Raw genomic sequence first — 57186 nt, 5'->3', positions numbered from 1 at the left:
GATCTGCCCGGCGGTGACCGGCAGCAGCCCGGCGATCATGCGTAGCAGCGTGGATTTGCCGCAGCCCGAGCGGCCGAGCACGGCGACGAACTCGCCCTCGGTCACGTCGAGGTCGATGCCCCGCAGCGCCTCGACCCGGCCGGAGCGGCCGTCGAAGGTGCGGGACACCCCGGACAGTCGGATCATCGCCGGTGTCCTCCCTGAGTAAGCGGTCAGGAGCGCAGCTAGGGTAGCCCGCCGCGGCGCAGCCCGGGGGGTCCGGGGTGGACACCAGTTCGTTTCCGTTCCGCAACCGACACTCCTTGCTACACCGGCAGGTCCCCTGCGTAGTCTGTGCCGGCGAGAAGTCCCCTCACGACGGTGGCGTCGGCTCCCCCCTCTGTCGACGCCGTCCCTCTCGACAACCCCTCCGGTGGCGCATCGCCCCTGGTCGGAAAGGACATGGTGCACAGATGAAAAGGCTGACCCGCACGGTCGCCGCGGCCGCTCTGGCCACCGCACTCACCCTGGTCTCCGCGTGCAGCAGTGACGCGGACTCGTCCGGCGCCAAGGGCGGCGACGGCAAGGCGCTGGAAAAAGTGACGTACCTCACTTCTTTCGGTAACTTCGGCCGGGACTCCTACGCCTGGGTGGCGAAGGAGAAGGGCTTCTTCAAGGAGGCCGGCTTCGACGTCGAGATCAAGCCCGGTCAGGGCACCGGTACCGTCATCTCGACCATCGTCGGCGGCCAGGCACACTTCGGTCCCATCGACCTCACCGGTGGTCTGCTCCAGCTCGGCAACGGCGTGGCCAAGGACTTCGTCGCCGTGGCCGCCATCCAGCAGCGCACGATGGCGGGCATCGCGACCGTCGAGGGCACCGGCATCGCCGCTCCGAAGGACCTGGAGGGCAAGAAGCTCGCCGACACCCCCGGCTCCGTGGTCCGCAACCTCTTCCCGACGTACGCCCGGCTGGCCGGCGTGGACGCCAGCAGGGTGACCTGGCAGAACGGCCAGGCGCAGGAGCTGATGGGCACGCTTGCCGCCGGCCAGGTCGACGGCATCGGCCAGTTCGTCGTCGGTCAGCCGACCATCGAGGCGGTGACCAAGAAGAAGGCCGTCATGCTGCCGTACAGCAACGTGATGCAGGACCTCTACGGCAACGTGCTGATCACCTCCAGCAAGATCGCCAAGGAGAAGCCGGACATGGTCAAGCGGTTCTCCGCCGCCCTGATTAAGGGCCTGGAGTACGCGCTGACCAACCCGCAGGAGGCGGGCGACATCCTGAAGAAGAACGTCGACGCCAGCAACCCCGCGGCCGCCGCCGCGGAGCTCCAGCTCATGGCCGGGTACGTCCGGTCCAGCAACTCGGGCACCCAGATCGGCACGCTGGACAGTGGGCGGGTCGCCAAGAGCATCGCGATCCTTCAGGGCGCGGGCCAGCTCAAGCAGAACATCACCCCCGACCAGATCATCGACTTCGACCTCGCGCCGAAGGCCTGACCGGTCCGACCGTCCTCGGGGGTACGCCCCGCCGGCCTCCGGCGGGGCGTACCCCCGTTCCATCCCCGGCCACCGCGCCGGTAGGAGAGGAGGAGAAGATGACCGACCTCCGGTCACCGGAGCCGGCAGTCGCGCACCGGCCCGCCGCTCCCGTCCCCACACCCACACCCAGTCGCTCCGGCCTCAACGCCGGGGTGCGGTTCGGTATCGACGGGGCCCTGCTGCCCGCCTCGGGCCTGCTGATCGCGTTCGCGGTGTGGTGGGTCACCGCCCGACTGGAACTGGTGCACCCCGCCGCGCTGCCCACCCCCGGCTCGGTGCTGTCGGCGTTCATCGACAAGCCGGACAAGATGCTCGAACACGCCGGCGCCACCCTGCTGGAGATCCTGATCGGCTTCGCGCTCTCCGCCGTGGCCGGGGTCCTGCTGGGGCTCTCGTTGGCCGCCTCGCGGACGGTTGAGCGGATGTTCACCCCGCTGCTCGTCGCGGTCAACGCGGTTCCGAAGATCACCTTCGGGCCGCTGCTGGTGGTGGCGCTCGGCTGGGGTCAGAAGCCGATCCTGACCATGGTCTTCCTGCTGTGCTTCTTCCCGATCGTGCTGTCCACGGCGACCGGCCTGACCACCACCCCGGCGGACCTCGCCGAGCTGGTCCGCTCCTGGAACGCGTCCTGGTGGCAGGCGTTCCGCAAGGTACGGTTCCCGGCAGCGCTGCCGCAGATCTTCGTCGGCCTGAAGGTGGCCATGCCGCTGGCCGCGATCGGCGCGGTGATCGGCGAGTTCCAGGCCGGGGAGAGCGGGCTCGGATACGTCGTCACCCAGTATGCCGGTATCGGCGACACCGCCACCGCGTGGGCGGCCATCATGCTTGTGGCGCTGATCAGCATCCTGCTCTACTCGGCGCTGGTCTTCCTGGAGCGGCTGGCCCTGCCGTGGGTCCGGGAGACCACCTCGACCAGGTGAGCCTGATCGGCCGACCAGGCTCACCTGGTCGGCCGATCAGGTGGCCGCCGTGACCGGCGCGGGCCCGGGCCCGACTACGCCGGTCACGGCGGACCGTTCGTCAGCTGGCGAGCCGCCAGCGGCCACCCCGGGCGACCAGGGTGGTCAGGGCCTGCGGCATCAGCCCGGAGTGGTTGTCCGGGGTCATCCGGATCGGGCCCGACAGGCCGTCCATCTGGGACGTCTCGAGCACGTCGCGCAGGCCGTCCCGACCGGCCCTGCCGGGCTCGCCGCCGGCCCGCAGCTCGGCGTCGGCGATGAGCTGCACGGCGTCCGCGGCGAACGAGGAGAAGCCGTTGTAGCCGCCGAACCGCGCCGTGTAGTTCTGGAACCACTGGCGGCGGGCCGCCTTGGCGGGGGTGGTGGCGATGACGTCGTCGATCACCATGGTCTGGGTGAAGATCAGGGTTGCCTTCTCGGCCGACTGGGCCGACGCACCGAGGAAGAGGTCCTCGGCGGCCATCGCGTCGAAGAAGAGCGCGCCCTTGAACTTGGCCTGCTGGGCGGCGGCGGCGGCGAGCCTCGCCTGCTCCGGCGGGGTCCACACGACCAGCGCCCCAGGCTTGCGGTCGACCAGCGCGCTGACCGGCTCGCTGACGTCGGTCTCGGTGGCCTTGATTTCCTGGTCACTGACCAGGCGGATGTCGGCCTTGGAGAACTCGCTGCGCAGGGCGGCGAGGCCCTCTTGGCCGTAGCTGTCCTCGCTGTTGAGCACCGCGGCCTTCTTGATGCGGAGGCGGCGCAGCTCACCGGTGAGGGCGGCGGCGCTGTCCAGCGCGTTCGGGGCCAGCTTGAACACGTACCGGCGGTCGGCCACCGGGCTGGCGATGGCGCTGGACGGGGCGAGCGCGATGGTCGGGAGCTTCTTCTCGTTGATCGTGCGGACGGCGCGGACGGCGCACTCGTTGCAGCCGCCCATGATGAGCGCGCTGACCCGAGAATCCTTGCTGAAGTCGTCCACGTTGCGCAGCGACTCGCCCGCGTCGGAGCGGTTGTCCTTCACCTTGAGTTCGATTTTCCGGGCGCCCAGGGCGCCCGAGGCGTTCAGCTGCTCGACCTTCAGTTCCAGAGCGCGCTGGTACGCCTTGCCGACAGGGGCCGCCGAGCCGGACAGCTCCAGGTCCACGGCGATCACGATGGGGCTCGTGTCCTGTTCCGCCGCGCCGAACTGGCAGCCGGTGAGCGTGGTGGCCAGGACGGCCGAGGCGAGCGCCGTGATGGTCACGGAGCGGATGGTGATCAACTCAGTCCTCCAGGTGCGGCGCGGGCGGCTGCCCGGTCACCGCCGCTTGTTCCGTCCTCAGTGGAGAAACGGGATTGGTCTGCCGTACGGTGTGCGCGAAGCCTGCAAAACCTTGCCAATGCCGGGCCCTGTGGTCAAGCGAGGATGCGTCGAAGCGTTTCGGGACGAGCGTCCCACATGCTGGGGTAACCCAATCTTTGCAAACGCTTACTTTGCATAAGCGCGTGACCACCTTGGAGTTACATGCCCTGATCAGGGGCTTGAGAAAATGAAGGTATTAGTTGACCGGATCACGCGATGAGTGCCGTGCGACCGTTTCCAACCTCACCGCGGCTTCCCAAACACGATCATCTCTGATGAAATCGCGGCCGTGCCGCGCGCGGCGCTGTCCGCTGCACCGGCCAAGGGTCGGCGGTTCAGGCGTGGAAGAAACGACGGAGGCGATGTCGTGAGCACCGGACCTACGACCCTGCCCGAGAGCGGCGAGTCGGACGAGCGGAGTCGGCGTCGTCGGCTGCCGCGCCTACGCGACGCCCGGATCCGCTCGAAGCTGGCGCTGATCCTGGTGGTGCCGGTCGCGGCGGTGATCGCGCTCGCCACCGTCCGGCTGATCTCAACCGGTGAGGGCGCTATCGAGGCGACCCGGTTGCGGTCGCTGACCGAGCTGTCGATCGACGTTTCCGCACTCACCCAGGACCTGCACAAGGAACGGATGGCCGCGGCCCGCTACCTGGCCACGCCGGGGCTGGGGCCCGACACGTACAACCTGCGGGTGCGCGGCACGGACGCCCGGATCGAGGAGTACAAGGCCGAGCGCGGGCGGATCGGCGACGTCCCGGCCGCGGTGCGGGACCGGCTCAAGGTCATCGAGGACCACCTGACGACGCTGAACAGCACCCGGCAGGAGGTCCTGGACCGCAAGCAGATGGTGGTGCCCGAGGCCACGCTGCGCTACGGGGTCATCCTCACCGACCTGGTCTCCTACGGGGACACGCTGGCCCAGCTGCCCGGTCAGGAGAGCCTGGCGGACACCCGCCGGGCGGTGGCCGCGTTCGCCCACGCCAAGGCGGCGGTCGCCGAGGAGGAGGCGGTCACCTTCACCGCGCTCACCGCCGGCAGCCTCGACGAGGAGCAGTTCTCCTCGTTCGTGGCCACCCTGACCAGCCAGCAGGAGGCACTGCTCTCCTTCTCGCTGGCCGCGGACCCGACCCAGCGGGCCCTCGTCGACAGCACGGTCTCCGGCGACGCGGTGACGCTCGCCGACCGGGTGGCCGCCGACCTGACCCGGTCGGTCGGGCAGGCCCCGCTGGTCTCCGCCGCCGACGCCACCGCCTCCATCGGCGCGGTCAACGACCTGATGCGGTGGGCCGAGATCCGGCTCCAGGACCGCCTGCTCGTCCAGACCGAGGAGGCTCGCTCCAACGTCATCCAACAGGCGATCATCGAAGCGGTGCTGGTGCTGCTGACCCTGATCGTCGCCGTCACGCTCGCCGTGGTGCTGGCCCGGTCGCTCAACCACTCGCTGCGCCGGCTGCGCGAGGGCGCCCTGTCGGTGGCCAACCACGACCTGCCCGACGCGGTCGCCCGGCTGCAGAACATCGGCAGCGTCGGCGACGGCGGCGTGGAAGAGATCGTCCGGCAGGTCCGCGACCCGATCAAGCTCAACAACCGTGACGAGGTCGGCCAGGTCGCGCTGGCGTTCAACGTCGTCCACCGGGAGGCGGTCCGGGTCGCCGCCGAGCAGGCCGCGCTGCGGACCAGCGTCTCGGCGATGTTCCTCAACCTGGCCCGACGCAGTCAGACCCTGGTCGACCGGATGATCGGCGAGCTGGACGCGATCGAGCGCGGCGAGGAGGACCCGAAGCGCCTCGCCCAGCTCTTCGAGCTCGACCACCTGGCCACCCGAATGCGCCGCAACGACGAGAACCTGCTGGTGCTCGCCGGTGCGGACTCGGCGGTGCCGCGCCGCGACGACGCCCTGCTGATCGACGTCCTGCGGGCCTCCCAGTCCGAGGTCGAGCAGTACAACCGCATCGAGTTCGGCACCGTCGACACCGACATCTCGGTGGCCGCGCACGCCGTCAACGACGTCGTCCGGCTGGTCGCCGAGCTGCTCGACAACGCCACCCGCTTCTCGCCGCCGAACACGGTGGTGGTCGCCGACGGCCGGCGGATCCGCGACTACGTGCTGATCCAGGTCGAGGACCGGGGCCTCGGGCTCACCGACGAGCAGCTCGACTCGCTCAACCACCGGCTCGCCGGTCCGTCCACGGTCGACGTGGCCGCGTTCCGGCTGATGGGTCTGGCCGTGGTGAGCCGCCTGGCGTCCCGGTACGGCATCCGGGTGGAGCTGCGGCGCAACGTGGAGGGCGGCACCGTCGCCCAGGTGACGCTGCCCAGCTCGACCGTGGTGCTGCCGTCGCTGCGCGGTCGCGAGCCGGCCCCGGCGCCGCTGACCCCGCCGCGCCAGCCCGCCCCGATCGAGCAGACGCCGCTCACCCCGATGGGCCTCGACTCGCCGCTCACCGGCGGCGGCCGCGCCGCCACGCTGACCGACCAGTGGCGGACCTCCGCCCCGACGCCCGCCCGTTGGCAGGTGCCCGGCGACTCCCGGGAGGCCGCGCCGGCGACTCCGTTCGGCGCGCCGGCCGTCACCCACCCGGTGGCTCCGGCCCTCGCGCCGGCGCCCCTGGGGCAGCCGCCCGCCCCGACCCAGCCGCCCGCCCCGACCCAGCCGGCGTTCACGCCCGGCGGCGGGTTCTCGGTGGGCAGCCCTACCGTGGCGTTCCCGACGATCGATCCGCTGCCTCGGCGGACACCTGGTGGGGAGGCCGCCCAGCCGGCCACCCCCGCCGCCTCGGCCCCACCCACGCCGGTGCTGCCCGGCGGTCCGGTCGCCGGGATGACGCCGACCGCTCCCGCGGTGCCGGCCGCCCCGGTGGTCGCCCGTCCGGCCCTGCCGGCCGAGGCGCCGATATTCCGGGAGATGGAGGCGGTCTGGTTCCGGTCGCACGGCGACGACGTGACCGCGATCTTCCAGCGGCCCAAGTTCGACGACGAGCCGCCGCCGGCCAAGGCTCCCGCCGCGCCCCGGCCACCGCTACCCACCCGGACGCCGGGGGCCACCCCCGCGGACGGTACGACCGCGGCGACCCCGCCGCCGGCGTACACCCCACCGGTGGCCCCGCCGATGGCCCCGCCCGCAGCACCGGCCGCGACCGGGCCGGGCGGGTCGGCGGCAGCCACCCCGCCGGCGACCGACCCCGAGGCCTGGCGGACGGCGGCCGACGACGGCTGGTCGCGGGCCAGCCGGGCGGCCGAACCGACCGCGTCCGGGACCACCCGCTCCGGTCTGCCGAAGCGGGTCCCGCAGGCGCAGCTCGTCCCCGGCGGGATCGAGCAGAAGAGCAGCAAGGACCGCAGCCGGCGCACCCCCGACGAAGTACGCGGCCTGCTGTCGGCATACCACCGCGGCGTGCAGCGCGGACGGACGGTCGGCGCGGACCAGAACAGCACCTCGACCAAGGAGACGAGCCGATGAACAGGCCAGCGGCCATGCAGGACATGGGTTGGCTGCTCACCAACTTCGCCGACAGCGTGGCGGGCATCGCCCACGTGGTGGCGGTTTCCGCGGACGGGCTGCTACTCGCCTCGTCGCGGGACCTCCCCACGGACCGGGCCGACCAGCTCGCGGCGATCACCTCCGGTGTGGTGAGCCTGACCGAGGGCGCGGCCCGCATGTTCAGCGCCGGCGGGGTGCTCCAGACAGTCATCGAGATGGACAGCGGCTACCTGTTCCTCATGTCGATCAGCGACGGCTCGTCGATGGCGGTGCTCGCCGCCCGTAGCTGCGACGTCGGCCAGGTCGGGTACGAGATGGCACTGCTGGTCGAACGGGTGGGCGCCGCACTGGTGCCGCTGCGTCGGGACGCGGTGCGCTCCTAGCACGCCTGGCCACACGGACGGACTGACCGGGTGTCGAGGGACGGCACCCGCCCGAGGAGGTGATCGCGGATGGACCAACGACGGGAAGACCCGCGCGGCGCGTTGGTGCGTCCGTACGCGGTCACCCGTGGCCGTACCGAGCCGCGGCAGGACATCGCGCTGGAGGCGGTGCTGACGGCCAGCCCCACGGCGGTCGCCGAGTCCCGGTTCGCCGGCCACGACAAGCACCGGATCGCCACGATCTGCGAGGGCCGACCCCAGTCGCTGGCCGAGGTCGCCGCGTACACCCGGATGCCGCTCGGCGTCGCCCGGGTGATCATCGCCGACATGGTGGCCGAGGGCCTGCTGACGCTACACACTGCCGCTCCGCCCGAAGGGTACGAGGAGCGGATGGAAATTCTTGGAAGGGTGCTAAGTGGACTTCGCAGGCTATGACCCCGCCGGGGCACGCCGCAACCGCGGGATCACCTCCGCGAAGATCGTGGTTGCGGGCGGCTTCGGCGTGGGCAAGACGACCCTGGTCGGCGCGGTCTCGGAGATCACTCCGCTGACCACCGAGGCGGTGATGACCGCCGCCGGCGTCGGGATCGACGACCCGTCGAAGGTGCCGGGGAAGCAGACCACCACGGTCGCCATGGACTTCGGCCGAATCACCATGGCCGAGGACCTGATCCTCTATCTCTTCGGCACACCCGGGCAGACCCGGTTCTGGTTCATGTGGGACGAGATCATCAAAGGCGCGGTGGGCGCGGCGGTGCTGGTCGACACCCGCCGGATCACCGACGCGTTCGCCCCGCTGGACTACTTCGAGAACCGCCGCCTGCCTTACGTGGTGGCGTTGAACCGGTTCGACAACGCGCCCCAGTACGAGCTGGAGGAGGTCCGCGAGGCCCTCGCCATCTCGCCCCACGTGCCGTTGATAATGACCGACGCCCGGCACCGGGACTCGGTGAAGCAGGTACTGGTCACGGTCGTCGAGCACGCGATGCTGCGACTCCAGGCCGAGCACGGCCGCGGTTACCCGACCCCGGTCGGCTGACGTACACCGGCGGTGGCCCGGGGTCGTCAGGGCCGCCGCCGACGCGGTCGTCCACGGCCCGGCCGCCGACCACCCCGGTCACCGGCGACGGGGGTCAGTCCACCCGGAGCCGGTAGCCGCGCTTGATCACCGTCTGCACCACCCGGGGGGCGCGCAGGCCGGCCCGGAGGCGGGCCACCGCCATCTCCACCGCGTGCTCGTCCGCGCCGCGCGGCAGCGTCCGCAGCAGGGTGGTACGGGAGAGCACCCGCCCGGGTGACGTGGCCAGCGCCCGCAGCACCGCCATCGGGGCGGGGGCCAGCGGACGCAGCTCCTCGTCGATCACAGCCGCGTGCCCCCGCAGGGTCAGCAGGTGCCCGGCCGCCCTGATGGTGACCGTGCGCCGGGGCAACTCGTCCACGATCGTCCGCATCAGCGCGCCGAGCCGCGCCTGGGTCGGAACGGTGACCGGCACCCCGCGGCGGGCCAGCGGCTCGGCGGTGACCGGGCCGACGCAACTGGCCAGCACGTGGCCCCGCAGCGCCTCCAGCACCGTCTCGGTGCGGTCCCCGGCGGCCTGCAGCAGCGCCTCGACGGCCGGGGCGGAGGTGAAGGTGACCGCGTCGACCAGCCGCCCGGCGACCAGGTCGATCAGCCGGTGCAGCGGCGCCGGGTCGGTCGGCGGCGCCCATCGGTAGACCGGCACCTCGACGACCGCCGCACCGGCCTCCCTCAGCGCGGTGGTGTACTCGGGCTGCCGGTCACCGTGCAACTGCATGGCGACCACCTGGCCGGCCACCCCGCGCCGGACCAGGTGCTCGACGACCTCCTCACAGCTCTCCGAGTCGGGTGACCACCGGTCGCGCAGGCCGGCGGCGCGGATCGCCCCCCGCGCCTCCGGCCCCCGGGCCACCACGTACGCCCGCGACAGCGCGCCACGCAGCGGCTCGTTCAGCCCCCAGCCCTCGGCCGCCTCCAGCCAGCCGCGCATCCCGATGCCGGTGTCGGCCACCAGCACGTCCGGCGGGCGGTCCAGGCAGGCGCGGGTCGCCTCGCGCAGTTCGGTGTCGTCGGCCAGCGGCACGATCCGCAGAGCCGGCGCGACCACCACCCGGGCCCCGCGCCGTTGCAGCAGCGCGGCCAGCTCGTCGCGTCGGCGGTCGGCGGTCACCCCGACGGTGAAGCCGGCCAGTTCGTGGGGCATCACCCCGCCCGTCTCAGCCGTGCCTCGGCCAGGCCCACGCCGCAGAGCTCATCGGCGTACCCCCGGAAGGCCGAGCGTGGCCGGCTGCCGGCGGCGGGCCGGCCGGCCACTCGTCGCCGGATGGCGCGGACCCGACCGACGAGGACCGGCCTGCCGTACCGGAGGAGGTAGTACGGGCAGTGCCCCGCCGCCTCCCGGGGGTGCCACCCCGGTCGAGTCGCCGTCCGTGCACCGTCTGTCATGTCGGAAAAGCGTGCCGCCGGGCAGTTTCGGCCTCGGGTCCCGCTTGTTTCGGCCCTGTCAAGAGCGCCCCACACGACGGGGTCGACCCCAACCCCGAGCCCTGACAACGGCGAACCGGCAGTCCCGGCCCGCGCTGTTTCCGGGAAACAGTGGCCTCCTCACGCTCCGAGGCCACTGCTTCCCGGAAACAGCGGGCGCTCAGACGCGCGGGGGTTTGGGTGGTTCGGCGGTGGGCGTCAGGTGGGATGACCGGTGGTCATACCGCAGGTAGTTTGGGTGGCATGACTGCCAAGGTGACGTTGTCGTTCTCCGACGAGACGATCGAGGAGGCGCGCCGGTTCGCCAAGCGGGAGGGGCTGTCGCTCTCCGCCTGGATGGACCAGGCGGCCCGGGAGAAGGCGCTGCGCGAGGTCTTCACCGCGCACGCCGCCGCCGTCGCCCGCGCCGGACTGGACCTGGAGACGGCCGCCCTGGCCGACGCCCGCGAGGTGGAGATGGTCGACGACGCGATGTTCGGCGGGCGTCCGCGTGCTGCGTAGGGGAGAGGTCTGGCGCATCGAGGGCGCCCGGGAGCGGCTCGGTCTGGTGATCAGTTCCGACGTCTACAACTCCACCGACGTGCCGATCGTGATCGTGGCCGAGGTGGTCGAGACGGTACTGCTGCGCGACTCCCCGCTGGCCGTGCCGATGGGCGGGTACGTGGTGATGCCCGACCGGCTCTCCTCGCCGATGAAGAAGTGGTTCACCGAGTGCGTGGAGGTGGCCGACACCGACACGATGCTCCGGGTCGGGCGTGCGCTGCGCATCCTCCAGGAACTCTGACCGGGACTCCGCAGCCGCAGGAAATCCGCCGGCTGGGTCCCCCGACGTGTGACCTAGATCATGATGGTGACGCGGGGCGGGCGGGAACGCCCCCCGTTTTGACCTGCGGAGGTGCTCCCGGGTATCGTTGCCTGCTGTTGTACGACATCCAGAGGCGTGCCGCATCAGGTACGCTTGGTCGTTCGTGCGCGCCTGGTCAACTCGGCGCGCGACCCCAGACCGACGACGAGACAAGGTAGACCTGTGCGTACGTACAGCCCGAAGCCGGGTGAGATCGAGCGTCAGTGGCACGTCATCGACGCCTCTGATGTCGTGCTGGGCCGCCTGGCGACCCATGCCGCCACGCTTCTGCGTGGTAAGCACAAGCCGACTTTCGCGCCGCACGTCGACACGGGCGACTTCGTCGTCGTCGTGAACGCGGGCAAGGTCGCGCTGACCGGCAACAAGCGTCAGACCAAGGTTGCCTACCGCCACTCCGGTTACCCGGGTGGTCTGAAGCAGGTCGGCTACGAGGAGCTGCTCAGCAAGCGTCCCGAGCGGGCCGTCGAGCTGGCCGTGAAGGGGATGCTCCCGCACAACAAGCTCGGCCGTCAGCTGATCAAGAAGCTGAAGGTCTACGCCGGTGCCGAGCACCCGCACGGCGCGCAGCAGCCGGCGCCGTTCGAGATCAAGCAGATCGCGCAGTGAGCGCGGGCGAAGGAAGCAGCATGACCGACATCACCGAGACCGAGGTCGCCCCCGAGGCCACCGAGGCGCCGGCGCCCGTCGCCCGCGCGCCTCGTGGCGACCGGCCGATCCAGACCGTCGGCCGCCGCAAGGAGGCCATCGTCCGGGTGCGCATCGTCCCGGGCAGCGGCAAGATCACCTGCAACGGCCGCGACCTCGAGGCCTACTTCCCGAGCAAGGTGCACCAGCAGCTCATCAAGGACCCGCTGGTCACCGCAGAGAAGCCCGAGGCGTTCGACGTCATCGCCAACCTGCGCGGCGGCGGCACCACCGGCCAGGCCGGTGCGCTGCGGCTCGCCATCGCCCGGGCGCTGATCATCAACGAGCCGGAGGACCGCCCGGCCCTGAAGAAGGCCGGCTTCCTGACCCGTGACGCCCGGGTCAAGGAGAGCAAGAAGTACGGCCTCAAGAAGGCCCGTAAGGCTCCGCAGTACTCGAAGCGCTGATCTTCAGCGGCACGTTGTACTTCTGACGGACGGCCGGGTCCGCCTCCCCCCGACGGGAGGCGGCCCGGCCGTTTCGCTTTCCTGTTGTGCACCATTTCCTCGGAGGTTGGCGGGTATGGGCCGGTTGTTCGGCACGGACGGCATACGCGGGCGGGCGAACGCGGATCTCACTCCCGAGCTGGCGCTCGCGGTGGCGGTCGCCGCGGCCCACACACTCGCCGAGACGGACCGGAGCCATCCGCCGTTGGCGGTGGTCGGCCGGGACACCCGGGCCAGCGGCGAGATGTTGGAGGCCGCCGTGGTGGCCGGGCTCACCAGTGCCGGCGCCAACGTGGTCCGGGTCGGCGTGCTGCCCACCCCGGCCGTGGCGTTCCTCACCGCCGAGGTCAAGGCCGACCTGGGCGTGATGCTGTCGGCGTCGCACAACCCGATGCCGGACAACGGCATCAAGCTGTTCGCCGCCGGCGGGCACAAGCTGCCCGACGAGATCGAGGAGCGGATCGAGGCGGCCGTCGAGGCGAACGCGGTCACCGCGTGGGACCGGCCGACCGGCGCCGGGGTGGGGCGGGTGCACGACCTGCTCGACGGCGCCGACCACTACGTCCAGCACCTGGCCGGCACCGTGCCGCACCGGCTCGACGGGCTCAAGGTCGTGGTCGACTGCGCCAACGGCGCCGCGGCCGACGTCGCGCCCGTGGCGTACCGGGAGGCCGGGGCCGAGGTCGTCGCCATCCACGCCGAGCCGGACGGCCTCAACATCAACGACGACTGCGGTTCCAACCACATCGACGGGCTGCGCGAGGCCGTGGTCGAGCACGGCGCGCACCTGGGCATCGCCCACGACGGCGACGCCGACCGGTGCGTCGCGGTCACCGCCGACGGGGTCGAGGTCGACGGCGACCAGGTGATGGCGATCATCGCCCTGGCGATGCGGGACGCCGGCACGCTCACCGACGACACCCTGGTCGCCACCGTGATGAGCAACCTCGGCCTGCGGCTGGCCATGTCCGCGCAGGGCATCCGGCTGATCGAGACCAAGGTCGGCGACCGGTACGTCCTGGAGGAGCTGCGCGCCTCCGACCTTGCCCTCGGCGGCGAGCAGAGCGGGCACATCGTCATGCCGGCCTACGCCACCACCGGCGACGGCGTGCTCACCGGGCTGCACCTGATGGCCCGGATGGCAGCCACCGGGAAGTCCCTCGCGGAGCTGGCCGCCGTGGTGACCAAGCTGCCGCAGGTGCTGATCAACGTGCCGGTCGGGGACCGTTCGGTGGGTGCCGCCGCGCCGGCCGTCCGGGCCGAGGTGGAGCGGGCAGAGGCGGAGCTGGGCGAGACCGGTCGGGTGCTGCTGCGCCCCTCGGGCACCGAGCCCCTGGTGCGGGTCATGGTCGAGGCCGCCACCGAGCAGACCGCCCGCGAGGTCGCCGAGCGCATCGCCGAGCGGGTCCGCACCGCCAGCCCCACCGTTTGACCCGAGCCGGCCCTTGGGGGCCGGCGAACCTCACAGGCGCAGGCGGGCGACCCGGTCGTAGGTGTCGGCCGGGTCCTCGCCGCCGGTGAGGTCCACGTCCTCGACGACCCGTCCGTCGCCGAGCCGGATCAGCCGGTCGCACCGGGCGGCGATGGCGCGCTCGTGGGTGGCCAGCAGGATCGTCATCCCGTGCCGGTCGCGCAGGTTCAGGAGCAGGTCGAGGATCTGCCCGCCGGTGGTCGAGTCGAGGTTCCCGGTCGGCTCGTCGGCGAGCAGCAGCCGGGGTTCACCCATCAACGCCCGGGCGATGGCGACCCGCTGCTGCTGGCCGCCGGAGAGCTGTGCCGGCAGCGACCGCTCCCGGCCGGCCAGGCCGACCGCGTCGAGCAGTTCCCGGGCGCGGGTCACCTGGTCGGACCGGCCGCGCCGGGGCAGCACCGGGGCGATCACGTTGTCCAGCACGGTCAGCGCCGGCAGCAGGTGGTAGCGCTGGAAGACGAAGCCGACCCGCTGTCGGTACCGGGCGAGGGCTGCCCGCCGCAGACCGGTGATCTCCACGTCGTCGACCGTCACGGTGCCGCTGTCGGCCTGCTCGATCGCCCCGATGAGGTGCAGCAGCGTCGACTTGCCGGAGCCACTCGGTCCGGTCAGCGCCACCACCGACCCGGCGGCGATCTCCAGCGACACCCCGTCGACGGCGGTGAGTCGTTCGGTGCCGGCGCGGAACTGCCGGAGCAGCTCGGCCGTCCGGACGGTGCTGCCCGTGGTCGCGTCCATCGTCACTCCTCTGCGAGTAGTCGTGCGGTCGGGAGGCGGCGCAGCAGCGCGGCGGGGACCAGCGCCGCCGCGCAGGTGATCAGCACCCCGGCGGCGGCGACCACGGCGGCCACCAGCACCAGCGCCGCCGGCAGGTCGCCCACCAGCCAGGCCGCCCCGCCCAGGCCGAGCGCCGCCCCGGCGAGGGCGCCGAGCGCGCCGAGGAGGAACCCCTCGTACCCGATGAGGCGGGTCAGCGCGGCGTCGGTCCAGCCGACCGCCCGCAGCGTGGCCAGCTCGGCGGCCCGGTCCCGGATGTTCAGGTAGAGCACGTCGGCGACCGCGGCGGCACCGAGCAGCACCGTCGCGACGGCAGCCAACCTGTCCGCGTCGCGCACGCTCAACGACACCGCGTCGCCCAGCAGGTTGCCGACGATGGCGCCGCGGAACGCGTACCCGGCGGCGGCGACCAGGGTCAGCGCGGCCACCCCGATGGCCAGCGCGCCGGAGCCGAGCAGGGTGCGGCCGGGGGTGCGGGCCAGGTTGGCCAGGGCCAGGCCGGCCAGGGTGCGTGGCCGGCGTACCCAGCGGGCCGTCGCCACCGGCGGTCGCAGCGCGGCGGCCGGGTGGGCGCGCGCGGCCCGCAGCGCCGGCGTCAGGCCCGCGACCAGCGCCAGCAGCAGGGCCACCGGTACGGCCAGCAGCGCCCGCCGCCATCCCACGTCGATGCCGAGCGCGGCCCCGAGCGGGACCGTCAGCCCCAGCGCGAGCAGCCCGGCGGCCAGCCCGAGCGCGCCGACCTCGCCGAGGATCAGCGCGCCGATCCGCCGGGCCGGCCAGCCCAGGCAGGCGAGCACCGCCAGCTCGGACCGGCGGTCCCGGACGGCGGCGGTGACCGCGTTGCCGAGGAAGAGCGCGCAGACGACCAGCACCAGCACGAAGAGCGCGACGCTCTTGCGGTCCACCGCCTTCGTGATCACCGAGGCGACCCCGAGGGCCGACCAGTTCTCGGTCAGCCGCAGCGCCGGCCGGCCGAACGACCCGGCGGGCAGCTCCACGGCCTGCGGGGCGGGGGACGAGCCGAGCGTGATGTCGACGTCGAGCCCGGTGACCTGGGCGATCCGCTCGGCGACCAGCCGGACCTGTTCGGCGGCGCGCTCGTTGTAGCCATCCACCTCGGCGACCCGGACCCGGATCGCACTGATCGGGGCGGTGAGCTGCGGACTGCCGCCACCGGCCAGCAGCTTCGGTACGGCGGCCAGGCTGGTCAGCAGCAGCGGCGGGGCGGAGAGGTGGCCGGCCGGGTTGCCGCCCGGCTCCAGCGGACGGCCGCCCAGGGCGTCCCGACTGCGGGCGTCCGCGCCCTGCGCCGACGGTGGCTCGTACGTCTCCAGCGGCACCCGCCCGAGGTCGCTGAAGCCGGTCAGTTTCTCCGGGTCGAAGACCCCCACGGCCCGCCAGCTCCGGAACACCAGGTTGCGTGGATCCCCCTTCTTCAGCGGGAGCTTGCGCAGCGACCGTGCTCCGGTGTCGTCGGTCAGCCAGGGACGCGGGTAGGGGTTGAACGTGATCTGGTCGCCGTACACCTCCGGATCGGCCGCCGGGAGCGCGCCGACCTGCAGCGTGCCGTCGGGCAGCCGGTCGTACCGCGTGGGCCCGGCCTGGACCATCGCCTGGAGCTGGCCGAAGCAGCAGCCGTGCGGGGAGATGCCCGCGGAGATCCGGGTGCGCCAGCTGGCGGACACGTCGTGGCGGGCGTCGCCGGCGGGGAGCTCGGGGCCTCGCCGCAGGGCCCGCTCCAACTCGGCGAGTTCGACGCCGGCCGGGCGGGCCGCGGGCAGCCGGGTGAAGCTGGCGCGCAGTTCCTCGTCGACGAAGGGGCTGCTGGTCGCGAGCACCGGGACGGAGAGCATCTCGTCCGAGTCGATGTGCTTGACGGCCACCGTGTCGTCCGGGCCCAGCGCCCGCCCGTCGACCACTGTCCCGCCGAGGCCCACGAGGCGGTCCTCGGCGGCCGGGTCCACGGCGGCGAGCAGGAGCGGCACCGTCAGGCTGACCGCGATCCGCAGTCGGTCCGAGGTGGACGAGGGGCCCGACCCCGCGTCGGCGAAGACGCCGCCGCCGGCCTCGAACCGGCCGTCGGGGAGCATCCGTACGGCCACCAGCGACCACTCCTCGCGCTCGGAGTACGCGCCCGGGCTGCCCCGGGCTGACCGGGGGTCGCAGACGGCCCGGGTGCGGCCGTCGGGCAGCACCTCGCGGGGCTCGGCCTCCCCGCACGGGGCCCACGGATAGCTGCGCCCGTCGGTGTACAGAGTGGCGTCTCTGGCCTGGGGCACGTCGGTGCGGGGGTAGATCAGCGGGTGGGTGGTGACGTACACGTAGCGGGCCCGGCCCGGCGCTCCGGAGAGCCCGCGCTCGGCGACGAACCGGGGATCGACGCGGATGACCTGCCGGTCGAGCGACCGGTCCACCGCCCCGGTGAGGTCCAGCGGGGTCGGCACCGGGGCGGTGGAGTAGCCGAGCATGGCGATGGGGGCGGCGACGTCCACCCCGGCGACCGCCTTCACCTGGTCGTACTGTGCGGTGGTGATGCCGCCGAAGAGGCCGGAGAGGTAGTTGGGCTGGACCAGCCGGCGTTCGGCCTCCAGCGGGGTGCGCGCGCCCTTCGGGCGGACCAGGATGTCGTAGGCGACGTCGGTGCCCCGCTCGACGGTGCCGGTGACGTCGAGCCGGGAGGTGGTGGTGGCACCGGTCAGGACGACGAAGCCGGTGGTCGCCACCAGCACGCCGGCCAACAGTGCCACCGACCGTCCCGCACGGCCGCGTAGCTGACTCCAGATGAAGTTGAACATGTCGCGCCTCCCCGTGTGCTGCTGCACACTCTGCGGGATACATTGTGACAATGCAAGGCCGGATCCGGAACGGTACCGACCGGGCGGAGCGGAACGGAACGGAACGGAGGAGACGGTGGCGATCCAGCACGCGGTCCTGGCCCTGCTCGCCCGAGGGCCCAGCTACGGCTACCAACTGAAGGGCGCGTTCGAGGAGGCGGTGGGCCCGCAATGGGGGCCGCTGAACATCGGGCACCTCTACCAGATCCTCGATCGGCTCTCCCGCGACGGCCTGGTCGTCGCCGAGCGGCAGGCCCAGCCGGTCAAACCCGACCGGGTGGTCTACGAGATCAGCCCCGACGGCCGCGCCGTGCTGCAGGGATGGCTCAACGAGCCCAGTCCGCGCAGCGGCGGATTCCGGGACGACTTCTTCCTCAAGGTCACCGCGGCGGCCCGCTCCGGCGAGTCGGACACGGTGCGGACGGTGCTCGGCAACCAGCGTGGGCACCTCATGCGCGAGCTGCACAACCTCGACGGGCTCCGCCGCCGGGCCGACGACCCGGTGGTGGCCCTGCTGCTCTCCGCCGCCAGCCGGCACGTCGAGGCCGATCTCGCGTTCGTCGACGACGCCGAGACGGCGCTGCTCGCCGACGGTGGCGCGCTGCTCGCCACGCTCGCGGGAAGCCCTCCGGGGCTCGACGGGAGCGGTTCAGGGGCGGCGCCGCCCGTGTCGGGTCCCACCTCGACCCGCGCGGCCGGCTGACGCCGCGCCGCCGGTCCGCCACAGCGCCTTGGGTACCGGCAAGCTGAGACCTGGAAGGAAATTGCCCCTCCGGAGGCCGCATTCTTCCCAATATCTCGCGCCCGGCCGGTGGGGGCGTCAGGCCGGCTGGTGGGGCGTCAGGTCGCCGCCAGCCGGCGGAGGAAGCGGCCACCCAGGTCGGCGACCTGGGCGGCGTCGAGGTCGAGGGCCGGGGCCGCCACGGTGACCTCGGCCATCGCCAGGTCCGGGACCTCGGTGTCCTGCCAGCCGCCGACGAACCACGCCCCCTCCTCCTCGGCGAGGGCGAGGTTGGCCGCGTTGAGCCGGTCCGCCGGGTGCGGCAGCCAGAGCCGGAACTGGTGGGTGTGCGGGGGCGTCGGATACACCCGGGCGCCGGGCAACCCGGCCAGGGCGGCGGCCACCGCTGTCGCGTGTGCCACGTACCCGGGCAGACGGGGGAGCTCCCGGTCCAGCCCGACCAGCGCGGCCCCCGCCGCCGGCCACTGCTGGAACAGGGTGCCCCCGTACCGGTGCCGCCACTCCCGGGCGTACCGCGCCAGCCCGGCGTCCCCGGCGAGAGCCGCCCCGGAGATGCCCTCGATGGACTTGTAGAACGAGACGTACGTGCTGTCGGCGAGGGCGGCGACCGTGGCCGGCGGGTGCCCCAGGTGGGGGGTCGTCTCCCACAGCCGGGCGCCGTCGAGGTGCACCCGGGCTCCGGCGTCCCGGGCCGCGCCGACCACCTCGACCAACTCGTCCCAGGTGGGCAGCACGAAGCCCGCGTCGCGCAGCGGCAGCTCCAGCAGCAGGGTGCCGATCGGCTCGGCGAGCTCCGCCACCTCCGCGGCGGTCGGGTTTCGCGGCGCGGTCGTGGTGCGCACCGCCCGCAGCCCGCCGAGCACCGCGTACGCGTCCCGCTCGTGCAGCACGAGGTGGCTGAGCGGGTGCAGGCCGACGGCGGTGCTGCCGGTCAGCTCCGCGCCGTACCGGACGGCGACCTGCTGGGCCATCGTGCCGGTGGGGAAGAAGACGGCAGCCTCCGTGCCGAGCAGCTCGGCGACCCGCAGCTCCAGGGCCTCGACCGGGCCGCCCTCGCCGTAGAAGTCGGGCAGGGCGTCCGGGGCGAGCGTGGCCCGTACGGCGTCGAGATGCTCGGCCATCGACACCGGCCGGACGCCGGAGAGAATCCGGTCGCAGCCGCGCATGGCCGCCATCCGGCGGACCCGGTCGGCGTAGGCGCCGCTCACCCGGCGACCCCCATCCCACGCAGCCGGGCCACCGCCTCGGTGAGTACCTCGGGACGCTTGCAGAAGGCGAACCGGACCAGCCGCCGGCCCGCCTCGGCGTCGTCGTAGAACACCTGGGTCGGCACGGCGACCACCCCGCAGCGCTCCGGGAGCGACCGGCAGAACTCGATCCCGTCCCGCCCGCCCAATCCGGTGACGTCGGCGGTGACGAAGTACGTCCCCTCCGGGGTGAGCACGTCGAAGCCTGCGTCGGTCAGCCCGGCGACGAGTTGGTCCCGCCGGGCCCGCATGCCGGTCGCGAAGTCGGCGAAGTACGCGTCCGGCAGGGCGAGGGCCACCGCCACCGCCGGCTGCAACGGGGCGGCGTTGACGAAGGTGAGGAACTGCTTGACCCGCAGCACCGCCGACACCAGCGGGGCGGGGCCGCTGACCCAGCCGACCTTCCAGCCCGTGCAGGAGAACGTCTTGCCGGCCGAGGAGATCCGCAGGGTGCGTTCGCGCATCCCGGGCAGGGTGGCCAGCGGCACGTGGGGCGCGGCGGCGTCGGCGAAGACCAGGTGCTCGTACACCTCGTCGGTCACCGCGTACACGTCGTGTTCGCGGCACAGCGCGGCCACCAGGTCCAGCTCGTCGGGGGTGAAGACCTTGCCGGTCGGGTTGTGCGGCGAGTTCAGCAGCACCAGCCGGGTCCGGGGCCCGAACGCGGCGCGCAGGGCGTCCGGGTCGAAGGCGTACCGGCCGTCCGGTCCCGGGCGCAGGGTCACCGGCCGCCGCACCGCCCCGGCGAGGGCGATCGAGGCCGCGTACGAGTCGTAGTACGGCTCGAAGCAGACCACCTCGTCGCCCGGCTCGCAGAGGGCGAGGATGCTCGCGGCGATCGCCTCGGTCGCCCCGGCGGTGATCACGATCTCGCCGTCCGGGTCGTACTCCAGGCCCCAGAACCGGCGCTGGTGGTCGGCTACGGCGGTGCGCAGCGCGGGGATGCCGGGACCGGGCGGGTACTGGTTCTGCCCGCCGCGCAGCGCATCGGCGGCGGCGGCGAGCATCTCCGGCGGGCCGTCGGTGTCCGGGAAGCCCTGGCCCAGGTTGACCGCGCCGGTGCGCACGGCCAGGGCGGACATCTCGGCGAAGATCGTCGTCCCGAAGGGGCGCATCCGGGCAACCAGCGGGTCGACATCGGTGGGCGTCGTCACCCGGGTCAGCCTACGGGCCGGGGTTCGGCCACGCCCACCTCAGCCGGTCGAGCAGGTGGTGCGCCAGACTGCCGTGGTCGTGTCGGTCACCGGCCGGCCGGCCCCGGTGACCGACAGCCGGCAGGTGAGCGGTTCGCTCTCGTCGTAGGGCCGGGTGGCCTCCACCATGACCCGGCTCTGCCCGTTGGTCCTGATGGTGGTCCGCCAGGGCAGTTTCGCGCCGTCGACATGGATCAGGTCGCTGTCGGCGTCGAAGTACGCAACGTCGGCCCGGCCGCTCCCGGTTACCTCGTAGACCACCGTCACTGGCGCCGGGCCGGCGGTCGGCCGGGTCACCGGCTTCTTGGACGGGTCGGCGGGGAAGGTGGGCGGGTCGGCGGGGAAGGTGGGCGGGTCGGCGGGCTCGGTCCCGTCCGTGTCGTACCAGGGGTCACTCGCCGTCGTCCGGTCGTCCGGTTCGCCGGCGACGAACCCGAACAGGCCGATGCAGCAGCACAGCCCGAGCACCAGGACGACCACCAGCCCGACCACGAGTGCGATCACCTTGGCGTCGCCGCCGCCCGGGCGGGTGGGCGGCCGCCCCGGATATGCGAACGGCGGTGGATAGCCGGCCGGGGGCCAGCCGACCTGCGCGGGGTGTCCCTCGGCGGGCCAGCCGGGCTGCCCGGGGGGCCACCCCGACGGAACGTGCCCTGACCAGGGCTGCCCGCCGGGCAGAGACCCGTCCGCCGCCGGCGCTCCCGGGGTGGTGGCGGGCGGGGGTCCGGCGTCGCTCGCCGCGGACCCGAACTGCTCCCGGCCGCCCGTCGGTGGGGCCCACGGCTCCGGCGCCGCCCATGCCTGCGGTGGGGCGAGCGGGTCGAGGGACGCCCACGGTGCGGCGTCCGGGCTCGGGGACGCCGCGGCGCCCGCCGAGGTCGGGAGGCCCGGCGCCGACGAGGGCGCCTGGTCCGGCGCGGGCGTCGGGGGGCCGGTGGGGTCGGTGCCGGGGGAGTGGCTCGGCTCGGGGATCGACGACGCCTCGGACATCGGACAGCTCCGGAAAAGGGGCGCGGGCGTGGCCGCGGCGGGGCGGGGTACGCCGGGGACCGTTGCCACGACCGGCCCCCGCGAGGGGCCCTCAATGTACGCGTCCGGTGCACCCGGCGGGCCCCCTGCCGGTGGCGCCGTCCGGGCGGAACCGGGGGCCCCAGAGGCGGGGAAGTTCGTCCCCCCGACCGCCAAGCCTCACCAGTTCGCTCAAATTCGGTGCTTGTTTACCCGTCTTCCGAGCACGCACGTTGAGCGAAACTGGGTTACGCTGCGGATCATGTGTGGAATCGTGGGTTACGCCGGTGCGCGCCCGGCGCTCGGTATCGTGCTCGACGGCTTGCGCCGCCTGGAGTACCGCGGCTACGACTCGGCCGGCGTAGCCATCGTGTGCGATGGCGAGCTGCTGACCGAGAAGAAGGCGGGCAAGCTGGCCAACCTCGAGAAGATGCTGGCCGAGCGCGCCGCCGTCGACCCCGAGGGCTGCGCCGCCAGCCCGATCGGCATCGGCGACGGCACCACCGGCATCGGCCACACCCGCTGGGCCACCCACGGCGGCCCCACCGACCGCAACGCCCACCCGCACGTCGCCCCCGACGGCCGGGTCGCCGTGATCCACAACGGCATCATCGAGAACTTCGCCAAGCTCCGCACCGAACTGGAGGACGCCGGCGTCCAGTTCAGCAGCGACACCGACACCGAGTGCGCCGCCCACCTGCTCTCCGCCGCGCTGGCCGAGCTGCGCGCCGCCGGCGAGCCGGACGGACCGGGGCTGCTCGCCGCCGCGATGCGCGCGGTCTGCCAGCGACTCGAAGGGGCGTTCACGCTGCTGGCCGTCGATGCCGCCGTGCCCGGCGCGGTGGTCGGTGCCCGGCGCAACTCCCCCCTGGTGGTGGGCCGGGGTGACGGGGAGAACTACCTCGCCAGCGACGTCGCCGCGTTCATCGAGCACACCCGCGACGCGATCGAGCTGGGCCAGGACCAGATCGTCCTGATCACCCCCGACGCCGTCGAGATCACCGACTTCGCCGGCCGTCCGGCGAGCGGCAAGGACTTCCATGTCGACTGGGACTCCTCGGCCGCCGAGAAGGGCGGCTACGACTGGTTCATGCTCAAGGAGATCGAGGAGCAGCCGCAGGCCGTCGCCGACACCCTGCTCGGCCGGCTCACCGGGAGCGGCGAGATCATGCTCGACGAGGTCCGCCTCAGCGACCAGGACCTGCGCGACGTGGACAAGATATTCATCGTCGCCTGCGGGACCGCCTACCACTCCGGCCTGGTCGCCAAGTACGCCATCGAGCACTGGACCCGGATTCCCTGCGAGGTGGAACTCGCCAGCGAGTTCCGCTACCGCGACCCGGTCCTCGACCGGTCCACGCTGATCGTGGTGATCTCGCAGTCCGGCGAGACCATGGACACCCTGATGGCGCTGCGGCACGCCAAGGAGCAGAAGGCCCGGGTGCTGGCCATCTGCAACACCAACGGCTCGACCATCCCGCGCGAGTCCGACGCCGTCCTCTACACCCACGGCGGGCCGGAGATCGCCGTCGCCTCCACCAAGGCGTTCCTCACCCAGCTCGTGGCCTGTTACCTGATCGGGCTGCACCTGGCCCAGGTGCGCGGGATCAAGTTCGCCGACGAGGTGGCCGCGGTGGTGGACCAGCTCCACCAGATGCCCGCCAAGCTGCGCGAGCTGCTGGACCGGATCGACCCGGTGCGCGAGCTGGCCCGGGAGATCCGCAACGAGCCCACGGTGCTCTTCATCGGCCGGCACGTCGGCTACCCGGTGGCCCTGGAGGGCGCGCTCAAGCTCAAGGAGTTGGCGTACATGCACGCCGAGGGGTTCGCCGCCGGAGAGCTCAAGCACGGCCCGATCGCCCTGATCGACCAGGGCACCCCGGTGATCTGCATCGTGCCGTCGCCGGTCGGCCGGGGCATGCTGCACGACAAGGTCGTCTCCAACATCCAGGAGGTCCGGGCCCGGGGCGCCCGGACGATCGTGATCGCCGAGGAGGGCGACGAGGCCGTGGTGCGCTACGCCGACCACCTGATCCGCGTGCCGCGCACGCCGACGCTGCTCGCCCCGCTGGTGACCACCGTGCCGTTGCAGGTGCTCGCGGCGGAGATCGCCGCGGCCCGGGGGCACGACGTCGACCAGCCCCGCAACCTGGCCAAGTCCGTCACCGTCGAGTAGCCGCCCGCCGGAACCGGCCCCCTCCGCCCGCCGGCGGCAGGGGGCCGCTGCGGCTTCCGGGGCACCCGTCGGCACGTCACCGGCCCAGGACGACGCGGGCCATGCCGTCCAGGGCGGGATTGCCCTGGTCCCAGTAGCCGGTGTGGCCGTACCGGCCGCTGGGGAAGGTGCGACCGCCGAAGCCCGGGTCGGCCGGGTCGTGCCCGAACCACAGCGCGTGGTCCTCCCGGGCGGTCAGCACCGCCGCCAGCGGGCTGAGCCCGCGCAGCACGCGGCGGGGCAGCTCGTCGGGGGCAGGGGCGAGCCGGATCGCGTCGTCCGGCGCGGTGCTCGCCCAGACGTCGCCCGAGGACAGGCGCAGCCCGTCGGCCCGGTCCACGCCTACCCCGGGGGAGCCCACGAACACCAGCGCGTCGGCGGCGAGACCGTGGTCCCGGGCGGCGGTGCCCACGACCAGCGAGCCGTAGCTGTGCCCGAGCACCGTCTGCCGGGCCGGCGGGCCGTCGTGGGTGGCCCGCAGGCCCTCCTGGAACCGGTGCAGCGCCGGGCCGGCGTCCCGCGCCTGGCCGGGCAGGACGGCTTCGTGCAGGAAGTCCGGCGCGTCGTAGTCCAGCCAGAGGACCGCCGCGGTCGCCCCCGTCGCGTCCAGCGTCGCGCACCGGGCCTGCACCCGGCCCGCCCGGCCCAGTTCCCCGGCGGCGTCCGCGAGGCCGGCGGTCATTCCCGGGACGTACGTCAGCACGCGGTCGGCCCGGTCCGGGTCGCCCAGCGCCACGATCGCCCGGCCCTCGCCGCCCGGGTCGAGCCCCAGCAGATACGCGCGCGGCTGCCCGCCGCCGGTCAGTCGGGCGGTCAGCGCGTCCAGGCCGGCCAGGGCCGCCCCCACCCGGGCCAGCCCGACAGTCTCCACCGGCCCGTGCGGCCACCGGGCCAGCAGCCGCCGCCGCTCGGCCAGCAGCACCTCCCGCCACCGGCCGACCAGCAACCGGTTCGCCTGGTCCCGCGCCGCCGCCGGCACCCCGTCGAGGCGGCCGACCAGCTCCGGCTCCCGGGCCACCAGCCAGCGGCGCTGCGCCGGGGTGAGCCCGGCCCACCAGGCCCGGACGGTCGACGGGGCGGCGCCGGGCGTCGGCCGCCAGGGTGGGGGCGGGGCGACCCAGCCCGCCCGGGCCGCCGCGGCCAGCTCGTGGAGCCGGCCGGCCGTCTCCCGGTCGGCCGCGTCGGCCAGCGCGAGGGCGGCGGTCACGGCGGCGGCCACCCGCGCCACCGGCGGGTCGGGCGCGCCCGGCGGGGCACCCGAAGGGCCCGCACTCACCCGCCCCCGCCGGTCGATGCGCACCCCACCGGCCTCGGCCAGGGCGACCGCCTCGGCCAGCCCGGCCCTGGCCCGGCGCAGCCGCCCGGCCAGTTCGGCCAGCACCTGGTCGGTCTCGATCAGCGCCGGCGCGAGGGCGGCCAGGTCGGCCCGGAAGGCGGCGATCCGCCCGCCGGCCGCCCCGGCGGCGGCACCAGTCCACCCGGCGCGCAGCGCTCCGGCAGCCCCGGCCAGCTCGGCCGACCGCCGGTCGACCAGCCCGGTCAGCCCTCGCCAGGCGGTCCCGGCCGCCGCCCAGCCGACCGGGTCGGCCGCCCACAGCCGGGCGTAGCCGCCGTCCTCGGCGGTGCCGCCCACCGCGCCGCCGTGCCCCGCCGACGCGCTCATCGGGGCAGGACCGTCAGCCGGCGGGCCGCGCGCTCGTCGGCCGTCTCGTAGCCTTCGGCGGCGGTGGACAACGCATGTCCGGCGGCGGCCACCCGGGCACCGAGCCCGCCGCACCACGCGTGGACCGCCGATTCCAGGGCGGCCAGGGCGGCTGCCGACCGCCACCCGGGCGCCCGCACCACCAGGCCGGGCACCCCGGCCAGCCCGTGCCCCAGCCGGTACGCGTCGGCGTCGAGCGCCCGGGCCACCTCCCGCAGCACTTCGGGGCGGACGGTGAACGGCTCCTCGCGCATCGGCGCACTCCTCCGGCTCGGTGCCGTCGACAGGCGACGGGGACTCCTCGACCGCGAAGGGCGGCGGGCGAGGCCGCCACCGCGACGGACGATGGCGACGACGTTAGGTGGCCCCGGCGCGGGCCGGCACGCCCTGTGGACAACGGGCGTCGGCCCGTACCCCCGGTTGTCCACAGGCATTGCCCACAGCCGACCCGGTAGCTAATCTGCGGCGTCCTCCGCCGGTAGGGTGAGGCGGTGATCGCCGCCGTCGGCATCGACGTCGTCCTGGTCGAGCGGTTCGCCAACACGGACGGGACGGGGTGGCATGAAACCGGTGTGGCGGGTCGCGGACGTACGGGCGGCGGAGGCCGGGCTGATGGCCACCCTCCCCGCCGGGACGCTGATGCAGCGGGCCGCCGCGGGGCTGGCCCGCCGCTGCGCGCTGCTGCTCGCCGACCGGGGCGGGGTGTACGGCTCCCGGGTGCTGGTGCTGGTCGGCACCGGTGACAACGGCGGCGACGCCCTGTACGCCGGTCAGCGGCTGGCCCGCCGGGGTGCCGCCGTCTCGGCCCTGCTGCTCACCCCAGGGCGGGCGCACGCCGAGGGGCTGGCCGCGCTGCGCGCCGCCGGGGGCCGGCTGGTGGACCGCCCGCCCGCGCAGGTGGACCTGGTGCTGGACGGGATCGTCGGGATCGGCGGCACCGGCGGGCTGCGCGAGGCGGCCGACCGGCTCGCCGCCGAGCTGCCCGGGCTGCGCGGCCGGGACGGCGTGCGGGCCGCCGTGGTCGCCGTGGACGTGCCGAGCGGGGTCGCCGTCGACACCGGTCACGTGCCCGCGGGAGCCTCCGGCCGGCCGAACGCGGTCCGCGCCGACGTGACGGTGGCGTTCGGCGCGCTGAAGCCGGCGCTGGTGGTCGGCCCGGCCGTGGCGCTTGCCGGCCAGATCGAGCTGGTCGACATCGGGCTGGGGCCCTGGCTGCGCGGCACCCCCGCGCTACGGGTCACCGAGTGGTCCGACGTCGAGCAGTGGTGGCCGGAGCTGGGCCCGGCCTCGGAGAAGTACACCCGGGGCGTGGTCGGCCTGGCGACCGGCTCGGCGGCGTACCCGGGGGCGGCGGTGCTCTCCGTCGGTGGCGCGCTCGCCGGGCCGACGGGCCTGGTCCGGTACGCCGGGAGCGCCCGCGACGACGTGCTGCGCCAGCATCCCTCGGTGATCGCCGGCGGGCGGGTCGCCGACGCCGGCCGGGTGCAGGCGTGGGTCTGCGGTTCCGGCCTCGGCACCGGCGAGGACGCGGTGGCCGAGCTGCGCGCGGTGCTCGCCGCCCCGGTGCCGGTGGTGCTCGACGCCGACGCGTTGACCCTGCTGGTCGACGGGTCGATGGCGGACCGGCGGCGCAGCCCGGACGCCCCCCTCGTGGTCACCCCGCACGACCGGGAGTTCGGCCGGCTCTGCGGCGAGGAGCCCGGGGCCGACCGGGCCGCGGCGGCGCTGCGGCTGGCAGCCTCGATGAACGCGGTGGTGCTGCTCAAGGGGGACCGGACGATCGTCGCCACCCCCGACGGCCGGGCGTACGTCAACCCGACCGGGACCCCCGCGTTGGCCACCGGGGGCACGGGCGACGTGCTCGCCGGGCTGCTCGGCTCGCTGCTGGCCGCCGGGTTGGCCCCGGAGCGGGCGGCCACCGCGGCGGCGTACCTGCACGGGCTGGCCGGCCGGGAGGCGGCCCTCGGCGGGCCGGTGACCGCGCCCGACGTGGCCGCCGCCCTCCGCCCGGTCGTCGCCCGGCTGCCCTGACCTCGGGCCCGCCGCGCCGTCCGGTGCGGCTCCGGCCCGGTTTGATCACCGGGGTCAGTAGGCTGGGGGCATGTGGCAGTCCGAGGTGCGAGTTGATCTTGACGCGATCCGGGAGAACGTGACCCGGCTGCGGGCCGGGACCAGCGGCGAGCTGATGGCGGTGGTCAAGGGCGACGGGTACGGCCACGGCATGCTCCCCTCGGCCCGCGCGGCGCTCGACGCGGGGGCCGACTGGCTCGGCGTCTGCACCCTGGACGAGGCGCTGACCCTGCGCCGGGCCGGCGTGACCGCGCCCGTGTTGGCCTGGCTGCTCGCCCCGGGCCTGCCGCTGCACGAGGGCGTCGCGGTCGGGGTGGACCTGGCCGCCGCGAGCCTGACTCAGCTCGACGAGATGATCGAGGCGAGTCGGCGGGCCGGCAGCCCGGCCCGGCTGCACCTGAAGATCGACACCGGTCTGGCGCGCGGCGGGGCCACCGTCGCCGACTGGCCGGCGCTGCTGGAGGCCGCCGCGAAGGCCCAGGCCGAGGGCCTGGTCGAGGTGGTCGGCGTGTGGAGCCACTTCGTGTACGCGGACCTGCCCGGCCACCCCACCACCGATCGCCAGCTCGCCGTCTTCCACGAGGGGCTGGACATGGTCGAGCGGGCCGGGCTGCGCCCGCGCTACCGGCACCTGGCCAACTCCGCCGCCACCCTGACCCGCCCCGACACCCACTTCGACCTGGTCCGGCCGGGGATCGCGATCTACGGGCTCTCCCCGGTGGCCGGCGAGCGGTTCGGGCTGCGCCCGGCGATGACCGCCCGGGCCCGGGTCATGCTCACCAAGCGGGTCCCGGCCGGCAGCGGCGTGTCGTACGGCCACACCTACCTCACCGAGGCCGACGCCAACCTGGCCGTGGTGCCGCTCGGCTACGCCGACGGGGTGCCCCGGCACGCCTCGAACGCCGGCCCGGTGCAGCTCGCCGGCCGGCGGCGGACCGTCTCCGGCCGGATCTGCATGGACCAGTTCGTGGTCGACTGCGGCGACGACCCGGTGGCCGCCGGCGACGTGGTGACCCTGTTCGGCCCCGGCACCGACGGCGAGCCGACCGCCGACGACTGGGCCGCCGCAGTCGGCACCATCAACTACGAGATCGTCACCCGGTTCGGCGGGGTCCGGGTGCCCCGCGTCTACGACGGCGAGCGGCCGTGACCGGGGTGGCGGCGTGACCAGGTTCCGCATCCCCCGGCCGCGTACCGCCGCCGGCCGGGTCGCCGGCGTGCTCGGGGCCGCGGTCGGCGTGGCCGCCGCCGGGCTCGCGGCGGGCGTGGTGAGTGAACGCGCCCTGGTCCGCCGGCTCAAGACCGACCCCACCGATCCGTACGCCGACGAGGTCTTCGGCGCGCAGCCGTACGACGAGGCGTTCCGGCTGGAACTGGCCGACGGCACCGACATCCACGTCGAGGTGGTCGAGCCGACCCGCCCCGTCGCCGGGCACCCGACGGTGGTGCTGGTGCACGGCTTCTGCCTGGACATGGGCACCTTCCACTTCCAACGCAAGATGCTCACCGAGCGCGGCGAGCACCGCATCGTCGCGTACGACCAGCCGGGCCACGGCCGGTCGGGGCGGCTGGAGACCGGCGAGTACGACCTCGCCGCGCTCGGCCGCACCCTGCGCCGGGTGATCGACCGGACCGCCCCGGAGGGGCCACTGGTGCTGGTCGGCCACTCGATGGGCGGGATGACCATCATGGCGTTCGCCGAGCTGTACCCGGAGCTGTTCGGCGACCGGGTGGTCGGCACGGTGCTGATGGCCACCTCCGGCGGGCTGCTGGCCGAGACGAAGCTGGTGGCGCCGGCCCTGCTCGGGCGGGTCAGCTCGCCGGTGCTCTACATGATGAACAACGCCACCCGGTACGGCGGCACGGCCATCGACAAGGCCCGCAAGTCGGCCTCGAACATCGCCTGGCTGCTCACCCGCCAGTACGGCTTCGGCACCCCGAAGCCGAGCCCGACCCTGGTGTCGTACGTCGAGGAGATGAACTCGCGCACCTCCGCCGACACGGTCACCCGCTACCTGCGCACCCTGGCCACCCACTCCCGGTTCCCGGCACTGGCCGCGCTGGGCGGCACCCCGGTGCTGGTGGTGGTCGGCGACAAGGACATGATCACGCCCGTGACGCACTCGGAGGAGATCGTCCGGCGGCTGCCGCACGCCGAGTTTCTCAAGATCCACGACAGCGGGCATGTGGTGATGCTGGAGCACGCCGACGAGGTCGACGCTGCCCTGGAACACTTCCTGGCAGCGCTGTGAGCGCCGTCGTGCCGTCGGGGGTGGCGCGGTGAGCGTCGTCGTCACGTTGTCGACGGTCGAGGACACCCACGCGTTCGGCCGGCGGCTGGCCGGGGTGCTGCGCGCCGGCGACCTGCTGCTGCTCACCGGCCCGCTCGGCGCCGGCAAGACCGCGCTGACCCAGGGCATCGGGGCGGGCCTCGGGGTACGGGGCGGCATCACCTCGCCGACCTTCGTGATCGCCCGGGTGCACCGCCCCGACCCGGCGCGCGGTGGCACGGTGGCGCTGGTGCACGCGGACGCGTACCGGCTCGGGGACGCCGCGGATCCGCGCGCGGAGATCGACGACCTCGACCTGGACGCCTCGGTCGACGACTCGGTCACCGTGGTCGAGTGGGGGGAGGGTCTGGTCGAGCAGCTCGTCGACGCCCACCTGCGGGTCCGCATCGACCGCCGCGACGACGACACCCGCACCGTCGAGCTCGACCCGGTCGGCGGCGACTGGCCCACCCGGCTCGCCACCCTGCCCTGACCCACCCTGCCCCGCCCCGCCCGCCCCACCCCGCCCCCCGAGATCGTGCAGTTTCCCGGAACGAGTGGCTATCGGCCGTCGTGAGGCCACTCTTTCCGGGAAACTGCTCCCGCTGCGCGTCGATGGGCAGCGACGGGAGGCCGTACTCCCGTGTCGGGGTGTCGGACGGGGCTGGTAGGAAGGGGGCCGACCGACTGCGAAAGGTTGCCGATGCCCGACGACGCCCCCGCCCTCGACCTGCTCGCGCTGCTGCCCGACGAGTGGCGCGCCGTGCTCACCCCCCACCTCGACTCGGCCCGCACCGCTGCGCTGGCCGAGTTCGTCGCCGGGGAGTACGCCACCCAGACCGTGTTCCCGCCGGTCGAGGACCTGTTCTCCGCCTATCGGCTGTGCGGGCCGCAGGAGTGTCGGGTGCTGATCCTGGGGCAGGACCCGTACCACAAGGCGGGGCAGGCGCACGGGCTGAGCTTCAGCGTGCGGGAGGGCGTGAGTGTGCCGCCGTCGCTGCGCAACGTCTTCAAGGAGTTGGGCGAGGACCTGGGTGTGGCGAAGCCCCGCGGCGGCAACCTCGACGGCTGGGCCGCCCAGGGCGTGCTGCTGCTCAACTCGGTGCTGACCGTCCGGCAGGCCACCCCCGGCTCGCACGCCAACAAGGGGTGGGAGGAGTTCACCGACGCCACGATCCGCGCCCTAGACGCCCTCGACCAGCGGGTCGTCTTCCTGCTCTGGGGCGGGTACGCCCGCAAGAAGGCCGCCCTGGTCGCCAACCCGCAGCACGTGGTGCTGGAGGCCGGCCACCCCAGCCCGATGAACCCGCGCGGCTTCCTGGGCAGCCGTCCGTTCAGTGCGACCAACAAGGCCCTCGCCGACGCCGGCCTGCCGACCATCGACTGGGAGCGGTCCGCCGGCTGAACCGCACCGCAGCGCACCGGATCGTTCGTCAGCCTTCGTGCGGGGCTCGGCCGGTCGACCTATCGCCATCATTGAGGGCACGTGTGAAGTGACGCGGTGATCACTGTCCGCCGTAGACTTCCCGGGACCCGGTGACTCCGCGATCGGAGGCGTCCCATGGCGACGACGGCTACCATCAGCGCCCAGCAGTGGCAGACGGCCAGGGAGGCGCTGGAACAGGCCACCGCCCGGTTTGTCCGGCTGGTCGAGACGGTCGACCGGCCGGACACCATGGTGACCGCGCACTGGTCCGTGGCGGACACCGTCGTCCACCTGGTCTCGGTCGCCTGGTGGTACGCGACCAAACTCGACCCCGACCACCCGCCGCTGCCGGTCCCCGGCCTCGGCGACCGGCTCCCGACCGTCACCGTGGACACCATCGCCGACGTCAACGACCTGATCATGCGGCATCTGACCGACCGGTCGCCCCGGCCGCTGCTGGAGCGGTTCCAGGCCGACGTGGACAAGATCCTCCGGATCACCGCCGACCGCCGCCCGGACGAGCTGCTCAGCTGGTTCGGTGACGCCCGCGCGCCCCTCGCCGGTCTCTTCGGCCACCTGGTCAACGAGCTGCTCGTGCACGGCTGGGACATCGCCCGCGCGACCGGGCGGCCGTGGAAGATGCCCGGCTCGGAGGCCGTGCTCTTCTTCGAGGTCTTCCTGGTCAACGTGCTCCGCGCCGGCTACGGGCACCTGCTCGACAACGACGAGCCGCCCCGGGAGCGCCCGATCACCGTCGAGTTCCGGTCCGCGTACTGCGCCGACATCACCCTCGTCCTGCACCGGGGGGTGGTGACGGTCGCCGCCCCGGGGACCCCGCCGGACGTCCGGGTCCGGTTCGACCCGGCGGCGCTCAACCTGATGCTGTTCGGCCGGGTCAGCCGGGTCCGCACGGTGCTCGCCGGCAAGCTCGCCCTCCGGGGCCCCCGCCCCTGGCTCCTCTTCCCCTTCCTCCGCGTCCTACGAGCCCCAAACTGACCGACCCCACCCCCACCCGGTCCTGGGCCCCGCCGCGGCGATCAAGAAATCTGCGTCAGGTTCGCGCCTGGAGCTGACGCAAACCTCTTGATCACCGGCGAGGGGCGGGGCGGCGGGGGGTCGCTGGGGGAAGTGGCGGGGCGGTTAGGGTGGCGTTCGTGCTCGTACTGGTGCTGGACTCCTCGACCCCCGCGGTGACCGCGGCGCTGGTGGAGGTCACCGCCGAGGGGGTGACGGCACGGGCGCAGCGCCGCACCGTCGACGCCCGCGCGCATGGCGAACTGCTCGCGCCGCAGGTCGACGCGGTCCTCGCCGAGGTCGGCGCCCGCCCGGCCGACCTGGCCGCGATCGTGGCAGGGCTGGGCCCCGGCCCGTTCACCGGGCTGCGGGTGGGGCTGGTCACCGCCGCCACCATGGCCCAGGTGCTCGGCGTTCCCGCGTACGGCGTCTGCTCGCTCGACGGTATCGGTTACCCGGCGGCGGCCGGCGAGCCGGTCCTGGCGGCCAGCGACGCCCGCCGCCGGGAGGTCTACTGGGCGGTGTACGACGGCGCGGGCCAGCGGATCGCCGGCCCGGACGTGGACACCCCGGCGGTGGCCGCGCGGCGCGCCCGCGACCTCGGTGTCACCGCCGCTGTCGGCGACGGCGCGCACCGGTACGCCGAGGTGTTCGACCTGCCGCTGCGGGCCGAGCCCCGCTACCCGGACCCGATCGTGCTGGCCGCGCTGGCGGCCGAGCGGATCCGCTCCGGCGCCCCCGGTGATCCGCTGACCCCGCTGTACCTGCGCCGCCCCGACGCCGTGGCGGCCACCGCCCGCAAACCGGTCCTGCCGTGAGCGCGAGGAGTGAGCGGGGTTTGCGAGCCCCGCAGTCGCGAGCCGAGGTAGTGCCGTGAGCCCCGCCGGGGTGCGGCTGGAACCGTTCCGCTGGTGGCACGTCGACGACGTGCTGCCGATCGAGGCGGACCTGTTCGACGCCGAGCAGTGGTCGCCGGCGATGTTCTGGAGCGAGCTGGCCAACGGCCACTTCTACCTGGTCGCCACCGACGACGACGGCTCCCTGCTCGGCTACGCCGGGTTGGCCGTGGCGGCTCCGGACGAGGCGTGGGTGCAGAACATCGCCGTCCGCCGGGAAGCCCAGCGGCGCGGCGTGGGCCGGGCCCTGCTGGAGGCGCTGCTCGCCGAGGCGGCCCGCCGGGGCGCCCGCAGCACCCTGCTGGAGGTCGCGGCCGACAACGCCCCCGCCCAGCGGCTCTACGCGACGTACGGCTTCGAGCCGATCGGGGTGCGCCGTGGCTACTACCAACCGAGCAACACCGACGCGCTGGTCATGCGGCGCGAGCAGGACTGAGGAGACATGGCTGACGAACCGCTGATCCTCGGCATCGAGACCTCCTGCGACGAGACCGGGGTCGGCATCGTGCGCGGGCACACCCTGCTCGCCGACGCGCTGGCCTCCAGCGTCGAGGAGCACGCCCGGTTCGGCGGCGTGGTGCCCGAGGTGGCCAGCCGGGCCCACCTGGAGGCCATCGTGCCGACCATGGACCGGGCGCTGCGGGAGGCGGGGGTGACGATCGCCGACATCGACGCCATCGCGGTAACCTCCGGCCCGGGGCTGGCCGGCGCGCTGCTGGTCGGCGTCGCGGCCGCCAAGGGGTACGCGCTGGCGGCCGAGAAGCCCGTCTACGGGGTGAACCACCTCGCCGCGCACGTCGCCGTGGACACCCTCGAACACGGGCCGCTGCCCGAGCCGGCGATCGCCCTGCTGGTCTCCGGCGGGCACTCGTCCCTGCTGCTCGTCGACGACCTGGCCCGGGGGGTGACTCCGCTCGGGGCGACGATCGACGACGCCGCCGGGGAGGCGTTCGACAAGGTGGCCCGGCTGCTCGGCCTGCCGTTCCCCGGTGGGCCGTACATCGACCGGGAGGCCCGGGCCGGCGACGCCGCCGCCATCGGCTTCCCGCGCGGGCTCACCGCCGCCAAGGACCTCGCCGCGCACCGGTACGACTTCTCGTTCTCCGGCTTGAAGACGGCGGTGGCCCGCTGGGTGGAGGCCCGGCAGCGGGCCGGCGAGCCGGTGCCGGTGGCCGACGTGGCCGCGTCGTTCCAGGAGGCGGTCTGCGACGTGCTCACCACGAAGGCGCTGGCCGCCTGCCGGGCCCACGGGATCGACACGCTGGTGATCGGCGGGGGCGTGGCGGCGAACTCCCGGCTGCGGGTGCTCGCGGAGGACCGGGCGGCCGAGCTGGGCATCCGGGTGCGGGTGCCCCGGCCGCAACTGTGCACCGACAACGGGGCGATGGTGGCCGCGCTCGGCTCCCACCTGGTCGCCGCCGGGGTCGCGCCGAGCCGGCTCGACCTGCCGGCCGACTCGGCCCTGCCGCTGACCACGGTGAGCGTGTGACGGCTCGACGTGAGGGCGAGGGGAACGACGACGTGATCGTACGGATGTGGGAGGCGCGGGCGGAGGCCTACGGCTTCGCCGACCTGATCACCTGGGTCTGCGACACCGCCCTGCCCGAGTTCGAGCACGACCCGCTGCACCTGTCCAGCGAGGTGTTCAGCTCGACCGACCATCGGGTGGTGGTGATCTCGAAGTGGCGCAGCAGCCCTCGGCCGCTGCCCGACCCGCCCGCGACGCTGGTCGCCCGCCCGCCGCACTCATGGGACTTCACCCAGGTCGACCGCTGAACCCTGCCGGCCGCCGCGGGTCCGGACAAGCTCGGAACCCAACCCCGTCGCCCTGGCCGGCCCATCCCGGGCCCAGGCGGACCTGAGCAGCGGGAATGCGCTGGCGCAACCGGTTTTCCGCCGCCTAGCGTCGGCAGGCCATGCGATTCGAACCGGCCGGCGATCCCGGCGTACCCGACGACCGCTCGGCGACCCGCTACCTGGTGTGGCTGGCCGGTCGGCAACCGCTGCTCTTCTTCGCCGCCATCGGCCTCGGCGTGGTCTGGATGGTCGCCCAGGCCCTGATGCCGGCCACCGTCGGCCGGGCCGTGGACGCCGGCCTCACCCACCGTGACCAGGGCGCCCTGGTCACCTGGGGGCTGGCCCTGCTCGGGCTGGGCGTGCTCCAGGCCGGCGCGGGTGTGCTGCGGCACCGGTGCGCGTTGCACAACTGGCTGGGCGGCGCGTACCGGACGGTGCAGGTCACCGTCGGCGCGGCGAACCGGCTGGGGGCCGCGCTGCCCCGCCGGGTCGCGGGGGGCGAGGTGGTCAGCATCGGTACGGCCGACATCGGCCAGGTCGGCCACGCGATCGACATCACCGCCCGGGGCACCGGATCGCTGGTCGCCATCGCCACGGTGGCGGTGATCCTGCTCTCCGCGTCGGTGCCGCTCGGCCTCGTCGTGGTGCTCGGGGTGCCGCTGCTGATGGCTGTGGTGGGGCTGCTCATCCGGCCGCTGCACCACCGGCAGCAGGCGTACCGGGACTCGGAGGGGGAGCTGACCGCCCGGGCCGGCGACATCGTCTCCGGGCTGCGGGTGGTGCGCGGCGTCGGCGGCGAGCCGGTGCTGTCGGCCCGGTACCGGGCCCGGTCCCAGGCGTTGCGCGCCGACGGGCTGCGGGTGGCCCGGGTGGAGTCGCTGCTCGAGGCGACCCAGATCCTGCTGCCCGGCGCGTTCCTGGTGCTGGTGACCTGGCTGGGTGCCCGGTTCGCGCTGCGCGGCGAGATCACCGCCGGTCAGCTCGTCGCCTTCTACGGCTACACCGCGTTCCTGGTCAGCCCGCTGCGTAACCTCACCGAGGCGGTGGACCGGCTGACCCGGGGGCACGTGGCGGCCCGCCGGGTGGTCCGGCTGCTCCGGCTCACCCCCGAGCTGGTCGACCCGGCCCGCCCGGCGACCCTGCCGGCCGGGCCCGGCGAGCTGGTGGACGCCGAGTCGGGGCTGGTCGTGCCGGCCGGCCGGCTCACCGCGCTGGTCGCCGCCGCACCCGAGGACGCCGCCGCGATCGCCGACCGGCTCGGCCGGTACGTCGACGCGGAGGTGACGCTGCACGGCGTACCGCTGCGGGAGGTGGCGCTGGCGGCGGTGCGCGAGCGGATCCTGGTGGCCGACAACGACGCGCACCTGTTCACCGGCCCGCTGCGGGTGGAGCTGGACCCGCACGACGCCGCCGAGTCGGCGACGATCCTCGCGGCGCTGGACGCGGCGAGCGCGACCGACATCGTCGACGCCCTGCCCGACGGGCTGGACGGCCGGGTCGCCGAGCGGGGCCGGGAGTTCTCCGGCGGCCAGCAGCAGCGGCTGCGGCTGGCCCGGGCGCTGGTCGCCGACCCGGAGACGCTGGTGCTGGTCGAGCCGACGAGCGCGGTGGACGCGCACACCGAGGCGCGGATCGCCGCGCGGCTCGGCCCGGCCCGGCGGGGCCGGACCACCCTGGTCTGCACCACCAGCCCGCTGGTGCTGGGCCGCGCCGGGCACGTGGTCTTCGTGGAGGACGGCAAGGTGGTGGCCGAGGGGTCGCACGAGGAACTGCTGCGCACCGAGCCGCGCTACGCGGCCACGGTGAGCCGGGGGGAGAGCTGATGACCACCGCGCTGCCGGTCGCCGACGCCGGCCAGGTCCGCCGGTACGCCCGCGCCCTGGTCCGCCGGCACCCACGGGCCCTGGCCGTCGCGCTCGGCCTGCACGCGCTGGCCGCGGCTGCCGGGCTGGTCGCGCCACGGCTGCTCGGGGACCTGGTGGAGAGCATCTCCCGGGGCACCTCGACCGTCACGGTGGACCGGATCGCGCTGGCCATCGGCGGTTTCGTGGTGGCCCAGTCGGTGCTGGTGCGGTTCGCCCACCTGGCGTCGGCCCGGCTCGGCGAGGGGGTGCTCGCCGAGCTGCGCGAGGAGTTCGTCGACCGGCTGCTCGCCCTGCCGCTGTCGACGGTGGAGCGGGCCGGCACCGGCGACCTGCTCACCCGGGCGTCCCGGGACGTCTCCGCGCTGTCCAAGACGGTCCGGTTCGCGGTGCCGGAGACCCTGATCGCGGTGGTCACCGTCGTGTTCGTCGTCGTGGCGCTGCTGCTCACCGGGCCGCTGCTCGTGCTGCCGAGCCTGCTCGCGGTGCCGATCCTGTGGGTCGGCACCCGGTGGTACCTGCGCCGCGCCCCGGACGGCTACCTGCGGGAGAACGCCGCGTACTCCGACATCACCGACGGGATCAGCGAGACCGTCGAGGGGGCGCGGACCACGGAGGCGCTGCGCCAGCAGGCCCGCCGCCAGGCCCGCACCGCCGCCGACATCCGCCGGTCGTACGCGGCCGAGCGGTACACCCTCGGGCTGCGCACCGTCTTCTTCCCGGTCGCCGAGCTCGGATACGTGGTGCCGGTGGTCGCCACCCTGGTCGTCGGCGGCTGGTTCTACCTGAAGGGCTGGGTCAGCCTCGGCCAGGTCACCGCGGCCACCCTCTACGCCCAGCAGCTCGTGGACCCGGTCGACCGGCTGCTCTCCTGGCTGGACGAGTTGCAGGTGGGCGGCGCCTCGATGGCCCGGCTGCTCGGGGTGGCCGCCGCCGACGACGCGGGCCCGACCCCGGCCGTCGGGTCCCCGCGGCCGTCGGCGGGCGGCGACCCGGCCGCCCCCCGGCTCGCCGCCCGCGACGTCCGCTACGCCTACCGCGAGGGCCGGGACGTGCTGCACGGCGTGACCCTGGTGCCCGAGCCGGGGGAGAAGCTGGCCATGGTCGGGCCGTCCGGGGCGGGCAAGTCCACCCTGGGCCGGCTGCTGGCCGGGGTGCACGCCCCGCGCGCCGGGTCGGTGACCGTGGACGGCCGGCCGCTGGAGGGGCTGCCGCTGGCGGAGCTGCGTACCCACGTCGCGCTGGTCACCCAGGAGCACCACGTCTTCATCGGCACGCTCGCCGACAACGTGGCGATGGTCCGCCCCGACGCCGATCCGGCCCGGGTCCGGTCGGCGCTGGCGGCGGTGGACGCCCTGGACTGGGCGGACGCGCTGCCGCAGGGCCTCGGCACGATGGTCGGCGCGGGCGGGCACGCGCTCTCCCCGGCGCAGGCCCAGCAGCTCGCGCTGGCCCGGCTGGTGCTGGCCGACCCGCACACCCTGGTCCTGGACGAGGCGACCTCGCTGATCGACCCCCGGGCGGCCCGGCACCTGGAGCGCTCGCTGGCCGCCGTGCTGGCGGGCCGGACGGTGATCGCCATCGCGCACCGGCTCTTCTCCGCGCACGACGCCGACCGGGTGGCCGTGGTGGAGGACGGCCGGATCACCGAGCTGGGCTCGCACGACGAGCTGGTCGCGGCCGGCGGCCCCTACGCCGCGCTGTGGCGTTCCTGGCACGGCTGAGCCCGGGGCCGGCGGTCGGGTCAGCGGGTGAGGGCCATCAGCAGGCCGAGCAGGACCAGGGTGGCGACGGCGACGGCGAAGACGACCAGCAGGTCCCGCCGGCCGTGGTCGGCGGCCGGCCCGGCGGGCGTCGGCTCGACCGGCAGGTCCCGGGTCACCGCGGCCAGGTCGCTGAGGGTACGGGCGGACCAGACCACCCCGACCCGCTCGGAGAACTCGTCCAGGCTGAGCCGGCCCGCCGAGGTGTGCCGTTGCAGCTCGGCGACCACCCGGTGCCGGTCGTCGTCGGAGGCGCGCAGCTCGACGTCCACGGAGGACAGGGTACGCAGCCGCGCCGGGTGGGGCGGGCCGCGCCGGGCGGAAAGCCGGTCAGCCGGCGTCGAGGGGGTCGGCGAGCAGCCGCTCGAAGGCCAGCTCGGCCGCGCCGACCAGGGCCGCGTCGGCGCCCAGCTTCGGGGTGCGCAGCCGGACATGTTCCAGGCAGGCCGACAACCCGATCGAGTTGAGCCGGCTGCGCACCTGGGCCGCCGAGGCCAGGTACAGGTCACGCATGGTGCCGCCGAAGATGACCATCTCCGGGTTGAAGATGTTGACCAGGTTGGCCACCCCGAAGCCGAGCCAGTCGCCGGCCTGGCGGACCGCCGTCTGGGCCCGGGCGTCGCCCCGGCCTGCGGCGTCGAAGACGGCCAGCAGCGCGTCCCGGCCCCGGGCGTCGTGCCGGCCGGCGGCCCGCAGCAGGGCGTGCTCGCCGATCTCGGTCTCCCAGCAGCCCCGGGAGCCGCACTCGCAGGGGGTTCCCTCCCGGACCACCACCATGTGGCCGACCTCGCCGCCGTACCCGCCGTGCCCGGTGAGCCGCCGGCCGCCGGCGATGATGCCGGCGCCGACGCCGACGTCCCCGTACAGGTAGATGATGTTGTCGCAGCCGGCCGCGACGCCCCGGGCGTGCTCCGCGAAGGCCGCCACGTCGGCCACGTTGCCGACCGTGATCGGCACGTCGATGCCCAGCTCGGCGGCCAGCGCCGCGCCGATCGGCTCGTCCACCCAGCCGGTGGGCGGGCTCAGCCGGACCAGGCCGTCGTCGCGGCGGACCATGCCGCAGACCGCCACCCCGACCCCGACGCAGACCGCGTCGGCCGGCACCGCCGGGAGCATCTCCTTGACCGCACCGGCCAGCAGCGGCGCGGCCTCCCCGGCCAGCAGGTTGCGGGGCCGGTCCAGCTCCCGGCGGTCGAGCACCGCGCCGCCCAGGCCGACCCGCGCGGCCCGCAGCCGGTCCACCTCCACGCTGTACGCGTACGCGTACACCCGCTCCGACTCGGGCCGGACGACCAGCGACGGCCGGCCGGCCCGGCCGGTCTCCCGCGGCGTCCCCTCGCTGACCAGGCCGGCGCCGGTCAGGTCGGCGGTCAGCGCGCCGATGGTGCTGCGGTTGAGCCCGAGCACGGTGGTCAGCTCGGCGCGGGTCGTCGCGCCGTGGACGTGCACGTAGCGCAGCAGGGCACCGAGGTTCTGCCGACGGATCTCGTCCTGGCTGGGTCCTGCGCGCATCGCCACCGGCACTCCGTGTCGCACGTCGTCAGCGGGCGCCGGTGGTGGCGGACCGCCGGCGGGACAGCGCGTCCACCCCGGCGGCCAGCATAAGCACCAGCCCGGTGAAGAGGTACTTGAGGCCGGAGCTCAGGTCGAGCAGGCCCATCCCGTTGATGATCACCGCTACCACCGCCCCACCCAGCACCGCGTTGATCATGCGGCCCTTGCCGCCGAAGAGGCTGGTGCCGCCGATCACGGCCGCTCCGACCGCGTAGAGCAGCACGTTACTGCCCCCGGTGTTCGGGTCCACCGACCTGTCCCGGCTGGCCGCGATGATGCCGCCGACCGCCGCCATCGCGGAGCAGACGACGAACGCGGTGATCCGGATCCGGTCCACGTTGATGCCGGCGCGTCGGGCGGCCTCCCGGTTGCCGCCCACGGCCAGCAGGTGCCGGCCGTACGCGGTGCGGTCGAGCACGAAGGTCCAGAAGACCAGCAGGACGGCGATGAGCGGCACCACGATCGGCATGCCCTTGTTGGAGCTGATCAGCGGGTTGATGCTGCGTTCCTGGTTGAACACGTACACGGCGGGACCGAGGAGCAGCGCCAGCGCCACGACCCGGCCGGCGACCACGGTGACCGGCTCGGTGACCAGCCCCCGGGCCGTCCGGTCGCGGTGCCGCAGTAGTTGCGTGACGGCGTACCCGGCGACCGCGACCCCCGCCAGCAGCCAGCCGATCGTGGGCGGCACCCACCGGTTCTCGATCGCGATGATCACCTCGTCGTTGATCGCGATGTTGGTGCCCTCCCGCATCAGCAGCAGCACCACGCCCTGGAAGGCCAGGAAGCCGGCCAGGGTCACCACGAAGGACGGGATGCCCACCTTCGCCACCAGGAAGCCGAGCGTCAGGCCGATGAGAACGCCGGTGGCGACGGCGGCGAGCACCGCGACGTACCAGGGGTGGCCCAGGTCGCTGACCACCTTGGCCAGGACGGTCGCGCAGACCCCGCTGGCGACGCCGGCCGAGAGGTCGATCTCGCCGAGCAGCAGGACGAAGACCAGACCCATCGCGATCACGGTGACCGCGGCCCCCTGGGTGAACAGGTTGGCGAAGTTGGCGGCCGAGAAGAAGACCGGCCGGACGATCGCGAACGCCAGGCAGAGCACGACGAGGGCGGTCACGGCCGGCAGCAGGCGCAGGTCGCCGTTGCGCAGCCGGGCGAGGTAGTCCCGCACGTGGCTGCCGACGGAGGGCTCCGGGGCGACGTCCGGGGACCCCTCCCGCTTGACGACGGTGGCGGTCATCGGACGGCTCCCCAGGTGGTGGCGTCGGCTCCCGTGCCGTGGACGCCCGGTTCGGCGTGGCCGAGGGCGCCGGAGCGGCCGGAGGTGATCAGCTCGACCACCTGGGCGTGGGTGATGTCGATGGTCCGCACCTGGGCGACCAGTTGGCCGAGGTAGAGCGCGGCGATCCGGTCGGAGATGGCGAAGACGTCGTTCATGTTGTGCGAGATGAGCACCACGGCCAGGCCGTTGTCGGCCAGCCGGCGGACCAGCTCCAGCACCTGGGCGGTCTGCGCGACGCCCAGCGCGGCGGTCGGCTCGTCGAGGATGACCAGCCGGCTGTTCCAGAGCACCGCCTTGGCGATGGCGACGGTCTGCCGCTGCCCGCCGGAGAGGCTGGCGACGTGCTGGCGCAGGAACCGCACCGTCCGGATGCCCAGGCTGACCAGGGTCTCGGCGGCCATCTGCTCCATGGCCGACTCGTCCAGGACCAGGCCGTTGCTCCGCTCCCGGCCGAGGAACATGTTCTGCACGATGTCGAGGTTGTCGCAGAGGGCGAGGTCCTGGTAGACGACGTCGATGCCCAGGGCCGCGGCGTCCCGGGGGCTGTTGACGCTCACGGGGCGGCCTTCGAAGAGGAACTCGCCGGAGTCGGTGGGGTGGATGCCGCTGATGCACTTGACCAGGGTCGACTTGCCGGCCCCGTTGTCACCGACCAGCGCGGTCACCTCGCCCTCGTGGACGGACAGGGCGACGTCGCGCAGCACCTGGACGGGGCCGAAGCTCTTGTCGATCCCGCGCAGTTCCAGCAGGGGGGTTGCGGACACAGGGTCTCCTCCGTACGACGGTCGGCGGGCGGGTCAGCTGATCCCGGCGGCGGCGCACCGCTCGGCGTACGGGCCGGCGCAGAGCTTGTCCCGGGCGACGTAGCCGTCGGCCACGACGTCCTTGACGTTCTGCTGGTAGATCGCCTTCGGCTCCAGCAGTACGGCCGGCACGTCCCGGCCGCTCTCCGGGTCCCGGACCGTCTGGCCGGTGTCCCGGCGGACGCCGTTGGCCAGCGAGACGGCCAGCGCGGCGGCGGCGTCCGCCTGCTTCCGGATCGCCTTGTACACGGTCATGCACTGGTCGCCGGCGAGGATGTTGCGCAGGCCCTGCACGTCGGCGTCCTGCCCGGTCACCGGGACCTTGCCGTTGAGCTTGTTCTTCTTCAGCACCGAGACGGCGGCGTTGCCGAGGCCGTCGTTGGCGGCGAGCACCCCGTCGATCCGGCCCTCGGTCCGGGTGAGCATCTGCTCGAAGAGCACCCCGGCCTGCGCGTTGTCCCAGTCCGGCACGGGCTGGTCCGGGCCCCTGACGTACGTCCCGGAGGCGAACTTCGGGCCGAGCACCGAGTCGTACCCGGCCTTCAGCTCGGTGGCGTTGTTGTCGGTCGGCGAGCCGTTGAGGAACGCCACCACCGGGTTCTCGACGCCCTGGTCGGCCAGGCACCGGCTCAGGCCCTCGCCCTGGAGCCGGCCGACGGCCTCGTTGTCGAAGCTGACGTAGTACTCGGCCGAGCCGCCCAGGGTGAGCCGGTCGTAGTCGATGGTGGCGACGCCCTGCGACCTGGCCCGGTCCAGCACGGCCCTGCCGGTGCCGGAGTCCAGGTTGACGATCATCAGCGCGGTGACGCCGGCGGTGAGCATGCCGTCGGCGATGGTGGAGAAGCTGGACTTGTCGCCCTGCGCGTTCTGGATGATGTAGTCGACCCCGGCGGCCCGGAACGCTTCCTCCAGGTACCTGCGGTCCGCGCCCTCCCACCGGGCGCTGGTCCTGCTGTCGGGCAGGATCACCCCGATCTTCGGCGCTCTGTCGCTGCCGCCGACCGCCGCGTTGCCGGGGCCGCAGGCGGCCGTGCCGCCGGTGGCCAGCACGCCCACGACGGCGAGGGTGAGGAAGCCCTTGCGCATGTGCGGTCCTTTCGGGGGTGGAGGGCGGGACGGCTTTTGTTGTGTCCGGCAACGTATTTCGTGCCGCAGGTCCGCCACAAGGCCGTCGAGGTCTGAAGTCTCGTCGGCCGCAGTAACAATTCGGCAACGCCCACGGCATCCTGCCGCCGCCCGTCGGGAGCGGGCATCCCGGCCCTGTGCTGCGCGGACGCGGCCCGGACCGCCGATTCGGGCCGCGTCCGGTGCGCGGTGGGCGAGCGGCGGCGGCGGGTGGGCGGTGGGGTCAGTGGGCCGCGATCGGGGCCGTGGCGGCGTCGGTGAGGGCGATCAGGTCGGCCGGGGCAAGCTCAACCTGGAGGCCGCGCCGGCCGGCCGAGACGTAGACGGTGTGGTGGGCCAGGACGGAGGCGTCCAGCACCGTGGGCAGGCGCTTGCGCTGGCCGATCGGGCTGATCCCGCCGCGTACGTAGCCGGTGGCCCGCTCGGCGACCGCCCGGTCCGCCATCGTCGCCCGCTTGCCGCCGAGCGAGGCGGCCAGCGCCTTGAGGTCCAGCTCGCCGGTCACCGGCACCACGGCCACGGCGAGCGCGCCGTCGACCTCGGTGACCAGCGACTTGAACACCCGCTCCGGGGGCACGCCCAGGGCCGCCGCGACGAGCGCGCCGTAGTCCGGCGCGTCCGGCGAGACGTCGTACGGGTGGGTGCTGTACCGGACCTTCCGCCTGTTCAGCAGCGCCGTCGCCGGAGTGCCCTGTCCCGCCATGCCCGACAAGCTAACCCGGGGTCGCCCGGCGGGCCACCGGAAACGGTAGACCGGTGCGGCGGAGGTCGGGCCCACCGGCCGGCACGACCGCACGGTGGGTGCGGCGGGCGAACCGGGTCAGCCCACCGGCCGGCACAGCAGCACGGTGGGCGCGCCGGCGACCCGGGTCAGCACCAGGCTCGCCGCCTCCGGGCCGGCCAGCCGCAGGTCCCGCCGCAGCTTCTCCGGCTCCAGCGCCGAGCCGCGCTTGAGGATCTCGACCCGGCCCACCCGGCGCTCGCGCAGCAGGGCGCGCAGCCGCTTCAGCGAGAACGGCAGTACGTCGGTGATCTCCAGGCAGCGGGCGAACGGCGTCGCGCCCGGCGTGTCGGCGTACAGGTAGGCGATGCTCGGGTCGGCGAGCGTGGCGCCCAGGACGTCGGCCAGCTCCGCGACCAGGTGGGCGCGGACCACCGCCGGGTCGGGGTCGTGGACGTACCGGCGGACCGGGCCGACCGTGGCCTCGACCGCGCCGGAGCCGATGAGCTGGTGGTGGGCGGCCGGCGCGGCGGCGGTGGGGGCCGGCTCCCGCAGCAGGGTGGCGCGGCGGGGGACCTCGGCGAGCCGTCCGCACCACAGGGCGGCCTCGACCAGGTCGCCGGCCACGCTCACCCACTCCGCCTCGGCTCCGGCCGGGATCAGCACGTGGTCGAGTCCGGGGGCCACCTTGACCACGGTGTGCGGCACCCGCTCGGCCAGGCCGGTGACGAAGTCCCACGGCGGCGAGTAGGCGTTCGGGTCGAAGATCCGCCGCCCGGTGCCGGCCCTGCGCCGCGCCGGGTCACAGAAGACCGCGTCGACCCGGGACACGTCGAACGCCGTGGCGTCGCCGCACTCCACGGTGAACGCGTCGGCCAGCCCGGCGGCCTCGGCGTTCGCGGCGGCCATCTCGGCGGTCACCGGGTCGGCCTCCACCCCGTACACCCGGATGCCGGCGCGGGCGGCGGCGAGCGCGTCGGCCCCGAGGCCGCAGCCCAGGTCGGCGAGGGTGCGCACCCCGGCCGCGCGCAGCCGGTCGGCCCGCCGGTCGGCGACCACCCGGCGGGTGGCCTGCTCCAGCCCGGGGCGGGTGAGGAACATGCCGGCGGCCTCCGGACCGAACTTGCCGACCGCCCGGCGGCGCAGCTCCGCCTGGGTCAGCGCCGCCGCCGCGAGCCCGGCCGGGATGCCGGCGGAGCGGAGCGCCGCCGCCGCGGCCAGCGGGTCACCGCCGGCCAGCCCGGTCGCCGCGGCGAGCGCGGCCGAGCCCTCGGGGGTACGCAGGGCGGCGAACTGGTCGAGATCCACTCGCCAATTGTCCCGGCTCCGGCCGGGCTGTTCGGCTGCGGGTCACAGCTCCCTTTCGGCGGCCTCCGACGAAGGCCACCGACGGTAGGGAGTCGAACACGGTGTGGCGAGGCGTCATCGGCGTGTCGCGGCTGCGAGCGGCGGAACTGTGGCGACACGACGGGTGGCGCGTTGGCACTCTCCTTGACGGAGTGCTAGCCACGGCCTAACCTGCGATTAGCACTCTCCCATGGAGGGTGCCAGCTTCCGGGCCCGTGCCCGGGCGCTGAAACGCCAGGCGGACCGGCACCCGCGACGACGGCCCCGCCCGGTGGCATGTGGCAGATTTACGCTGGTCGGCCCCGTCGACCAGCAACGAAACCAATACCCCAGGAGGGTATGCCCGTGACTACCGCGACCAAGGTTGCGATCAAGCCGCTCGAGGACCGGATCCTGGTCCAGGCGAACGAGGCTGAGACCACCACGGCGTCGGGCATCGTGATCCCCGACACCGCCAAGGAGAAGCCGCAGGAGGGCACCGTCCTCGCTGTCGGCCCGGGCCGGATCGACGACAAGGGCAACCGGATCCCGGTTGACGTCGCCGTCGGCGACACCGTCATCTACTCGAAGTACGGCGGCACCGAGATCAAGTACGCCGGCGAGGAGTACCTGGTGCTCTCCGCCCGCGACGTTCTCGCGGTCATCGAGAAGTAGGCAACCGATCCAGTGCCACTGCCCCGGTCCGGTTCGCCGGGCCGGGGCAGTGACGCTTCGAAGGGACATTGATGGCGAAGATCCTTAGCTTCTCGGATGACGCCCGGCACCTGCTGGAACACGGTGTCAACGCCCTCGCGGACACGGTCAAGGTCACTCTCGGCCCGCGCGGGCGCAACGTCGTCCTGGACAAGAAGTTCGGTGTGCCCACGATCACCAACGACGGCGTGACCATCGCCAAGGAGATCGAGCTCACCAACCCGTACGAGAACCTCGGCGCGCAGTTGGTCAAGGAGGTGGCGACCAAGACCAACGACGTCGCCGGCGACGGGACCACCACCGCGACCGTGCTGGCCCAGGCGATGGTCCGCGAGGGCCTGCGCAACGTGACCGCCGGCACCAACCCGGCCGGTCTCAAGCGCGGCATCGACCTGGCCGCCAGCAAGGTCTCCGAGGCCCTGCTGGAGCGGGCCGTCGAGGTCGCCAGCAAGGAGTCGATCGCGCACGTGGCGACGATCTCCGCGCAGGACGCCACGATCGGCGAGCTGATCGCCGAGGCGATGGAGCGGGTCGGCCGCGACGGTGTCATCACCGTCGAGGAGGGCTCCACCCTCGCCACCGAGCTGGACGTGACCGAGGGTCTCCAGTTCGACAAGGGCTTCATCTCGCCGAACTTCGTCACCGACGTGGAGGGGCAGGAGGCGGTCCTGGAGGACCCGTACATCCTGATCACCACGCAGAAGATCTCGGCGATCGAGGAGCTGCTGCCGCTGCTGGAGAAGGTCCTCCAGAACAGCAAGCCGCTGCTGATCATCGCCGAGGACGTCGAGGGCCAGGCCCTGTCCACCCTGGTGGTCAACTCGATCCGCAAGACCCTCAAGGTCTGCGCGGTGAAGGCCCCCGGCTTCGGCGACCGCCGCAAGGCGATGCTCCAGGACATGGCGATCCTCACCGGCGCCGAGCTGGTCGCCCCGGAGCTGGGCTACAAGCTGGACCAGGTCGGCCTGGAGGTGCTCGGCACCGCCCGGCGCGTCGTGGTCGACAAGGAGAACACCACCGTCGTCGACGGTGGCGGGCAGTCCAGCGAGGTCGCCGACCGGGTCGCCCAGATCCGCAAGGAGATCGAGGCCTCGGACTCCGAGTGGGACCGGGAGAAGCTGGCGGAGCGGCTGGCGAAGCTCTCCGGCGGCATCGCGGTCATCAAGGTGGGCGCGGCGACCGAGGTCGAGATGAAGGAGCGCAAGCACCGCATCGAGGACGCGATCGCCGCGACCAAGGCCGCCGTCGAGGAGGGCACGGTGCCCGGCGGTGGTGCCGCCCTGGCGCAGATCCGGTCGGTTCTCGACGACGATCTCGGCCTGACCGGCGAGGAGAAGGTCGGCGTCTCGATCGTGCGCAAGGCGCTGGTCGAGCCGCTGCGCTGGATCGCGCAGAATGCCGGCCACGACGGCTACGTCGTGGTGCAGAAGGTCGCCGACCAGGAGTGGGGCAACGGCCTCAACGCCGCCACCGGCGAGTACGTCGACATGGTGAAGGCCGGCATCATCGACCCGGTGAAGGTGACCCGCAGCGCGGTCTCCAACGCCGCTTCGATCGCCGGCCTGCTGCTCACCACCGAGAGCCTGGTGGTGGAGAAGCCGGAGAAGGCCGAGCCGGCCGCCGGGGGCCACGGCCACTCGCACGGCCACGGCCACCAGCACGGCCCGGGTTTCTGACGACGCCGTACGACACCGCGCAGGGCACGCCGTCACCCCGACGGCGTGCCCTGCCGCCCTTCCCGCCCCCTGACGGTGGTGGGCGCGCCAGGAGAACCGTCACCCGGTGGTGGGCGTGTCGAAGGGCGGTGGCGGGCCGAGGTAGGCGACCTCCGCCGCCAGCAGCACCGCCCACGCGGGCCGGAACGCCGGTGCCCGGCGGTCCAGCTCCGGCTGGAGGTGGCTGCGCCAGGGCCCGTGCCCGTCGTCGGCCAGCCACCCCGGCCACGAGTCGTAGCGCCGTTCGAGGGTGAAGCCGCCGGCGGTCGTCTCCAGCCGTAGGAAGATCCACTGCCCGTGCGCCGGGTCGGCCTCGGCCGTCCGGAGCCGGCGGACCAGGTCACCGGCCTGGCGGAAGGCCGCCCACCCGTCCTCGCCCGGGAGGCTGGCCGGGGCCGCCTCGCCCGGGTGCTGGCTGAGCGCGGTGTCGGTGACCTGGACGAGCAGCGAGCAGCGGCCGTCGCCGGCCGGGGACCGGCCGCGTGCCCAGTCGACGAGCTCGGTCAGCTCGGGGGTGGGCGCCGGGGCCGGGCGGGGTGCCTCCGTGGCCCGCCGCATCGCCGTCCAGACCAGCCGGTCGTGCTGGTCGTCGCTGAGCACCCGGACCCGCCGGGGCGGGGGCCCTGCCGTCGCCGCCACCGCCGGTGGTCGCCCGCCCGGGGTCAGCCCGGCCCGGGCCGCCATCGCCAGGCCGGCGGGCACGTCGACCGGGCCGGGCCGGAGCCGGCCGAGCAGACCGTCCAGCGCGCCCGCGTCGAGGACTCGGTCGGCAGCGGCGGCGAGCAGCCGACCGGCGGCCTCCGCCACCTCCGCTTCCTCGGCCCGCTCCGCCGCCTCGTCCGCCGGCTGGTACCCGCCCCACTCGAAGACCACCTCGCCCAGCTTCCGCCGGGCCCGGTCGTCGTCGAGCACCGCCCCGGCGGTGGCCCGCAGCCCGTCGGGCAGCAGCGGCTCCGGGTACGGCACCCGGGACCAGCCGCCGTCGTACCAGTAGGCGTAGCCGAGCTGGTCGGCCTCGGCATGCCGGATCAGCTCCGGCCAGGGCAGCCAGGCGGGGGCCCCGGCGAGCAGGTCGAGCGGCGGGCTGACGCCGACGGTGTCGCTGTACTCGTGGTCGTAGCCGAAGAGCACCGCCCGGCCGCCCTCGACACGCACCAGCCGCGCCCAGTTGCCCCCGTGGTCGTCGTGGTGGGCACCGTCCGCGTCGTACCAGTAGACGTCGTCGTGGCCGAGGGTGGCGAGCGCCGAGGCGACCGCGCCCCACCGGGCCCAGAGCGTGTCCGGATCCGCGATGTCGATCAGCATCCGAGGATCCTGGCAGAACGGTGGGACATCCGTCGGGCCGGGACGTGACACGACGCCGCGCCCCGGGTGACCGGGGCGCGGCGTCGGCGTGGGGTGGGCGCGGTCGTCAGGCGACGCTGCGCTGGGCCGACATCGCGGACTTGTGCGGGCGGCCGAGGCGGGACTCCAGGCGGGCCACGTCGACGCGGCTGTGCCGGCGGTCGGCCAGGTCCTCCCAGCCGACCGCGAGCAGCCGCAGCCGCTCCGCCTCGCTGAAGCCGCCCCAGACGCCGTACGGCTCACGGACGGACAGCGCGTGCGCGGCGCACTCGGCGCGTACGGGGCAGGCCCGGCAGACCGCCTTGGCGCCGGACTCGCGGCGCAGGCGGGAGGAGCCGCGCTCCCCGTCCGGGTGGAAGAACTGGGCGCTGTCGCGGCCCCGGCAGGCACCGAGCCGCTGCCAGTCCCAGAGGTCGACGATGGGTCCGGGCAGCCTGCGTACGTTCGACATCAGCACCCCTCCTCCCGCGGCACCGCGGAGACTCTCAGTTGACCGGATGTCCGGGGCGGCGGCCGCGCTGGCGCACCGATTTCCGGCTCGGGATCCCGGTACCCCGGCTCGCTCGGGCTCACACTTCTGTGATCGAAAACCTCGGACATTGCGCGGCTTATGCCCCATCTGTCGGAAAAGTTCGGAGGATTGCTGGGAACGCCCACCCGACCACACCCCGCCGTGGTCTGCTTCGGGTCGGAGAGGAGACCACAGTGCGTACTGTTCTCGTGTGCGTTCGGACACCGCTCGCCGCGCAGCAACTGAACTCCGCGGCGGCCCGGCTCGGACTGTCCGCCGCCGTCCGTACCGCCGTCTCCGATCCCGAGGTGATGTTGCGGTTGGCGGAGGGCCCGCCCGACGTGGTGCTCGCCGACACGGCGCTCACCCGGCCGGACAGCGCCGGCTTCGTGCGTCGGGTGCTGGCCCGCGCCCCGCAGGCCGCGGTGCTGCTGCTCGGGCCCGAGGAGTCCGACGCGGCCGCGGCCAGCATCGGCGCCGGGGCCCGGGGGCTGATCCAGGGCACCGACCACGACCTGACCAGCGCGGTGGCCAAGGCCCTGCTGCTGCTCTCCGCGCCGGGCCGGGCGACCCGGCACCGGGTGGCCGACCCGGCCCGGGACGCCGCGGCCGTCGGCGGCCAGAAGCGCCCCGCTCCGGCCGGCCGTGCCCCGAACAACCCCGGCCCGGCCTGGCCGGCGACCCAGGAGGGGCCGGGCGGCGTGCCGTCGGTGGTGCCCGTGCAGCGGGGCGACGACGAACCGGAGCCGGCCGGCGGCGAGACCGAGGAGCCGGCGAGCCCCCGGCGGGCCGCCCCGGCCCGGGGGGCCCGGGGGGCGGTCGGCCTGACCGAGCGGGAGCTCCAGGTGCTGCTCGGGATGGCCGAGGGCAAGAGCAACGCCGAGATCGGCCGGGAGCTGTTCGTCTCGGAGGACACCGTCAAGACGCACGCCCGCCGGCTGTTCCGCAAGCTCGGCGCCCGCGACCGCGCGCACGCGGTGGCCGCCGGCTTCCGCGCCGGCCTGGTCGCCTGAGCGCGCCGTCGGGCCCGCGGCCCGGCCGGACCCGGCCTCACAGATCACGCCCGGTGCGACGCCGTGCCGTCCGGACGGGCGCCGCGAGCCGTTACCCGCACGTCAGCGACGCGCAGGACCTGCGGGGCAGCTCAGTTGCCGGACTCGGTGTCGTCCTCGGTGCCCTCGGTCAGGGTGTCGTGCACACCGTCGGCGTAGCCGCGCGCGTAGTCCCAGGTGACGTAGTGGTCCGGGTCCGGGTCGTAGGCCGGCTCGTGCACCCGGGGCCGGCCGGAGCTGAGCAGGTGACGCAGGTTGCCCCGGAGCAGGTCCCAGTCGAAGTAGTGCGGCTCCCGGCAGTCCTCGCACTCGATCACCAGGCCGCGCACCCCGACGGGCGCCAGCAGGGCCTGGTAGATCTCCAGGTCGGCGAGATCCTCAAGCACGTCCTGCCGCTCGACCTCGGTCAGCGGGTCGAGTGCGGCGTCGCCGTCCGGGTCGTGCAGCTCCGCCGCCGGATCGGCCGGGTCGCCGTTGAACGGGTCGATGGGCTCGTCGTGCACCCCCTCACCGTAGACCCCGCGACCACGTGCCGCCCGCCCCCGTCCGCCCGGTCACCCCGCGTCGGGGCTGACGGGGGGGCGCCGTCACGCAGCGTCGACGACCCGGCGGGGTCGGCCCGGGCCGATGGGTACGATGACACCGACGCGCCGTCACCCGGCGTGCGCCGGATGACCGCGCGCGCCGCCTCGCTGAAGCCCGCCCGACCAGCTCAGGAGAGCATTCGTGGACAATTCGCCCAGCACCGTTCTGCCGGCCGGCGCCGATCACGGCGAGCTGGGCGGCCACCTGCCGGAACTGCCCGCCGGGTCGGCCCGGGTGGTCCCGCTCGGCCTGACCTTCGACGACGTGCTGCTCCAGCCCGGCGAGTCGGACGTGGTGCCCAGCCGGGTCAACACCCGCACCCGGCTGACCCGCAACATCGAGCTGTCCATCCCGCTGTTGTCCAGCGCGATGGACACGGTCACCGAGGCGCGGATGGCGATCGCGATGGCTCGCCAGGGCGGCATCGGCGTGCTGCACCGCAACCTCTCCCTGGAGGACCAGGCGCTCCAGGTCGACCTGGTCAAGCGCTCCGAGTCCGGCATGATCACCAATCCGGTTACGGCCAGCCCGCAGGACACCCTGCGCGACGTCGACGCGCTCTGCGGCAGGTACCGGATCTCCGGGGTGCCCGTGGTCGACGGCGACGGCCAGCTCGTCGGCATCGTCACCAACCGGGACATGCGCTTCGTCTCCGAGCCGGCCACCCCGGTCCACGAGATCATGACCCGGACGCCGCTGATCACCGCACCCGTCGGGGTGCGCAAGGACGAGGCGCTGGCGTTGCTGCGCCAGCACAAGGTCGAGAAGCTGCCGATCGTCGACGACTCGGGCCGGCTGCGCGGGCTGATCACCGTCAAGGACTTCACCAAGAGCGAGCAGTACCCGAACGCCACCAAGGACGACGCCGGCCGGCTCCGGGTGGCCGCCGCCGTCGGGGTGGGCGAGGACTCGTACAAGCGGGCCCGGACCCTGGTCGACGCGGGCGTGGACGTGATCATCGTGGACACCGCGCACGGCCACCAGCGGGCGGTGCTGGAAATGGTCCGCCAGCTCAAGAAGGACGTCAGGATCGACATCGTCGGCGGCAACGTGGCCACGTACGCCGGGGCTAAGGCCCTGGTCGAGGCCGGCGCAGACGGTGTGAAGGTCGGGGTGGGGCCGGGCGCGATCTGCACCACCCGGATCGTCGCCGGCGTCGGCGTCCCGCAGATCACCGCGATCATGGAGGCGGCCCGGGCCGCCCGCCCGGCCGGCGTCCCGGTGATCGGCGACGGCGGCATCCAGTACTCCGGCGACATCGCCAAGGCGCTGGTGGCCGGCGCCGACACGGTGATGCTCGGCAGCCTGTTGGCCGGCTGCGAGGAGAGCCCCGGCGAGTTGATCTTCATCAACGGCAAGCAGTACAAGGCGTACCGGGGGATGGGCTCGCTCGGCGCGATGCAGTCCCGGGGCCAGGCCAAGTCCTACAGCAAGGACCGCTACTTCCAGCAGGACGTGCTCGCCGAGGACAAACTGGTCCCGGAGGGCGTGGAGGGCCAGGTGCCCTACCGTGGCCTGCTCTCCGCCGTCGCACACCAGCTCACCGGCGGGCTGCGCGCCGCCATGGGGTACGTCGGAGCGGAGAGCATCCCCGAGCTGCACCGGCGCGGCCAGCTCATCCGGATCACCGCGGCCGGGCTCAAGGAGAGCCACCCGCACGACATCCAGATGACCGTCGAGGCGCCGAACTACCACTCCCGCTGACCACCACCCCCCGAGACACCTGGAGCCCCCATGCGTGACGTGGTCGAGATCGGCCTGGGTAAGACCGCGCAGCGCGGTTACCACCTGGACGACATCGCCATCGTGCCGAGCCGCCGCACCCGGGACGTCGACGACGTGTCCACCGCCTGGCAGCTCGACGCGTACCCGTTCGAAATCCCGTGTGTGGGGCACCCCTCGGACGCGACGATGAGCCCGCAGTCGGCCGTGCGGCTCGGCCAGCTCGGCGGGCTCGGGGTGCTCAACGTCGAGGGCCTGTGGACCCGGTACGAGAACCCGACCAAGATCCTGGAGGAGCTGGCCGGGCTGGGCGAGGACGCCCGCGCCACCAAGCGGCTCCAGGAGGTGTACGCCGAGCCGATCCGTCCGGACCTGATCGCCGAGCGGGTCCGCGAGCTGCGGGCCGGCGGCGGCACCGTGGCCGTCCGGGTCTCCCCGCAGCACACCCTGGCGCTGGCCCCGGTGATCCTCGACGCCGGCGTGGACATCCTGGTCATCCAGGGGACCATCGTGTCGGCCGAGCACGTCTCCACCACCGACGAGCCGCTGAACCTCAAGGAGTTCATCGCCGACCTCGACCTCCCGGTCATCGTCGGCGGCTGCACCGACTACAAGACCGCGCTGCACCTGATGCGCACCGGCGCGGCCGGGGTGATCGTCGGCATCGGCGGCGACGAGTGGTCGACCACCGAGTCGGTGCTCGGCATCCGGGTGCCGATGGCCACCGCGATCGCCGACGCCGCCGCGGCCCGCCGCGACTACCTGGACGAGACCGGCGGCCGGTACGTGCACCTGATCGCCGACGGGGACATCCAGACCTCCGGCGACATCGCCAAGGCGCTGGGCTGCGGCGCGGACGCGGTGATGCTCGGCGAGCCGCTGTCGCTGTGCGAGGAGGCCCCGGCCGGCGGCGCGTGGTGGCACTCCGCGGCCAGCCACCCGTCGCTGCCGCGCGGGGCGTTCGAGGTGGCCGGCGAGCCGCTCGGCGAGATGGAGCGGCTGCTGTTCGGCCCGGCCGACGAGCCGGACGGCCAGCTCAACCTGTTCGGCGGCCTCCGCCGGGCGATGGCCAAGTGCGGCTACCGCGACCTCAAGGAATTCCAGAAGGTCGGCCTCGTCCTCGACCGCTGACCCCACCCCGCACCCCCACCCGCACTTTCACGGGAAGAGTGGTCATTCCGGCCGGGATGGCCACTCTTTCCGTGAATGGGCGCGGGGCGGGGGAGCGGTGGGGTGGGGTGGTTCGGTGGGGTTGTCGAGAGTAGGGCGAGGTGGGGTGTCCGGAACGGGGAGGTGGCCGGGCCGGGGACTGTTGGCCGGTTGCCTCGCCGTGGCAGCCCTCGCCGGCTGCACCGGGGCGCCCCCGGACCCCGACCGCCCCCGCCCCGGCCCGGTCGACGTCGGCGACCCGTACGTTCCCGGCCACGGCAACGGCGGCTACGACGTGGCCGCGTACCGGCTGCGGGTCCGCTACGACCCTGCCGACGACCGGCTCACCGGCCACGCCACGGTCACCGCCACGGCGGACACCGTCCTGTCCCGGTTCAACCTGGACCTCGCCGGCCTGACCGTCACCGCGGTCCGCGTCGACGGGACTCCCGCCCGGCACGCCCGGGACGGGCGCGAGCTGGTGGTCACCCCGGCGCGCGGCCTGGCGAGGGGCGCCCGGTTCGCCGTCGACGTGGAGTACGCCGGGGTGCCTGCGCCGGTCGAGAGCGAGCTGGGCGTCGGCGGCTTCCTGGCCACCCCGGACGGCGCGGTGGCCCTCGGCCAGCCCGATTCGGCGGCCACCTGGTTCCCGGTCAACGACCACCCGTCCGACAAGGCCACCTACGACGTCGAGGTGACCGTGCCGGACGGGCTCGCCGCGCTGAGCAACGGGGTGCCGGTGGGGCGGAGCAGCAGCGGCGGCTGGACCACCTGGCGCTGGGCCGAGCGGGCGCCGATGGCCAGCTACCTGTGCACGCTGGTGATCGGCGACTACCGGGTGACCACGAGCACCCACGCCGGCAAGCCGATGGTCACCGCCGTCGCGGCGGATCTGCCGGCGGACGGGCCGGCCGCCGCCTCGATCGCCCGCACCGGGGAGATCGCGGACTTCCTGGCCGACCGCTTCGGGCCGTACCCGTTCGACTCGTACGGCGGGATCGCGCTCGCCGACGGGCGGATCTCGTACGCGCTGGAGACCCAGTCCCGCCCGGTCTACGGGCCGGGGTTCTTCCTCGCCGGCGGCCCGAACACCGAGGTGGTCGCACACGAGCTGGCCCACCAGTGGTTCGGCGACAGCGTCTCGCTGGACCGGTGGGGCGACATCTGGCTCAACGAGGGCTTCGCGACGTACGCCGAGTGGCTCTGGACGGAGCACGGCGGCGGCCGGACCGCGCAGCGCACCTTCGAACTGCGGCACGCCGCGACCGACTGGTCGCGGCCGTCGGTGGACCCGGGCCGGGCGGACCTGTTCGGCGCCGCCGTCTACCAGCGGGGCGCGCTCGCGGTGCACGCGCTGCGGCGTACCGTCGGCGACGAGGTGTTCTTCCGGATCCTGCGCACCTGGACCGCCGAGCGGCGCGGCGGCAACGCCACCACCGCGGAGTTCGTCGCCCTCGCCGAGCGGGTCTCCGGCAAGCGGCTCGGCGCGTTCTTCGCCGCCTGGCTCGTCGGCGGCACCCCTCCCGCCCTGCCCTGATCCCACCCCCCTGCCCTGATCCCACCCGGCGTGATCGCACCGTGGCCGGCGATCGGTAGGCTGCCGCGGGCGGAGCGGCCGGCCGGGGTCCGGCGGTCCGGGGACCTCCGCCGGGAGGGACGACGTGATGACGCTGACCCTGCGGGGCCTGCGCCCCGGCACCGGGCTGCTGCTGGCCGTTGCGCTGGGGCTGCCCGCCTGCTCCTCGACGCCGACCGAGCCCTCCGCGCCGGAGGCCACCGCGTCGATGACGTCGGCCCGGCAGTTCAGGCCCGGCGCGGCCGGGGCCGGCGACGACTACTTCCCCCGGTACGGCAACGCCGGGTACGACGTGACCCGGTACACCGTGCGGGTCCGTTACGACCCGGCGAAGGACCGGCTGACCGGCACCACCGTCGTGCAGGCCACGGCCACCGCCGACCTGTCCTCGTTCAACCTGGACCTCGCCGGGCTGACCGTGCGGAAGGTGACCGTGGACGGCGTCCCCGCCCGGCACGCCCGCACCGGCGACGAGCTGGTGGTCACCCCCGCCGCCGGGCTGACCTCCGGCAACGGCTTCACCGCCGAGATCGGCTACGACGGCGAGCCGAAGCTGCTGCGCAACGAGGCCCTCGGCGAGGGCGGGTTCCGGGCCACCTCCGACGGCGCGGTGGCCCTCGGCCAGCCCGAGTCGGCCAGCACCTGGTACCCGGTCAACGACCACCCCTTGGACAAGGCCGCGTACGACTTCGAGATCACCGTGCCGGAGGGGCTGACCGCGGTCAGCAACGGGGTGCCGCTGGGGAAGACCACCCGGGCCGGCTGGACCACCTGGAAGTGGGCAGAGCGCTCGCCCATGGCCAGCTACCTGAGCACCTTGGCGATCGGCGAGTTCCGGGTGACCCGCGCCGAGCACAAGGGCCGGCCGGTGTTCAGCGCGGTCACCACCAAGCTGCCGAAGGGGGCCGCGGACGCGTCGATCGCCCGCACCGTCGAGGTGGCCGACTACCTGGAGAGCGTCTTCGGGCCGTACCCGTTCGGCGCGTACGGCGGGGTGGTCGTCTCGGAGCCGGGCATCGGGTACGCGCTGGAGACGCAGAGCCGGCCGGTCTACGCGGCCACCTTCTTCCGCCGGGGCGAGAACACCGGGGTGGTCGCGCACGAGCTGGCCCACCAGTGGTTCGGCAACAGCGTGGCGCTGGCCGGGTGGCAGGACATCTGGCTCAACGAGGGGCTGGCCACGTACGCGGAGTGGCTGTGGGAGGAGCACCGCGGCGGGCGGACCGTGCAGCAGTCGTTCGACGCGGCGTACCTCGGCGCGTCCGGTCAGGTCTGGCGGACCCCGCCGGGGAAGCCGGGGGCGGCGAACCTGTTCAGCGAGTCGGTGTACCAGCGCGGGGGGATGACCGTGCACGCGCTGCGCGTCGCCGTCGGCGACCGGGCGTTCTTCGCGCTGCTGAAGACCTGGGCGGCGGACAAGCGCGACGGCAACGCCACCACCGCGGAGTTCGTCGCCCTCGCCGAGCAGGTCTCCGGCAAGCAGCTCGACGCGCTCTTCGACGCGTGGCTCTACGGCACCGAGCGGCCGGCGAAGCCGGGGGCGACC

Annotated in this window: 51 protein-coding genes and 1 pseudogene (2 of these 52 cut by a window edge); 32 read left to right on the top strand and 20 right to left on the bottom strand. The window is 74.1% G+C overall.

The features are described from left to right. Positions 1-186: the 5' end (the start) of an ABC transporter ATP-binding protein gene (locus ABT023_RS05275; RefSeq protein ID WP_350881920.1), read on the bottom strand. 651 nt of this gene lie to the left of the window's left edge; 186 of the gene's 837 nt are visible here — the first part of the coding sequence; it begins with the start codon at positions 184-186; the stop codon falls past the left edge of the window. Between the two features lie 266 nt (positions 187-452). Between ABT023_RS05275 and ABT023_RS05270 the strand changes: the two genes are divergently transcribed. Further along, positions 453-1481 (top strand): ABC transporter substrate-binding protein, encoded by a 1029-nt coding sequence (locus ABT023_RS05270; protein ID WP_350881918.1) that lies wholly within the window; start codon positions 453-455, stop codon positions 1479-1481. Between the two features lie 221 nt (positions 1482-1702). Further along, positions 1703-2443, top strand: a pseudogene (locus ABT023_RS05265) (ABC transporter permease); the annotation flags it as partial. A 100-nt stretch (positions 2444-2543) separates the two neighbouring features. On the opposite strand, the gene ABT023_RS05260 reads toward ABT023_RS05265, so the two are convergent. After that, positions 2544-3725 carry an ABC transporter substrate-binding protein gene (locus tag ABT023_RS05260; protein WP_350881914.1) on the bottom strand — a complete coding sequence of 394 codons (1182 nt, stop codon included), beginning with the start codon at positions 3723-3725 and terminating at the stop codon, positions 2544-2546. Between the two features lie 448 nt (positions 3726-4173). Between ABT023_RS05260 and ABT023_RS05255 the strand changes: the two genes are divergently transcribed. From ABT023_RS05255 to ABT023_RS05240, 4 genes are all read left to right on the top strand, one after another. Next, entirely contained in the window at positions 4174-7266 is a 3093-nt protein-coding gene (locus ABT023_RS05255; RefSeq protein WP_350881912.1) for a sensor histidine kinase, read from the top strand. Beyond that, positions 7263-7670: a roadblock/LC7 domain-containing protein gene (locus tag ABT023_RS05250; protein ID WP_161685846.1), complete on the top strand. Its 408-nt coding sequence runs from the start codon at positions 7263-7265 to the stop codon at positions 7668-7670. Before ABT023_RS05255 ends, ABT023_RS05250 begins: the two co-directional genes overlap by 4 nt. Positions 7671-7739: 69 nt before the next feature. Next, a complete protein-coding gene (locus ABT023_RS05245; RefSeq protein ID WP_117665135.1) occupies positions 7740-8105 on the top strand; it encodes a DUF742 domain-containing protein in 366 nt (121 codons plus the stop codon). Further along, positions 8086-8709: a GTP-binding protein gene (locus ABT023_RS05240; protein WP_161685844.1), complete on the top strand. Its 624-nt coding sequence runs from the start codon at positions 8086-8088 to the stop codon at positions 8707-8709. Before ABT023_RS05245 ends, ABT023_RS05240 begins: the two co-directional genes overlap by 20 nt. Positions 8710-8803: 94 nt before the next feature. On the opposite strand, the gene ABT023_RS05235 is transcribed toward ABT023_RS05240, so the two are convergent. Beyond that, complete coding sequence (locus ABT023_RS05235) at positions 8804-9892, bottom strand: uroporphyrinogen-III synthase (RefSeq protein ID WP_350881909.1); 1089 nt, start codon at positions 9890-9892, stop codon at positions 8804-8806. 524 nt (positions 9893-10416) lie between these two features. Here ABT023_RS05235 and ABT023_RS05230 point away from each other — a divergent pair. From ABT023_RS05230 to glmM, 5 genes are all read left to right on the top strand, one after another. Continuing rightward, on the top strand, positions 10417-10674 hold the full coding sequence (locus ABT023_RS05230) for a DUF6364 family protein (protein WP_350881907.1): 258 nt from the start codon (positions 10417-10419) through the stop codon (positions 10672-10674). Next, on the top strand, positions 10664-10957 hold the full coding sequence (locus ABT023_RS05225; protein WP_350881905.1) for a hypothetical protein: 294 nt from the start codon (positions 10664-10666) through the stop codon (positions 10955-10957). Before ABT023_RS05230 ends, ABT023_RS05225 begins: the two co-directional genes overlap by 11 nt. Positions 10958-11200: 243 nt before the next feature. Beyond that, the gene (rplM, locus tag ABT023_RS05220) at positions 11201-11644 is read left to right on the top strand and encodes a 50S ribosomal protein L13 (protein ID WP_350881903.1); all 444 of its coding nucleotides are present in this window, start codon (positions 11201-11203) and stop codon (positions 11642-11644) included. Between the two features lie 20 nt (positions 11645-11664). Then, positions 11665-12129, top strand: coding sequence for a 30S ribosomal protein S9 (gene rpsI / locus ABT023_RS05215; RefSeq protein ID WP_350881901.1), 465 nt, complete (start codon positions 11665-11667; stop codon positions 12127-12129). A 115-nt stretch (positions 12130-12244) separates the two neighbouring features. Continuing rightward, entirely contained in the window at positions 12245-13600 is a 1356-nt protein-coding gene (gene glmM / locus ABT023_RS05210) for a phosphoglucosamine mutase (RefSeq protein ID WP_350881899.1), read from the top strand. Positions 13601-13630: 30 nt separating this feature from the next. Here glmM and ABT023_RS05205 read toward each other — a convergent pair whose 3' ends face one another. Further along, positions 13631-14377: an ABC transporter ATP-binding protein gene (locus tag ABT023_RS05205; protein ID WP_350881897.1), complete on the bottom strand. Its 747-nt coding sequence runs from the start codon at positions 14375-14377 to the stop codon at positions 13631-13633. Between the two features lie 2 nt (positions 14378-14379). Next, the gene (locus tag ABT023_RS05200) at positions 14380-17211 is read right to left on the bottom strand and encodes an FtsX-like permease family protein (protein ID WP_350881895.1); all 2832 of its coding nucleotides are present in this window, start codon (positions 17209-17211) and stop codon (positions 14380-14382) included. A 115-nt stretch (positions 17212-17326) separates the two neighbouring features. On the opposite strand from ABT023_RS05200, the gene ABT023_RS05195 reads away from it, so the two are divergent. Then, the gene (locus tag ABT023_RS05195; RefSeq protein WP_350881893.1) at positions 17327-17953 is read left to right on the top strand and encodes a helix-turn-helix transcriptional regulator; all 627 of its coding nucleotides are present in this window, start codon (positions 17327-17329) and stop codon (positions 17951-17953) included. A 137-nt stretch (positions 17954-18090) separates the two neighbouring features. On the opposite strand, the gene ABT023_RS05190 is transcribed toward ABT023_RS05195, so the two are convergent. From ABT023_RS05190 to ABT023_RS05180, 3 genes are read right to left on the bottom strand one after another with little or no spacing between them, the layout of a single operon-like run. Then, positions 18091-19200, bottom strand: coding sequence for a threonine aldolase family protein (locus ABT023_RS05190; RefSeq protein WP_350881891.1), 1110 nt, complete (start codon positions 19198-19200; stop codon positions 18091-18093). Next, entirely contained in the window at positions 19197-20393 is a 1197-nt protein-coding gene (locus ABT023_RS05185) for a pyridoxal phosphate-dependent aminotransferase (protein WP_350881889.1), read from the bottom strand. Before ABT023_RS05185 ends, ABT023_RS05190 begins: the two co-directional genes overlap by 4 nt. Before the next feature lie 39 nt (positions 20394-20432). Then, positions 20433-21422 (bottom strand): MmpS family transport accessory protein, encoded by a 990-nt coding sequence (locus ABT023_RS05180; protein ID WP_350881886.1) that lies wholly within the window; start codon positions 21420-21422, stop codon positions 20433-20435. Positions 21423-21702: 280 nt separating this feature from the next. Between ABT023_RS05180 and glmS the strand changes: the two genes are divergently transcribed. Then, positions 21703-23616: a glutamine--fructose-6-phosphate transaminase (isomerizing) gene (gene glmS / locus ABT023_RS05175; RefSeq protein WP_350881884.1), complete on the top strand. Its 1914-nt coding sequence runs from the start codon at positions 21703-21705 to the stop codon at positions 23614-23616. 76 nt (positions 23617-23692) lie between these two features. Here the strand turns inward: glmS and ABT023_RS05170 are convergent, their stop codons facing one another. Both ABT023_RS05170 and ABT023_RS05165 read right to left on the bottom strand, forming a co-directional pair. Next, the gene (locus ABT023_RS05170) at positions 23693-25318 is read right to left on the bottom strand and encodes an alpha/beta hydrolase (protein ID WP_350881882.1); all 1626 of its coding nucleotides are present in this window, start codon (positions 25316-25318) and stop codon (positions 23693-23695) included. Next, the gene (locus ABT023_RS05165) at positions 25315-25611 is read right to left on the bottom strand and encodes a type VII secretion target (protein ID WP_350881880.1); all 297 of its coding nucleotides are present in this window, start codon (positions 25609-25611) and stop codon (positions 25315-25317) included. The genes ABT023_RS05170 and ABT023_RS05165 overlap by 4 nt, the downstream gene beginning before the upstream one ends. Positions 25612-25918: 307 nt before the next feature. Between ABT023_RS05165 and ABT023_RS05160 the strand changes: the two genes are divergently transcribed. From ABT023_RS05160 to ABT023_RS05105, 12 genes are all read left to right on the top strand, one after another. Further along, on the top strand, positions 25919-27388 hold the full coding sequence (locus tag ABT023_RS05160; protein ID WP_350881878.1) for an NAD(P)H-hydrate dehydratase: 1470 nt from the start codon (positions 25919-25921) through the stop codon (positions 27386-27388). A 70-nt stretch (positions 27389-27458) separates the two neighbouring features. Further along, positions 27459-28577, top strand: coding sequence for an alanine racemase (gene alr, locus ABT023_RS05155; protein ID WP_350881876.1), 1119 nt, complete (start codon positions 27459-27461; stop codon positions 28575-28577). Positions 28578-28590: 13 nt separating this feature from the next. Next, complete coding sequence (locus ABT023_RS05150) at positions 28591-29679, top strand: alpha/beta fold hydrolase (protein WP_350881874.1); 1089 nt, start codon at positions 28591-28593, stop codon at positions 29677-29679. A 28-nt stretch (positions 29680-29707) separates the two neighbouring features. Further along, entirely contained in the window at positions 29708-30190 is a 483-nt protein-coding gene (tsaE, locus tag ABT023_RS05145; protein ID WP_350881872.1) for a tRNA (adenosine(37)-N6)-threonylcarbamoyltransferase complex ATPase subunit type 1 TsaE, read from the top strand. Positions 30191-30400: 210 nt separating this feature from the next. Next, positions 30401-31102 carry a uracil-DNA glycosylase gene (gene ung, locus ABT023_RS05140; RefSeq protein ID WP_350881870.1) on the top strand — a complete coding sequence of 234 codons (702 nt, stop codon included), beginning with the start codon at positions 30401-30403 and terminating at the stop codon, positions 31100-31102. 156 nt (positions 31103-31258) lie between these two features. Further along, the gene (locus ABT023_RS05135) at positions 31259-32119 is read left to right on the top strand and encodes a maleylpyruvate isomerase family mycothiol-dependent enzyme (RefSeq protein ID WP_350881868.1); all 861 of its coding nucleotides are present in this window, start codon (positions 31259-31261) and stop codon (positions 32117-32119) included. A 158-nt stretch (positions 32120-32277) separates the two neighbouring features. Next, a complete protein-coding gene (tsaB, locus tag ABT023_RS05130; RefSeq protein WP_350881866.1) occupies positions 32278-32955 on the top strand; it encodes a tRNA (adenosine(37)-N6)-threonylcarbamoyltransferase complex dimerization subunit type 1 TsaB in 678 nt (225 codons plus the stop codon). Between the two features lie 70 nt (positions 32956-33025). Then, a complete protein-coding gene (rimI, locus tag ABT023_RS05125) occupies positions 33026-33469 on the top strand; it encodes a ribosomal protein S18-alanine N-acetyltransferase (RefSeq protein ID WP_350882112.1) in 444 nt (147 codons plus the stop codon). 6 nt (positions 33470-33475) lie between these two features. Further along, positions 33476-34522: a tRNA (adenosine(37)-N6)-threonylcarbamoyltransferase complex transferase subunit TsaD gene (gene tsaD, locus ABT023_RS05120; RefSeq protein WP_350881864.1), complete on the top strand. Its 1047-nt coding sequence runs from the start codon at positions 33476-33478 to the stop codon at positions 34520-34522. A gap of 32 nt (positions 34523-34554) precedes the next feature. Then, positions 34555-34809, top strand: a complete 255-nt coding sequence (locus ABT023_RS05115) for a hypothetical protein (RefSeq protein WP_117665155.1) — start codon at positions 34555-34557, stop codon at positions 34807-34809. A gap of 140 nt (positions 34810-34949) precedes the next feature. After that, a complete protein-coding gene (locus tag ABT023_RS05110) occupies positions 34950-36653 on the top strand; it encodes an ABC transporter ATP-binding protein (protein WP_350881862.1) in 1704 nt (567 codons plus the stop codon). Beyond that, positions 36653-38416, top strand: a complete 1764-nt coding sequence (locus ABT023_RS05105) for an ABC transporter ATP-binding protein (RefSeq protein ID WP_350881860.1) — start codon at positions 36653-36655, stop codon at positions 38414-38416. The genes ABT023_RS05110 and ABT023_RS05105 overlap by 1 nt, the downstream gene beginning before the upstream one ends. Positions 38417-38436: 20 nt before the next feature. On the opposite strand, the gene ABT023_RS05100 is transcribed toward ABT023_RS05105, so the two are convergent. The 7 genes from ABT023_RS05100 to ABT023_RS05070 form a co-directional block, all read right to left on the bottom strand. Continuing rightward, complete coding sequence (locus ABT023_RS05100) at positions 38437-38727, bottom strand: DUF1707 SHOCT-like domain-containing protein (RefSeq protein WP_350881858.1); 291 nt, start codon at positions 38725-38727, stop codon at positions 38437-38439. 58 nt (positions 38728-38785) lie between these two features. Next, entirely contained in the window at positions 38786-39967 is a 1182-nt protein-coding gene (locus ABT023_RS05095) for an ROK family protein (RefSeq protein WP_350881856.1), read from the bottom strand. Between the two features lie 28 nt (positions 39968-39995). Next, entirely contained in the window at positions 39996-41255 is a 1260-nt protein-coding gene (locus ABT023_RS05090; RefSeq protein WP_350881854.1) for a sugar ABC transporter permease, read from the bottom strand. Further along, positions 41252-42061 (bottom strand): ATP-binding cassette domain-containing protein, encoded by an 810-nt coding sequence (locus tag ABT023_RS05085; RefSeq protein ID WP_350881852.1) that lies wholly within the window; start codon positions 42059-42061, stop codon positions 41252-41254. Before ABT023_RS05085 ends, ABT023_RS05090 begins: the two co-directional genes overlap by 4 nt. Positions 42062-42094: 33 nt before the next feature. Continuing rightward, the gene (locus ABT023_RS05080) at positions 42095-43186 is read right to left on the bottom strand and encodes a sugar ABC transporter substrate-binding protein (RefSeq protein ID WP_350881850.1); all 1092 of its coding nucleotides are present in this window, start codon (positions 43184-43186) and stop codon (positions 42095-42097) included. 262 nt (positions 43187-43448) lie between these two features. Next, the gene (gene ybaK / locus ABT023_RS05075; RefSeq protein WP_350881848.1) at positions 43449-43928 is read right to left on the bottom strand and encodes a Cys-tRNA(Pro) deacylase; all 480 of its coding nucleotides are present in this window, start codon (positions 43926-43928) and stop codon (positions 43449-43451) included. Positions 43929-44045: 117 nt separating this feature from the next. After that, positions 44046-45254: a THUMP-like domain-containing protein gene (locus ABT023_RS05070; protein WP_350881846.1), complete on the bottom strand. Its 1209-nt coding sequence runs from the start codon at positions 45252-45254 to the stop codon at positions 44046-44048. A gap of 384 nt (positions 45255-45638) precedes the next feature. Here ABT023_RS05070 and groES point away from each other — a divergent pair, with 384 nt between their 5' ends. After that, complete coding sequence (gene groES, locus ABT023_RS05065) at positions 45639-45947, top strand: co-chaperone GroES (protein ID WP_502890594.1); 309 nt, start codon at positions 45639-45641, stop codon at positions 45945-45947. Between the two features lie 71 nt (positions 45948-46018). Beyond that, the gene (groL, locus tag ABT023_RS05060) at positions 46019-47662 is read left to right on the top strand and encodes a chaperonin GroEL (protein WP_350881842.1); all 1644 of its coding nucleotides are present in this window, start codon (positions 46019-46021) and stop codon (positions 47660-47662) included. Positions 47663-47761: 99 nt separating this feature from the next. On the opposite strand, the gene ABT023_RS05055 is transcribed toward groL, so the two are convergent. Continuing rightward, a complete protein-coding gene (locus ABT023_RS05055) occupies positions 47762-49006 on the bottom strand; it encodes a hypothetical protein (RefSeq protein WP_350881840.1) in 1245 nt (414 codons plus the stop codon). A gap of 106 nt (positions 49007-49112) precedes the next feature. Further along, a complete protein-coding gene (locus ABT023_RS05050) occupies positions 49113-49496 on the bottom strand; it encodes a WhiB family transcriptional regulator (protein ID WP_350881838.1) in 384 nt (127 codons plus the stop codon). 254 nt (positions 49497-49750) lie between these two features. On the opposite strand from ABT023_RS05050, the gene ABT023_RS05045 reads away from it, so the two are divergent. Continuing rightward, positions 49751-50569: a helix-turn-helix transcriptional regulator gene (locus ABT023_RS05045; RefSeq protein ID WP_350881836.1), complete on the top strand. Its 819-nt coding sequence runs from the start codon at positions 49751-49753 to the stop codon at positions 50567-50569. Between the two features lie 131 nt (positions 50570-50700). Here the strand turns inward: ABT023_RS05045 and ABT023_RS05040 are convergent, their stop codons facing one another. Next, positions 50701-51111, bottom strand: coding sequence for a DUF5319 domain-containing protein (locus tag ABT023_RS05040; protein WP_350881833.1), 411 nt, complete (start codon positions 51109-51111; stop codon positions 50701-50703). A gap of 223 nt (positions 51112-51334) precedes the next feature. Between ABT023_RS05040 and guaB the strand changes: the two genes are divergently transcribed. The 4 genes from guaB to ABT023_RS05020 form a co-directional block, all read left to right on the top strand. Continuing rightward, complete coding sequence (guaB, locus tag ABT023_RS05035; RefSeq protein ID WP_350881831.1) at positions 51335-52897, top strand: IMP dehydrogenase; 1563 nt, start codon at positions 51335-51337, stop codon at positions 52895-52897. Between the two features lie 30 nt (positions 52898-52927). Further along, positions 52928-54046 carry a GuaB3 family IMP dehydrogenase-related protein gene (locus tag ABT023_RS05030; protein ID WP_350881829.1) on the top strand — a complete coding sequence of 373 codons (1119 nt, stop codon included), beginning with the start codon at positions 52928-52930 and terminating at the stop codon, positions 54044-54046. Between the two features lie 199 nt (positions 54047-54245). After that, the gene (locus ABT023_RS05025) at positions 54246-55601 is read left to right on the top strand and encodes a M1 family metallopeptidase (protein ID WP_350881827.1); all 1356 of its coding nucleotides are present in this window, start codon (positions 54246-54248) and stop codon (positions 55599-55601) included. A 127-nt stretch (positions 55602-55728) separates the two neighbouring features. Next, positions 55729-57186: the 5' portion of a M1 family metallopeptidase gene (locus ABT023_RS05020; RefSeq protein ID WP_502890593.1), read on the top strand. Its footprint extends 6 nt past the window's final position; the window shows 1458 of its 1464 coding nt (coding positions 1-1458); its start codon is at positions 55729-55731; its stop codon lies beyond the right edge, outside the window.

The organism is Micromonospora sp. NPDC002296 (assembly GCF_040296145.1).
GTDB lineage: Bacteria > Actinomycetota > Actinomycetes > Mycobacteriales > Micromonosporaceae > Micromonospora.
The sequence above is the reverse complement of the archived record's forward strand: the minus strand, read 5'-3'. Positions and strand labels throughout refer to the sequence as shown.

What these genes read in the sequence shown, in the direction of transcription:
- ABT023_RS05270 (WP_350881918.1), top strand. Translation starts at nt 453, where the DNA reads ATGAAAAGGCTGACCCGCACGGTCGCCGCGGCCGCTCTGGCCACCGCA.
- ABT023_RS05250 (WP_161685846.1), top strand. Translation starts at nt 7,263, where the DNA reads ATGAACAGGCCAGCGGCCATGCAGGACATGGGTTGGCTGCTCACCAAC.
- ABT023_RS05245 (WP_117665135.1), top strand. Translation starts at nt 7,740, where the DNA reads ATGGACCAACGACGGGAAGACCCGCGCGGCGCGTTGGTGCGTCCGTAC.
- ABT023_RS05235 (WP_350881909.1), bottom strand. Translation starts at nt 9,892, where the DNA reads ATGCCCCACGAACTGGCCGGCTTCACCGTCGGGGTGACCGCCGACCGC.
- ABT023_RS05230 (WP_350881907.1), top strand. Translation starts at nt 10,417, where the DNA reads ATGACTGCCAAGGTGACGTTGTCGTTCTCCGACGAGACGATCGAGGAG.
- rpsI (WP_350881901.1), top strand. Translation starts at nt 11,665, where the DNA reads ATGACCGACATCACCGAGACCGAGGTCGCCCCCGAGGCCACCGAGGCG.
- glmM (WP_350881899.1), top strand. Translation starts at nt 12,245, where the DNA reads ATGGGCCGGTTGTTCGGCACGGACGGCATACGCGGGCGGGCGAACGCG.
- ABT023_RS05205 (WP_350881897.1), bottom strand. Translation starts at nt 14,377, where the DNA reads ATGGACGCGACCACGGGCAGCACCGTCCGGACGGCCGAGCTGCTCCGG.
- ABT023_RS05200 (WP_350881895.1), bottom strand. Translation starts at nt 17,211, where the DNA reads ATGTTCAACTTCATCTGGAGTCAGCTACGCGGCCGTGCGGGACGGTCG.
- ABT023_RS05180 (WP_350881886.1), bottom strand. Translation starts at nt 21,422, where the DNA reads ATGTCCGAGGCGTCGTCGATCCCCGAGCCGAGCCACTCCCCCGGCACC.
- glmS (WP_350881884.1), top strand. Translation starts at nt 21,703, where the DNA reads ATGTGTGGAATCGTGGGTTACGCCGGTGCGCGCCCGGCGCTCGGTATC.
- ABT023_RS05170 (WP_350881882.1), bottom strand. Translation starts at nt 25,318, where the DNA reads ATGAGCGCGTCGGCGGGGCACGGCGGCGCGGTGGGCGGCACCGCCGAG.
- ABT023_RS05165 (WP_350881880.1), bottom strand. Translation starts at nt 25,611, where the DNA reads ATGCGCGAGGAGCCGTTCACCGTCCGCCCCGAAGTGCTGCGGGAGGTG.
- ABT023_RS05160 (WP_350881878.1), top strand. Translation starts at nt 25,919, where the DNA reads ATGAAACCGGTGTGGCGGGTCGCGGACGTACGGGCGGCGGAGGCCGGG.
- alr (WP_350881876.1), top strand. Translation starts at nt 27,459, where the DNA reads ATGTGGCAGTCCGAGGTGCGAGTTGATCTTGACGCGATCCGGGAGAAC.
- ung (WP_350881870.1), top strand. Translation starts at nt 30,401, where the DNA reads ATGCCCGACGACGCCCCCGCCCTCGACCTGCTCGCGCTGCTGCCCGAC.
- ABT023_RS05135 (WP_350881868.1), top strand. Translation starts at nt 31,259, where the DNA reads ATGGCGACGACGGCTACCATCAGCGCCCAGCAGTGGCAGACGGCCAGG.
- tsaD (WP_350881864.1), top strand. Translation starts at nt 33,476, where the DNA reads ATGGCTGACGAACCGCTGATCCTCGGCATCGAGACCTCCTGCGACGAG.
- ABT023_RS05110 (WP_350881862.1), top strand. Translation starts at nt 34,950, where the DNA reads ATGCGATTCGAACCGGCCGGCGATCCCGGCGTACCCGACGACCGCTCG.
- ABT023_RS05105 (WP_350881860.1), top strand. Translation starts at nt 36,653, where the DNA reads ATGACCACCGCGCTGCCGGTCGCCGACGCCGGCCAGGTCCGCCGGTAC.
- ABT023_RS05095 (WP_350881856.1), bottom strand. Translation starts at nt 39,967, where the DNA reads ATGCGCGCAGGACCCAGCCAGGACGAGATCCGTCGGCAGAACCTCGGT.
- ABT023_RS05090 (WP_350881854.1), bottom strand. Translation starts at nt 41,255, where the DNA reads ATGACCGCCACCGTCGTCAAGCGGGAGGGGTCCCCGGACGTCGCCCCG.
- ABT023_RS05080 (WP_350881850.1), bottom strand. Translation starts at nt 43,186, where the DNA reads ATGCGCAAGGGCTTCCTCACCCTCGCCGTCGTGGGCGTGCTGGCCACC.
- ybaK (WP_350881848.1), bottom strand. Translation starts at nt 43,928, where the DNA reads ATGGCGGGACAGGGCACTCCGGCGACGGCGCTGCTGAACAGGCGGAAG.
- groL (WP_350881842.1), top strand. Translation starts at nt 46,019, where the DNA reads ATGGCGAAGATCCTTAGCTTCTCGGATGACGCCCGGCACCTGCTGGAA.
- ABT023_RS05055 (WP_350881840.1), bottom strand. Translation starts at nt 49,006, where the DNA reads ATGCTGATCGACATCGCGGATCCGGACACGCTCTGGGCCCGGTGGGGC.
- ABT023_RS05050 (WP_350881838.1), bottom strand. Translation starts at nt 49,496, where the DNA reads ATGTCGAACGTACGCAGGCTGCCCGGACCCATCGTCGACCTCTGGGAC.
- ABT023_RS05030 (WP_350881829.1), top strand. Translation starts at nt 52,928, where the DNA reads ATGCGTGACGTGGTCGAGATCGGCCTGGGTAAGACCGCGCAGCGCGGT.